The organism is Streptomyces sp. NPDC006435, from assembly GCF_040612315.1.
In the GTDB taxonomy this organism is placed as follows: Bacteria; Actinomycetota; Actinomycetes; order Streptomycetales; family Streptomycetaceae; genus Streptomyces.
Genome location: NZ_JBEXPY010000030.1, coordinates 56,734 through 114,404, shown reverse-complemented (window position 1 = coordinate 114,404; position 57,671 = coordinate 56,734). Strand labels below are relative to the sequence as shown.

The following is a 57,671-nucleotide window of genomic DNA, read 5'->3' as shown; positions in this document are numbered from 1 at the left end:
GGTGGCGGACGCCGACGAGCTCCGTGAACGCGGTGCGCATCAGGACCCGACCTCCCGGTTCCGGGTGCCCCGCGGATCGACGACCTCGCGGATCAGGCGCAGTTCCTCCGCCGTAGGCTCCCGGGTGCACGGGACCCCGTCCGGGGCCGCGAGCGGGAAACCGGTGGCCGCGCGGACCTGCTCGACGGTGACGCCGGGGTGCAGCGAGGCCAGCCGCATCGAGCGGTCCGGGGTGGCGAAGTCGAGGACGCAGAGATCGGTGACGACCCGGGGGATGCGGTGGTGGCGGGTCGCGGACGGGCCGGCCGCGGCGGCGTTGTCGTAACCCACCCCGCAGACCATGTCGACGCGTTCGACGAAGACCCGCGGGGAGTGCCTCGGCACCCAGTAACTGACCGGGTTGTTCAAGGTGTTGACCGGGGCGCCGCGCACCCCGAGCAGCTGCCGGGCGGGCCGCTCCCAGTCGCCGATGCAGGAGATGTTCTGGTTGCCGAACCGGTCGATCTGGCTCGCCCCCATCATCACGTGCCGCCGGCCGCCGGTGACCATGGCCAGGTGCAGCCGGTACGGCAGCCAGCCCTCAGTGGTGCCGTCCGGGCCGACGACCAGCGCCTCGCCGTCGGTGAGCAGCAGGTCGGGCGAGAAGGTGAGCCGGGCGAGCCGGGCCCCGACGGACGGGATGATCCCCATGGGGCTGGCGAGCACCTCGCCGTCGCCGCGCCAGGCGTCGGCGCAGGCGATCACGCAGTACTCGGCCCGGGTGACGGGACCGGCGGACGAGCCGGTGGACGGGTTGGCGGACGTTTCGGTGGACGTGCCGTTCGTGGTGGTCATTCCCGCTCCTCGTGCCAGGCCCGGACGGCCGACCGGTAGCTGTTCTCGTCGCCGTCCGCGGGCAGGAAGCGCTCGGTGAAGGCTGCCCAGGCGGCGGGATCGGCGGCGGCGGTCGCGTACTCCTTCTGGAACGCCTCGTCGCGCGGGTGGTCGGGCACGCAGGAGGTGAAGTGCGCGCCGCCGGGGGTCTCGACGACACCGGTGACGGAGTGCCGCTTGACCAGGAGGGTCTGCGGGGCGGCCTTCTCGGTCAACTCGGCGGTGTCCACGAGGCGTTCGCAGGAGACGTACGCGGTGTTGGCCGCCTCGCAGAACAGGTCGTCGAAGTACGGGTCGGGGCCGAGGTACTGGCCGTTGCCGAAGCGGTCGGCGCGGTTCAGGTGGACCAGCGCGGCGTCCATCCGCAGGGCGGGCATCGCGACGAACTCCTCGCCGTCCGCGTACGGCGAGACGACCGTGCGCAGGCCGGGGTTGACCCGCATCACGTCCGAGCCGAGACCGGCGCGGACGGGGAGGAACGGCAGCCGGTTCGCGGCGGCGTGCAGCCCCCACATGAACATGGCCTCGTCGACCTCCATCAGCTCGAACGCGCCGCGCTGACGGGCCGCCCTGAAGTGGGGTTCGAGCGGGATCGAGTCGAGGGTGGCGAAGGCCGCGACCAGCTTCCGGATCCTGCCGGCGGCGGCGAGCAGCCCCACGTCGGGGCCGCCGTAGGAGATCACGGTGAGATCGGTGACGGGGGAGCGGAGCAGTGCCCGCACCAGGGCCATCGGCTTGCGGCGCGAGCCCCAGCCGCCGATGCCGATCGTCATCCCGCTGCTGAGCCGGGAGACGACGTCCTGCACGGTCATGGTCTTGTCGGTCCTCGCACCGGTCCTCGTGCCGGTGTCGGGCCGGGGGTCGGTTCCGGTCATGGTCGTTCCTCCCTGCCGAAGGAGTCGCGGACCCGGTCCGCGACCCCGCCGAGATTGGCCTCGAAGGTGAAGCCCTGCTCGAAGCGGTAGCTGCGGCGCACGTCCACCGGGTCGATGCCGTTGATGGCGGCCTTGGCCAGCCGGATCAGGGTGCCGTCCTTGCGGGCGATCTCGCCCGCCAGCTCCAGCGCGGCGGCCATGAGCCCGTCGCGCGGCACGACCCTCCAGACCGAGCCGTGGGCGTGCAGCTCGGCGGCGGTGGCGGTGCGCGAGGTGTAGTAGAGCGCGCGCATCAGGTGCTGGGGCACGAGCCGGGCGAGATGGGTCGCCGCGCCGAGCGCGCCCCGGTCCAGCTCGGGCAGGCCGAACGTCGCGTCGTCGCTCGCCACGATCGCGTCCGCGTTGCCGACCAGGCCGATGCCGCCGCCGAGGCAGAAGCCGTGCACCGCGGCGACGACCGGGACCTCGCACTCGTACACGGCGGCGAACGCCTCGTAGCAGCCCCGGTTGGCACCGAGCAGGGCCCCGTGCCCGGTGTCGCGCTGGATCTCCTTGATGTCGACGCCCGCGTTGAACCCGCGCCCGGCGGCGGCCAGCACGACGCAGCGGACACCGGGATCGCGGCCCGCCGCCCGGAGCGCGTCGGCGAGTTCGTACCAGCCCCGCACGGGAAGGGCGTTGACGGGCGGGTGGTCGACCGTGACGAGACGGATGCCCCTGTCGGGGCTCGTGGTGGAGACACCCATGAGCGAATCAGCTACCTTTCCACCAAACATTTGTTAGGTGTGGAAGGTAGCAGCCTGCCACCGCATCGCCAACAAGGAGATGTGTGATGACCGCGAGCAGTGAGGGACGGGACGGCACGGGGAACAGGAAGGGCGCCGGGGGACTGTGCGGGGGGCGCGTCGTGATCGTGACCGGCGCCGGACGGGGGCTCGGCCGGGCCCACGCGCTCGCCTTCGCCGCCGAGGGGGCCCGGGTGGTGGTCAACGACCTGGGCGTCGGCCCCGGCGGCGACGGGGGGTCGGCCGGTCCGGCCCGGCAGGTGGCCGACGAGATCGTGGCAACGGGCGGCGAGGCGGTGGCCCACGGGGGCGACATCGCCACGGCCGAGGGGGCCGAGTCCCTGGTCCGGACCGCGCTGGAGAGCTTCGGACGGCTGGACACCCTGGTCAACAACGCGGGATTCCTGCGCGACCGGATGCTGGTGAACCTGTCCGAGGCCGACTGGGACGCCGTGATACGGGTCCACCTCAAGGGCCACTTCCTGCCGTTGCGGTACGCGGCCGAGCACTGGCGGGCCGAGACGAAGGCGGGCCGCGCACCGGTCGCCCGGGTGGTCAACACCAGCTCGGGCGCGGGGCTGCTCGGCAGCGTCGGGCAGGGCAACTACTCCGCCGCGAAGGCGGGCGTCGTGGGCCTCACCCTGGTCGCCGCCGCGGAACTGGGCCGGTACGGGATCCAGGTCAACGCCATCGCCCCGGCGGCCCGCACCCGGATGACCGAGCGGACGTTCGCCGGGGCGATGGCGGCCCCCGAGGGCGGCGGCTTCGACGCGATGGCCCCGGAGAACGTGTCCCCGCTGGTGGTGTGGCTCGGCTCGGCCGCGAGCGACGGGGTCACCGGACGGGTCTTCGAGGCGGAGGCAGGCCGGCTCACGGTGATGGAGGGCTGGCGCCCCGGCCCCACCACGGACCGGGGCGCGCGATGGGCCCCGGCGGACGCGGGGGAGGCGGTGCGCAAACTCCTCGCCGAGGCGGAACCGCCCCGGCCGGTGTACGGGGCGGGGCAGGGCGGCGGCTGAGGGACGGGCCGCCCGGGGCCTTCGGGCGACCCGCCCCGCATTGCGCGGGCGCGCACCCTTCGCCGTACGCGCGCCGTTCGTCGTTCGCCGTACGCGTGGTCGTGCGCCGGGCGGTCCGCCCGGCGTACGTGCCGTCGCGCCCCGGCCACAGGCCGTCCCGGAACCCCGCCCCCAGCCCCCACACCCATCGGAGACCCGCATGCCCCCTCAGCCACCCGCCCCCGTACCGGCCGCACCGGACCCCTTCGCGCCCGCCCGTCTGGGGCCCCTCACCCTGCGCAACCGCTTCATCAGGTCCGCCACCTTCGAGGGCGTGACGCCCGACGGCCTGGTCACCGACGAACTGATCGCGTACCACCGCCGCCCCGCCGCGGGCGGAGTCGGCATGACCACCGTCGCGTACTGCGCCGTCGCCCCCGAGGGCCGCACCGAGCGCCGGCAGATCTGGATGCGCCCCGAGGCGGTGCCGGGGCTGCGCCGGCTCACCGACGCCGTGCACCGCGAGGGCGCCGCGATCAGCGCCCAGCTCGGCCACGCGGGGCCGGTCGCCGACGCCCGGTCCAACCGGCTCCCGGCGCTCGCCCCCGGACGGTTCCCCAGCCCGCTCGGCATGCGGATGACACGGGCGGCGACCGCCGAGGACATCGCCCGGGTCGTCCGCGCCCACGCCGAGGCCGCCCGGCTGGCCGTCGAGTCCGGATTCGACGCGGTCGAACTGCACTTCGGCCACAACTACCTGGCCAGCTCGTTCCTCAGCCGTCGGCTCAACCGCCGCGACGACGCCTACGGGGGCAGCCTCGACAACCGCGCCAAGGTCGCCCTCGGCATCGCCCGCGCCGTGCGCGACGAGGTCGGCAGCGCCGTCGCGATCACCGCCAAGCTCAACATGGACGACGGGGTGCCCGGAGGCCTCTGGCTCGACGAAAGCCTTCAGGTCGCCCGCCGGCTCCAGGAGGACGGCACGGTCGACGCCCTCGAACTGACCGCCGGGAGCTCCCTGTTCAACCCGATGTACCTGTTCCGCGGCGACGCGCCGCTCACCGAGTTCGCCGCGGTCTTCCCCCGGCCCGCACGGCTGGGCATCCGCCTGGCCGGCGGCAGGTTCCTGCGCTCCTACCCGTACGAGGAGGCGTTCCTGCTGCCCTCGGCCCGCCAGTTCAGGGCCGAGCTGAGCCTCCCGCTGATCCTGCTCGGCGGCATCACCCGCCGGGCGACCGTCGAACAGGCCATGGCGGAGGGCTTCGAGTACGTGGCCATGGCCCGCGCGCTCCTGCGCGAACCGGACCTGGTGAACCGGATGAGGGAGCGGCCGCGGACCCGCTCCCTGTGCATCCACTGCAACAAGTGCATGCCGACGATCTACACCGGCACCCACTGCCCCCTCGCCGGCCCGCCGCCGCCCCGCCCGCCCCGCCTCCCGCGTCCTTAGCGGACGGCGGCCGACGGTCCCTCCCGCGCCTCCCCGGACCGACCCGCGCCGTCTTCGGCGGGAGGGGTCTGCGCGGGGTGCCGCCGCGGGAGATGGCGCCGCACCTTGCTGCTGGGGTCGGCGGCCAACCGGTCGATCCTGGCGGCCACTTCCGACGGGGCCAGGATGCTCAGGGCGCGCCAGGCCTCGGCGCGCACGCGTGCCCTGGGGTGGGCCGTGAAGTCCAGTATCCGCGGCACGTCGCACGCGCCGCCCAGGTCGGACAGCCCGCCGAGCGCGCCCACGGCGGTCGCGTCCGGCACCCGGGCCGGTGCCAGGGCGTCGCGGTACACCCCCGGCGCGAGATCCGTGTGCCCGCGGGCGTACAGGGTGGCGCGGGCGTGGTAGCGGATCCTGGCGTCCGGGTCGAGCATGGCCCGGCGCAGATGGACCTCGCCGTGCGGCTGCCGGGCCCGGGCCCGCAGCGCCCGCAGCCGGATGCGGGGGTTGCTGCTGGCCTCCAGGTGCGGGAGCAGCGCGTCCTGTTCGGCCGGTGCCAGGCGCGAGGAGGTGGCGACGCGGGCACCCCACTGCCACAACGAGGGCTCCCGGGACGCGAAGGCCGTCCCGACGGCCGCGACCGGCTCGGTCCGGGCCAGCCGGCGCAGACAGCTCGCACGCACCGGGGAATCGTCCGATCGCGCCCCGCGCCACAGCGCCACCGTGCCGTGCCGGTGGAGCAGGTCCTCCACCGAGGCCAGCAGACGCCCCGCCCGGCGTCGGCCGCGCAGCCCGTCGAGTAGCGGCAGGAGCTGGACCAGGAGGTCCACGTGGCCGGGGTCCAGGCGGGTGGCGACCGCGTCCCGGGCGAGGTCCCGCACCTGCTCGACCGGGTCGTTCAGCCGCAGCAGGAGGAAGGGGAGCACGAAGGGGTCCCGGCTCCCGGCGAGTCGGGCGACACCGGTCTCCCGGAGGTGCCCGGACCGGTCGAACGACATCAGGGCCGCCACGGCCGGACCGTACCGGCCGGGCACGGTGCCGTCGCCCGTCTCCCCTTCGCCGGCCGCTTCCCCGCGGTCATCCGTGAAGCAGTCGTCGGCCGGGATGCCGTCGTCGGCCAGGACCCCGGGGCAGAGGACCCCGAGACTGTGACGACGGCCCCGGTAGTCGGATTCCAGCCGCATCACCTCGTGCGGCGTCGCCCCGCGCAGCAGGGCGTCCAGCCGACGGGCGGCCGGTGCGGGGGACTCGTCCCAGGTGAGGACCACGCCGACCACGGAATCCAGCAGCCACGACCGTCCGGCATCGGACATCTGCATGCCGCGCCCCCAGTGTCTCTCGCTCGGTTCAGGTGTCGCAGTCCAGGACTGTATGGCACAGCCCGCAGCGGACCCGTACCCGGCCGCGCACCGGCACCCGGATGCGCTGGTGGCAGACGGGGCAGCCGAAGGAGACCCGGAGTCCCTGCGGGCCGCTGTCGAAGGCGTACGGGACATCGGGGGACGGGGCCGTGCCCGGGTGGCCGCGGGCGTGCCGCCGGTCCTTGGCGTAGCGGCGGCGGGCCGCCCACCCGGCGGCCGCGAGGGGTGGCTGCCGGAGGTCCCGGAGCGCCCGCGCGTACCCCTTGCCGTAGGCGGTGTAGGCCTGCGGACTGGTGAACCACGGGGACGGGTCCTCGTCGAGGGCGAGCGCCCGCTTGGCGAGGACGTACCCGAACTCCTCCGGCGTGAGGTAGCCGAGCTTCTGGCTGGAGACCCCGTCCTCGCGGAAGGCGTCGAGCAGCAGCCAGCCCGCGCCCAGGTACGTCGTCACGGTGTCGGTGAGGATCTCGTTGTCGCGCGTGCCGGGGAACTCCAGGCCCAGGCGGTGCAGCAGCACGTGCGTGGCCTCGTGCGCGAGCGCGGCGCCGATGTCCCTGCGGTGGGTGCGGAAGCGGTCGTTGAGCTCGACGAAGTACTCGGGCCCCGCCGTCAGTTCGACGGCCGCGGCGTGCTCCATCGTCCGGAAGGCCACGATCATGCGGGCGTCCGGCAGCCGCAGGTGCCGGACCACGGCCCGCGCCACCCGCTGGGCGCCGAGGTGCAGGTCGTCCCGGTCGTCGAAGGCGGCGTCGGCCGGGACGAGGCTGGTGGCGTAGGCGCGGACGCCGTCGCACGAGAGCCGCCGGTACAGCGAGGTGATCGCGGACCGGACGGTTTCGAGGTGCGGGAAGCCGTGAACCACCGGGCCGCCGCCCCGGCCGCCGTTCCCGTCGTCGTCCGTCACGTCCCACCCCCGTCCGTGCGGTCCCCGGTCCTCACCGTAACGCCCCGGGGGTGCCGGGAGCCCGCTCCAGGGGCGCCACCACCGCCCCGCGGACGATCAAGCGGGCGATCCCGGACGGGAATTGGCCGGAAAGTGATCCTTGTGGGCCCGGTGATCATTTCCGGATAATCCGAACCAGGCTTTGTCGAGGGCATGACTAACGGCGTGTCGCGGTGCCGCGCCGCCCGCGGTCGCACCCCCGGCAGGGCACAGCACCCCCACGCACCCCCCCACGAACACCCCCCACGAAAGAAGGAAATCCCTTGAAGCAGCTTCTGCGTGCCGTGAAGAGATGTTCCGTCATAGCCGCCGTGGTCCTCGCGGCGGTCAGCCTCCAGCCCGCCGGCGCCTCCGCGGCCCCCAACCCGGTCGTCGGCGGAACCCGCGCGGCACAGGGCGAGTTCCCGTTCATGGTCCGGCTGTCGATGGGCTGCGGCGGCGCCCTGTACGCCAAGGACATCGTCCTCACCGCCGCGCACTGCGTGGACGGCTCGGGCAACGACACCTCCATCACCGCCACCGGCGGCGTGGTCGACCTCCAGTCCTCCAGCGCCGTCAAGGTCCGCTCCACCAAGGTCCTCCAGGCCCCCGGCTACAACGGCCAGGGCAAGGACTGGGCGCTGATCAAGCTCGCCCAGCCGATCAACCAGCCGACCCTGAAGATCGCCACCAGCACCGCGTACAACAACGGCACCTTCACCATCGCCGGCTGGGGCGCGGCGACCGAGGGCGGCGGCCAGCAGCGCTACCTGCTCAAGGCCACCGTGCCGTTCGTCTCCGACGCCGACTGCCAGGACGCGTACGGCGGCGACCTCGTCCCCGGCGAGGAGATCTGCGCCGGACTGATCGACACCGGCGGCGTGGACACCTGCCAGGGCGACTCCGGCGGCCCCATGTTCCGCAGGGACAGCGCCGGAGCCTGGATCCAGGTGGGCATCGTCAGCTGGGGCCAGGGCTGCGCCAGGGCCGGCTACCCCGGTGTGTACACCGAGGTCTCGACGTTCGCCTCCCAGATCGCGTCCGCCGCGGCCACGCTCTGACCCCGGCGGCCCGACCCCGGCACCGGCGGCCGTGAGCCGACCGGGGCCGGGCGGCTGCCGGCCGGTGTCCGGCACCCGGACCACGGCCACGCCAGGACCCGAGCGGCCGTGCTCCGGCCCGGACCCGGCCACCCCGGGGCCGGTACCCGAGTCCCACCGGCCCCGGCAGCCGCAGCACCGGTGCACACGTCACACCTGAACATCCCCGGGGGTGCCCGTCCGGACGGGCACCCCCGACCCCAGCTCCGCGTACGGCGCGCCCGAGCCCTCCAGCTCCAGCACCCACACCTCGTTGAGGCCCTCCCGCAGCACCGGACCCGGCACGTACAGCGTCCGCTGCGGGCCCACCGACCAGTAGCGCCCCAGACAGAAGCCGTTCACCCACACGAACCCGCGTGTCCAGCCCGGCAGTTCGAGCCCCGCGTGCCCCACCCCGGACACCCCGGTGAACTCGAACGTCCCCCGGAACAACCCGGTCGCCCCGGCCTCCCCGACCTCCCCGAAGGGGACCCCGGCCACCGCGTCCGGCTCCTCGAACGCCGCCAGCCGCAGCGCACGGGCCCGCACCCCGTGCAGATACTGCCGCTCGTGCAGCACCCCGCCGGTGATCCCCTTGGGCTCGCCGAGCCGCGGCCCGTAATTGACCCGGCCCAGCGACTCCACCCACAGCTCGACCTCCGCGGGACCGGCCACCGGCTCGTCCAGCGTGTCGTCCGCCTCGCTCAGCACACCCGCCCGGACCCCGTCCACGTACACCACGGCCCGGTCCCGGAGCCCCGACACACCGAGGGCGTACGGCCGGCGCGGCCCCGGCACGTCCACCCGGTAACGCACCAGACCCCGGTCGACCCCCAGCTCCTCGAAGGTCGGCGCGACCCCCGAGGGCGCCGACTCCTCGTCGCCCAGCACCTCCAGCACCGCGTCCAGCGACGCCCGCCCCGTCAGCTCCGCCCGCACCGGCCCGGCCGGCCCGACGGGCACCGGCGGAAGCTCCGGAACCGGTCCCTCCGCGTACTCGGCGAGCACCTCGCGGAACCGCCAGAACTTCTCCGTGGGACGCCCGTACTCGTCGATCGGCGCGTCGTAGTCGTACGACGTCACCGTCGGCTCGAAATCCCGGTCCTGATACGGACCCGACCGGTTGGCCCCCGCCCACCCGGCGAAATTCGTCCCTCCGTGCGCCATGTAGATGTTCACCGAGGCCCCGCACTCCAGGACCTCCCGCAGCTCCCCGGCCGCCTGCTCCGGCCCCCGCACGATCGGCTCGGCGTCCCAGTGCTCGAACCAGCCGCACCAGAACTCCATGCACATCAGCGGCCCCTTCGGCTGGTGGCGGCGCAGCACCTCGAACGCCTTTTGCGCACCCGACCCGAAGTTCGCCGTGGCGAGCAGTCCCGGCACGGAACCACCCGTGAGCATGTGGTCCTCCGGCCCGTCGGAGGTGAACAGCGGAACGGTCACCCCGCGCTCCCGCAGCATCCCCACCACCCGCCGCAGATAGACCCGGTCGGTGCCGTAGCTCCCGTACTCGTTCTCCGCCTGAACCATGATCACCGGACCGCCGCGCCCGATCTGCCGCTGCACCACCTGCGGCAGCAGCGCCGAGAACCACCGCTCCACCGTCTCCAGGTACTCCGCGTCACGGGTCCGCACCCGGCGCCCGAACCGCCCCGTCACCCACACCGGCAGCCCGCCGTTCTCCCACTCGGCACAGATGTACGGACCCGGCCGGACGATCGCCCACAGCCCGGCCCGCTGCGCCGCGTCCAGGAACCGGCCCAGCGCCGCCACGTCCCGAAACTGCCCCGGCTGCGGCTCGTGCAGATTCCACGGCACGTACGTCTCGACACAGTTGAGACCCATGGCGCGCAGCATCGCCAGCCGGTGGTCCCACTGCGCCTCGTGCACCCGGAAGTAGTGCAGGGCCCCCGACAGCAGCCGTACGGGCTTCCCGTCGAGCCGGAAGTGGTCGTCCCCCACGGTGAAGTCAGCCATCGTGCTCGTAACTCTCCTGTGCGTGCGGTCCCCGGAACGCCGCCGCCACCGGGCCCGTACGACGGCACGCACCACGGAGCGGGCGAACCCGGGGGGAAGGATGCCACCCACTCTCGCCCCTGGCGCCCGACCGGTCCATGGACAAAGATCACTGCTGTTTGGACACAATTGTTCGAACACGGAGACCGGACCGGGGCGGCACCGCACCGGACCGGCACGACCGCGGGGGAGGAGGGAAAACCGATGTACCACACCTGGATGCGCTTCTTCACGCCCAGCCCGCTCCACCACCGGCTGGGACTCGTCTGCCTGGGCGTGGGGCTCCAGCACGGCGCGCTGCCCACCGTCGGCCCGCGCACCCTGGACCACCACGTGGCCGTCGTCATCAACTCCGGCACCGGCTGGTTCACCGGCCCCGACGGCCGCCGGATGCCCGTCGTCGGCCCCAGCCTGATCTGGCTCACCCCCGGCACCCCGCACCACTACGGCGCCGACCCCGGCACCGGCTGGGACGAGAGCTTCGTCGACTTCACCGGACCCGCCACCGCCACCTACACCGAACTCGGCTACATCGAGCCGGACCGCCCGCTCGTCCCGCTCGCCGACACGGCCGGCCCACGCGCCGCGGTGGGCCGGATGGTACGGGCCGCCCGGCGCGGCAACCCGCTGCTGGAGGTCGAGACCGGCGCCGCCGTCCACGAACTCCTCGTCGCCCTGCGCCGGGCCCGCGCCGACGTCAGCCCCGACGGCGACCCGGTCCTGCAGGCCCTCGCCCGCGACGCCTTCCAGCCGCTGTCCGTCGCCGAACACGCCGCCCGGCACGGCATGACCCCCGCCGAACTGCGCACGGCGGTCCGCCGGGGCGCCGGATGCAGCCCCAAGGACTACCTCCTCGGCATCCGGCTCGGCCGGGCCAAGGAACTCCTCGCCGCCACGGACCTGCCGGTCGCCGCCGTCGCCCGTCGCGTCGGATACGACGACCCGGCGTACTTCTCCCGTCTCTTCGCCCGTCGGGTCGGCACCGCCCCGGTCCGCTTCCGCGAACAGCAGGGCCGCAACGTCCCCGGCGGCTGGAGCGACCGGGTCCCCGGCCCGGAGAACCCTCCGACGATCATCACCCCCGGCCCGGCGGGCTGACCGTCCGGGCGACGGCGGGCGGCCTGCTCCCCGCCGTCCCCGAGGCCGTAAGCTCGCTGACCATGACCACGAGGGACATCGACGAGTCCGTGAGCGCGGAACTGAACCGGCTGCGCCAGAGCATCGACAACATCGACGCCGCTGTCGTCCACATGCTCGCCGAGCGCTTCAAGTGCACCCAGCAGGTCGGCCACCTCAAGGCCGCCCACCACCTGCCCCCGGCGGACCCGGCCCGCGAGAGCCGCCAGATCACCCGACTGAGACAACTGGCGGAGAGCGCGCACCTGGACCCGGCCTTCGCGGAGAAGCTGCTGAACTTCATCGTGGCGGAGGTCATCCGCCATCACGAGCGGATCGCGGAGGAGTCCGCGACGGAGGAGCGGGCCTGAGCCCGGGGACGCCCGGCACACGGGGCGGAACGCCACCCGCCGTCCGGTCCGACGCCGGACCCCGCGGCAGGACCCCGCCCCGCCGGGCCGACCGCCCGCGCACGGACCGCACCACCCCGGCGGTCACCAGCAGCCCGATCCCCGTGGCCAGGACGACGAGCCCGGCCGTGGCCGACTCATTGACGTGATCACCATTGCCCTCCGGAGCGGGCAGCCCGTCGGCCGCCCACTCCGGCAGGACCAGCAGCACCACCCCGACCAGGGCCGGCACCACCCACCCCGGGCTCTCGCGGCGCGCGGACCGGAGCGACACCAGCGCACCCGCGGTCGACAGCACCGCGCACCCCAGCGCCGGCAGCACCGTGCACATCCCCCACTCCGACAACAACGGCCGCCAGTACCACTCCGATTCGGGCCGCGGGCCGTCGAAGTAGTACAGGGTCCGGGGCTGCGGATCACCCAGGAAGTCCCGCAACGTCCCCGGCACCAGACCGCCCAGCAGCCCACCACCGAACACGAGCCCCGCGAACCGCCCCGCCCGGCTCCCGTCGGCCCGGCCGACCCGCAGCGCCAGCACCGCGCACCCACCCGCCAGCAGCCCCAGGAACACCCCCTTGACCGCCCCGTAACCGATCGGCGTCCAGACGTTCCAGGGGTAGTTCTCCAGCCGCGCGGCACGCCACATCCCCACGAGACACCACGCGACCGCCCCCGCCGCCACCCCCCACGGCACCACTCCCACCACCCGCCGACGCCCGCCCGCCCCCACCACCGCTCCGCCCACCGTCCGCCCCGATCGCCCGACCCGTCACACCCGTCCCAAGCCGGGACGCACCCCCACCCCCCACGGTTGCGGACCCCGCCACCGCCCACGGCACCCCGGCCGGGGTGCCGGTGCCCCCACGTACCCTCCGGACATGCCTGCCACCGAGAAGGAACACCCCGAGCACCGGCCCACCACCCACCCGTGGCGCGACCTGCTCCAGCGCTGGAGCGACGCATGGCTGGACCCGGTACGGCACGAGCAGGAGAGGGCCGAACCCTTCCCGGCCGGGATACGGGCGGCCCGGTGGCTGGGCACCACCGGAGCGACCCCGGAGGAACTCGCCGCCCTCGAACAGCGCCTGGGAGTCCGCCTCCCCCCGAGCTACCGGGAGTTCCTGGGCACCAGCGACGGATGGCTCGACACGACCGACGAGATCGCACAGCTCCTGTCCACCCGGGAGATCGGCTGGGTCAGGGACCTCGACCCGGAACTGATCGAGGGCTGGGACGGCGGCACGACGGCGGACGAGGTACCCGACGAGGAGTACTTTGTCTACGGCGACGAACAGGACTGCTGCGCCGTCCGGACCGAGTACCTGAGCCACATGCTCAAGATCAGCCACACCCCGGAAAGCGGCGACGTCTACCTGCTCAACCCGTGCGTCGTCACGCCCGACGGCGAATGGGAGGCCTGGTACCTCGCCCACTGGCTGCCGGGAGCCGTCCGCCACCGCTCCTTCTGGGACCTGATGAACGACGAGTACCGGAGTTTCCGGGGCGACCGGGACTGACCACCCGTACAACACGCTCCCCACCGGGCACGCCCCGCACAACACGCTCCCCATCGAACACCCCGCACAACACATCCCACCGGACACCCCGCACCGGAGCCGCCGCAGGGTTCCGGTCAGCCCTGGGAGAACCCCCCTGCGGCACGCCCACGACGTACGGCAGCATGGACGCATGTCCGTACTGACGCGCGACGAAGCGCAGACCCGAGCCCAGTTCCTCGACGTACACAAGTACACGATCGACCTCGATCTGACCGTGGGGGAGGAGACCTTCGACTCCCGCACGGTCATCCAGTTCACCGCCGCCGCGGCCGGAGACACCTTCGTCGAGCTCAAGCCGGCCACCCTGCGCTCGATCAGTCTCGACGGACAGCCCCTCGACCCCGCCGGCCTCGTCGAGAACCGCTTCCCGCTCACCGGGCTCACCGCAGGCGCCCACGAACTGCGCGTCGACGCGGTCATGAACTACTCCCGCACCGGTGAAGGCATGCACCGCTTCACCGACCCCACCGACGGCGAGACCTACGTCTACACCCAGCTCTTCATGGAGGACGTCCAGCGCGTCTTCGCCGCGTTCGACCAGCCCGACCTCAAGTCCGTCTTCGAACTCGCCGTCACCGCCCCCGAAGGCTGGAGCGTCCTCGGCAACGGCATCTCCGAGCACCGCGGGGACGGCCGCTGGACCCTGGCCGCCACCCCCCTGATCTCCACCTACCTCGTCGCCGTCGCCGCGGGCCCCTGGCACTCCGTGACCACCGAGCACGCCGGACTGCCCTTCGGCATCCACTGCCGCCGCTCCCTGGCCCCCCACCTCGACGCGGACGCCGACGAGATCCTCGACATCACCAAGGCCTGCTTCGACCGCTTCCACGAGAAGTTCGAGGAGCCCTACCCCTTCGACTCCTACGACCAGGCGTTCGTCCCGGAATTCAACGCCGGTGCCATGGAGAACCCCGGCCTCGTCACCTTCCGCGACGAGTTCATCTACCGCTCCGCCGTCACCGACACCGAACGCCAGACCCGCGGCATGGTCATCGCCCACGAGATGGCCCACATGTGGTTCGGCGACCTCGTCACCCTCGCCTGGTGGGACGACATCTGGCTCAACGAGTCCTTCGCCGAGTACATGGGCTACCAGATCCTCTCCGAGGCCACCTCCTTCACCGACACCTGGGTCGACTTCGGCGTCGCCCGCAAGGGCTGGGGATACGACGCCGACCAGCGCCCCTCCACCCACCCCGTCGCCCCCGACCCGGACGCCGTCCCCGACACCGCGTCCGCCCTGCTCAACTTCGACGGCATCTCCTACGCCAAGGGCGCCTCCGCCCTGCGCCAGCTCGTCGCCTGGCTCGGCGAGAAGGACTTCCTGGCCGGCATCAACACCCACTTCGCCCGCCACAAGTTCGCCAACGCCACCCTCGCCGACTTCATCGACAACCTCGCCTCGGCCACCGACCGCGACGTCCACACCTGGGCCGAGACCTGGCTGCGCACCACCGGGGTCGACACCCTCACCGCCCGCGTCCAGGAATCCGACGGCACCTGGACCCTCGCCGTCGACCGCGACGGCAGCCGCCCCCACCGCATCGCGGTCGGCGCCTACGACCACGACCCGGACACCCACAACCCCACCGGCATCACCCCCCTCGTCCTGCGCGAGCGGTTCGAGATCGACGTCCCCGCCGACGGCACCGCCGAAGCCCTGTCCGGCCGGCGCCCCGCACTCCTCGTCATCAACGACAAGGACCTCGGCTACGCCAAGATCCGCCTCGACAACCGCTCCTGGGACACCGTCCTCACCGGCCTGTCCGGCGTACCCGACCCGCTGACCCGCGCCGTCATCTGGAACGCCGCCCGCGACATGGTCCGCGACGGCGAACTCGCCCCCACCACCTACCTCGAGGCGGCCCGCACCCACCTGCCGCACGAGACCGACCTCGCCCTCGCCCAGGGCGTACTCGCCTTCGCCCACACCCACGTCGCCGACCACTACGTGGCCCCCGAGAAGCGCCCCGCCGCCCTCGCCGTCATCACCTCCCTGTGCCGCGACCTCATCCGCCGCACCGAGGACGGCCACAACCCCGGCCTGCGCCTCATCGCCGTACGCCACCTCATCGACGCCGCCACCCAGCCCGACACCATCCACGACTGGCTCACCAACGGCACCGTCCCCGGCGGCCCCGAACTCGACCCCGAACTCCGCTGGCGCATCCTCAACCGCCTCTCCGTCCTCGGCGCCGCCGACGAGGCCACCATCGCCGCCGAACTCGAACAGGACCCCAGCGCCACCGGACGGGAAGGCGCCGCCCGCTGCCGCGCCGCCTTCCCCACCCCCGAGGCCAAGGCCGCCGCCTGGCAGGCCATGTTCCACGACGACAGCCTCTCCAACTACCTCTTCACCGCCGTCGCCCAGGGCTTCTGGCAGCCCGAACAGGACGACCTGGTACGCGACTACGTCCCCCGCTTCTACCCCGAGGCCACCGCGCTCGCCGCCCGCCGGGGCCCCGCCATCGCGGAAGCCGCGGGACGCCACGCCTTCCCGGCACACGCCATCGGCACCGAGAACCTCCGACTCGGCGAGCAGGCCCTCGACGACGAAGCCCTCACCCCCGCCCTGCGCCGCAAGCTCGTCGACCAGATCGACGACCTGCGCCGGGCCCTCACCGTACGCACCACCCACTGACCCGACCGGCCCGGCCGACCCACGCGACGGCCGGGCCACGGGTCCTGCAAACCCGTACCGGGCCCACGGGCCCCACAACTTCACACCGGCCCCACCCGTGCCCGGCGTCCCTCGTACAAGGAGGCGCCGGGCACACCCATGTCCGACGAACCGATACCACCGCAACACCCGACAGCAGCGCCAAACCCCCGCCCCCATCCCTCTTTCGGGTTCAGATCACCGAACTCCCCGGCCGCGCGACGGAAAACCCGGACAGGCTGGCATGTCCACCCATGCCCAACCCCGCGCACCCGAAAGGGCCACCCCACCCATGCCCACCCCGCCCCTCGCCGGATCCACCGACGGCCCCGCCGCACTGCGCCCCCTCCTCGACACCGTCCTCACCGCACTCCACGACGGAAACCGCCGACGCGACGGCCCCCTCCCCGCCGGCGGGCCCGACGCCGTCACCTCCCGCACCCGCGCCGCCACCCACCCCGTCATCCCCGACCACGGCACCGGCCCCCACGACGCCCTGCGCACCCTCGTCACCGCACTCGCCGAAGGTGCCGCGGACCCCGCACACCCCCTCTGCACCGCCCACCTCCACACCCCACCCCTCGCCCTCGCCGCCGCGGCCGACCTCGCCGCCAGCGCCCTCAACCCCTCCATGGACTCCTGGGACCAGGCACCCGCCGCCTCCGCCCTCGAAGCCGACGTCACCGGTGCCCTCGCCGCCGAGGTCTACCCCCACCGCCCCACACCCGACGCCCTCATCACCACCGGCGGCACCGAGGCCAACCAGCTCGCCCTCCTCCTCGCCCGCGAACGCAACGGCCCCGTACAGACCGTCCACGCCGCCAACGCACACCACAGCATCACCCGCGCCGCCTGGCTCCTCGGCCTCCCCCGACCCGTCGTCATCCCCGCCCCCACCGGCGTCATGGACCTCACCGCCCTCGACGAGGCCCTCACCCGACTCCAGCCACCCCTCCTCGTCACCGCCACCGCGGGCACCACCGACACCGGCCGCATCGACCCCCTCGCCGACATCGCCGACCTCTGCGAACGCCACGGCGCCGAACTCCACATCGACGCCGCCTACGGCGGCCCCCTCCTCTTCAGCCCCACCCACCGCGGCAAGCTCCACGGCCTCGACTGCGCCCACAGCGTCACCCTCGACCTCCACAAGATCGGCTGGCAACCCGCACCCGCCGGCATCCTGGCCGTCCCCCACCGCCACCACCTCGACCCGCTCCACCACCACGCCCCCTACCTCAACGCCGACGACGACACCGAAGCCGGCCTCCCCGACCTCCTCGGCCGCTCCCTGCGCACCACCCGCCGTCCCGACGCACTCAAGATCGCCGTCACCCTCCGCGCCCTCGGCCGCACCGGACTCGCCGACCTCATCGACCGCACCCTCACCACCGCCCACCACCTCGCCGACCTCATCACCAAAACCCCCACCCTCGACCTCTACGACCGCCCCACCATCAGCACCGTCCTCTTCCGCCCCACCGACGCCGACGACCACACCGTCGCCACCATCCGCCGCACCCTCCTCACCCGCGGCCAGGCCGTACTGGGCCGCGCCCACACCGACAACCGGCTCTGGCTCAAGGCCACCCTCCTCAACCCCCACACCACCCCCGACGACCTCCGCACCCTCCTCGACCTCGTCGACCGGCTCACCCACGACCTCGCGGAAGGCAACACCCCCCGATGACCGACCTCCCCACCCCCGGCCCCGACCAGCCGCACGACCTCGCAGGCATCGGCATCGGCCCCTTCAACCTTTCCCTCGCCGCCCTCGCCCACGGCATCCCCACCACCCACCGCCCCCTCACCACCGCCTTCTACGAACAACGCCCCGCCTTCCACTGGCACCCCGGCCTCCTCATCGAAGGAGCCAGCCTCCAAGTCCCCTTCCTCGCCGACCTCGTCACCCTCGCCGACCCCACCAACCCCTGGACCTTCCTCAACTACCTCCGCAGCCGCGACCGGCTCTTCCCCTTCTACTTCGCCGAACGCTTCCACATCCAACGCGCCGAATACGACGCCTACTGCCGCTGGGTAACCCACCAACTCCCCGGACTCCACTTCAACCACCAGATCGACGCCATCCGCTGGAACGAGCAGCACCAACTCTTCGAAATCGACTTCACCCAACTCGACACCGACGGCGAAGCCCAGGCACTCGGCCGCACCCACGCCCGCAACATCGCCCTCGGCATCGGCACCGAACCCCACGTCCCCGAACCCCTCCGCCCCCTCGCCGAAGCCGAGAACATCCCCGTCATCCACTCCGCCGACTACCTCCACCACCGGAAGGAACTCCTCGACGCCGAACACATCACCGTCATCGGCTCCGGACAGTCCGGCGCCGAGATCTTCCTCGACCTCCTGCGCGCCCGCCCCCACGGCCACGAAAACCTCCACTGGCTCACCCGCACCCAGGCGTTCGCCCCCATGGAGTACTCAAAACTCGGCCTCGAACACTTCACCCCCGACTACACCCGCTACTTCCACGCCCTCCCCGAACCCGTACGCGACGAACTCGTCCCCCGGCAGTGGCAACTCCACAAAGGCATCGACACCGACACCATCACCGCCATCCACGACGAGCTCTACCACCGCACCCTCCACGGAGGCTGGCCCCACACCACCCTCACCCCCGGAGTCTCCGTACGCACCGCCGGGCGCATGACCAACACCCGCATCGAGCTCCACCTCGAACACACCCAGCAGAACACCCGCACCCGCCTCACCACCGACGCCGTCGTCCTCGCCACCGGCTACCGCGAACGCCCACTCGGCCGCATCCTCGCCGGCCTCGAACCCCATCTGCGCCGCGACGCCTCCGAACGCCCCCGCATCGACGACCGCTTCCGCCTCGTCCTCGACCCCACCGTCACCGGCCACGTCTACGTACAGAACGCCGAACGCCACACCCACGGCGTCGGCGCACCCGACCTCGGACTCGCCGCCTGGCGCAGCGCCACCATCCTCAACGACCTCACCGGCACCAACCCCTACCCCCTCCCCGAACGCACCGCCTTCACCACCTTCGGCCTCACCCCCCGGACCTCCCGCATCCCCACCCAGGACCCCGACCTCACCCCCCTCACCCACGGCAACTGACCCCCGCGCACGCAGAAGGCGGCCGTCCCCTCCGACAGGAGAGAACGGCCGCCCACCACGGAACCGTCCGGAACACCGGACTACTCGGAACGCCGGAACGCTCAGAACACCGGCGTGCCCTCACGCGTCAGGCGCCAGTCCACCGAAGCGAACTGCGAACCGTCCACCGAACCCTTCGCCTGCACCCAGGCAATGATCGTGTTCCGGATCTCCTCCGAATTCGCCCACAACTGCTTGGCACCCGCCACATGCGGGAAGTTCCCACCGCCACTGGCCCGGTAATTGTTCACCGCCAGCACGAACTGCGCCGCCGGGTCGACCGGCTTCCCCTCGAACGCCAGATTCACGATCCGCGAACCATTCGGCTTCGCGATGTCGATCTCGTACGTCAGGCCCGACACCGCGTCGTAGTTGTAATCCGGAGTGTTGTCCGCGTTCGTCAGCTTCGCCGTGTCCACCGGCGCACCCGCCGGCGTCTGCACGTAATACCGCGCCGAGAACTCCAGGTAATCCCGCAGCTGCGCACCCGTCAGCAACCGCGCCTCAAGCGTGTTCTCGAACGGATACAGACCCGCCGCGTCCTTGATCGTCACATCGCCGGCCGGAATCTGCGCCGTGCGCGAGAAGCACGACGCCTGCGAGAGCACCGGAAGCGCCGCGTACTCACCACCCGCCAACGCCGCCTTCACCGTCTCCGCCTGGACGACATTGATCAGATCGATGATCGGCTCGTCCTTCCAGGCCGCCTCCGCCGTCGTCATCGCCGCCGTCGACGTACCGATCACCTGGTTGACGTACGCCACGACCTTCTCGTGCTCGTCCGCCAGCAGCCCCGTGATCTTCGGGTCCTCCTCCACCGTGTTGGAGTTCAGCACCCGCGAGCCCGCCTTCTCCACCACCCAGCGGCCCTTCTCCCACACCAGGTCGAAGTCGAACAGCGTCAGCCGCTGCCCCCACTTCAACGGCTCGGAGAGCACCACCTTCTTGCCCGTCTGCTTGTTCTCCACGAAGTACTCGGGAATCTCCTGGTGCGCATGCCCCACCAGAATCGCGTCGATACCCGGCACCTGCTCGGCCACCAGACCCGCCGCGTTCTCCACGTACGGCAACTGGTCACCGTACGACGACGTACCGCTGCTCCCCGAATGCGCCGACACGATCACCACGTCCGCGCCCATGGAACGAAGCCGCGGCACGAACTTCGCTGCCTGCTCCTCCAGCCCCGGGAACACCATCTTCCCGCTCACGTTCGCCTTGTCCCAGATCGCGATACCCGGATTGGTCAGACCCAGGATCGCGACCTTCACGTCCCGGCCGTGCGGAGTGCGCATCCGCTTGATGACATACGGCGCGAACGCCGGCCGCAACGACTTCGCATCCAGCGCGTTCGCACCCAGCAGCGGGAAATCACACTGCTCCTCGAACTTCCGCAGCACCGGAATGCCGTAATTGAACTCGTGGTTCCCCAGCGCCGCCGCGTCATAACCGATCGCGTTCATCGCCTGCGCCATCGGGTGCACCGGACCGCGCCGCGCCGTGATCGGGTCGACCTTGGCGTAGTAGTACGACAGCTGGGTGCCCTGGATCGTGTCACCCGCGTCGATCAGCAGCGTGTTGCGACGCCCCTTCTCCCGGCGCACCTGGTCCACCAACGTCGAGATCTTCGCCAGACCCACGTCGTTGTGCGCCTTGTCGTCGAACTCCTTGTCCGTGAAGTAGTCCCAGTTGAAGACGTTCCCGTGCAGGTCCGTCGTCCCCATCACGGTGAACGAGTACCGCTTCGGCGGACGCCCGTGGCCGTGACCATGCCCATGAGCGGCGGCGGGCGCCGCGGAACCCCCCGCGATCGCCACACCCGCACCGGCGGCCGCCGATGTGCCCAGGAACGTCCTACGGTTCAGCGGCATCTCTTCTCCCACATCTCAGTTCTCACGCGAAGCTCGGTACCCGTACGGCCCGACTCCCGCCCGACGCGGGACAGACCGTACACAACGCGCGTAGATAATGACCCAGGAGCCATACCCGGCAACACCCCTCCCGGGTTTCGATCTGGTGACCAACCACTGTCACACCCGGGTGCGACAGTGGACCCATGACCGACACACCCCTGTCCTACGGCACCCCCGAGCACCCCCGCGTCGCCGTCCGAGGCGAAGCCCGTCTCGAATTCGACCCCGAGATCGCCCGCGTCGGCATCACGGTCAGCGCCCGCGGCAAGGACCGCCGCAACGCACTCGAGGACCTCACCCGCCGCAACGACCGCGTCCTGGAACTCGCACGCTCCTACGGACAAGCCATGGAAAAACTCGAAACCGGCGCATTCTCCATCACGCCCGAACTCGACCAACAGGGCCGCAACGAGAAAATCCGCGCATATCACGGCCGCGTCCACATCGTCGCGGTCCTCAACGACTTCACCACCCTCGGCGAATTCACCACCCGCATCGCCGACCTCGAAATGACCCACATCAACGGCCCCTGGTGGAGCCTGCGCCCCGACTCGCCCGCCCACGCCGAGGCCCGCCGCCGGGCCGTCCGCGAAGCCGTCCAGCGCGCCCGCGAATACGCCGGCGCACTCGACACCCACCTCACCGCCCTCGTCGAACTCGCCGACATCGGCGCGGAGAACGCCCCCACGGCCCTGCCCGCACCCCCCGGCGGCGCACGCGCGGCCTACGGCGGGGCAGCCTCCCAGCCCGCCGCCCTCAACCTCGAACCACAACGCCAGACCGTCTGTGCACGAGTGAACGCCCGTTTCATCATGGCGCCCCCGAAGCTCTAAAGGGAATGCTCATCCGAGCGCCCCGCCGCACAATTCAACAGTCGTCAATAACCCTTCATCCAAAGGTTGTTGAGCGGACACGGCGAGCGAAATAACTACCCGTAGGTAAGGCTTAGGGTCGAAGCATGCGCCGAGCAAAAATCGTTTGCACCCTGGGCCCCGCCACCGACACCTACGACCGGCTCAAAGCACTGGTCGAAGCCGGAATGGACATCGCCCGCCTCAACCTCAGCCACGGCACCTACGCCGAACACGAAGAGCGGTACCACCACGTACGCAAGGCCGCCGACGAAGCGGGACGAAGCGTCGGAGTCCTCGCCGACCTCCAGGGCCCGAAGATCCGCCTCGGCCGCTTCCACGAAGGCCCCGTGCTCCTCGAACGCGGCGACACCTTCACCATCACCGTCGAACCCATGGAGGGCGACCGCCACGGCTGCGGCACCACCTACGACGGCCTCGCCGCCGACGTCACCCCCGGCGAACGCATCCTCGTCGACGACGGCCGGGTCACCCTCGAAGTCACCGAGGTGGACGGCCCCCGCGTCCGCACCACCGTCATCGAGGGCGGCATGGTCTCCGACCACAAGGGCCTCAACCTCCCCGGCGTCGCCGTCTCCGTCCCCGCGCTCTCCGAGAAGGACGTCGAGGACCTCCGCTGGGCCCTGCGCACCGGCGCCGACGTCATCGCCCTCTCCTTCGTCCGCAGCGGACGCGACATCGAGGACGTCCACCGCATCATGGACGAGGAGGGCCGCCGCCTCCCCGTCATCGCCAAGATCGAGAAGCCCCAGGCCGTCGAGAACATCGACGGCATCGTCGCCGCCTTCGACGGCATCATGGTCGCCCGCGGCGACCTCGGCGTCGAAATGCCCCTGGAGCAAGTGCCCATCGTCCAGAAGCGCGCCATCAAACTCGCCAGGCGCAACGCCAAGCCGGTTATCGTCGCGACCCAGATGCTCGACTCGATGATCGACAACTCCCGCCCCACCCGCGCCGAGGCCTCCGACGTCGCCAACGCGGTCATCGACGGCACCGACGCGGTGATGCTCTCCGGCGAGACCAGCGTGGGCAAGTACCCCGTCGAGACGGTACGCACGATGGCCCGCATCGTGGAGGCGGCCGAGGAGGACATCCTCGCCAAGGGCCTCCCGCCCCTGACCGAGCGCAGCAAGCCCCGCACCCAGGGCGGCGCGGTCGCCCGCGCGGCGGCCGAGATGGGCGACTTCCTGGGCGCGAAGTTCCTGGTCGCCTTCACCCAGAGCGGCGACACCGTCCGGCGTCTGTCCCGCTACCGCTCGCCCATCCCGCTCCTGGCCTTCACCCCGGACCCGGCCACCCGCTCCCAGCTGAACCTGACCTGGGGCGTCGAGACCTTCCTCGGCCCGCAGGTGGACTCGACGGACGCGATGGTGGCCCAGGTCGACGAGGAGCTGCTGAAGATCGGCCGCTGCGAGAAGGGCGACATCGTGGTCATCACGGCCGGCTCTCCGCCGGGCGTCCCGGGCTCGACGAACCTGGTGCGGGTGCACCACATCGGCGAGGACGACAGCCCGAAGTAGGCGGTCGTCAGTACTTCGGCCCGACATGGGCGTCCATCGACGCGACGGGCGCCCGTCGGGCGACGGAGGTGTTCCGTGCGTCGGTCCGCTTCCACTCCACGCCCACGCGGTCCGGCGTGCGGTCGTGCTTCTCGCCGGGGCCGTCGCCCGGATGGGACGCGGTGAACAGGCGCGCACGGCGGGGTTTTCAGCACCGCACGACATCCCGTCCGGCATTCGGACAACCCGGAGGCAGGGCAAGTCGGCATTCACGCGTTCACGTGAAGCTCGGCCATTCTTCTGCGGCCTTGAAAATGAAGGAAAAGTACCCCGAGTCGGACTCGAACCGACACTGTATGGGTTTTGAATCCATTGTCTCTAACCAATTGGACTACCGGGGCTCGCTGAATCGTAGGTTTCCCCCGACCCGCTGCCCGACCACCTTACCGCAGCTGGGTAGGCTCTTGGCAGCAGTACCCCTGCCTTGATCAAGGAGCCCCGTGACCACGCCCGAGTCGCCCCAGCCCGCCGCCGACGACGACAAGTCGCACGTTCCGCCGCTGACGACCCGTGTCGTCATCGCCGAGGACGAGGCGCTCATCCGCCTCGACCTCAAGGAGATGCTGGAGGAAGAGGGCTACGCGGTCGTCGGCGAGGCCGGGGACGGGCAGCAGGCCGTCGAGCTGGCCCGGGAGCACCGGCCGGATCTGGTGATCCTCGACGTGAAGATGCCGGTCCTCGACGGGATCTCCGCCGCGGAGAAGATCGCCGAGGAGTCCATCGCGCCCGTTCTGATGCTCACCGCTTTCTCGCAGCGCGATCTCGTCGAGCGGGCCAGGGACGCCGGGGCGATGGCGTATCTGGTGAAGCCGTTCAGCAAGAGCGACGTGGTGCCGGCCATCGAGATGGCGGTGTCGCGGTTCGCGGAGCTGAAGGCGCTGGAGAGCGAGGTCGCGGACCTCGCGCAGCGGCTGGAGACGCGGAAGCTGGTGGACCGGGCGAAGAGCATCCTGCAGACGGACTACGGGCTGTCGGAGCCGGCCGCGTTCCGGTGGATCCAGAAGACGTCGATGGACCGGCGGCTGTCGATGCAGCAGCTGGCCGAGGCGTTGATCGCGGATGCCGAGGAGAAGAAGCGGGCGGCGGAGTAGCCGGTCCGTACGGACACATGGTCGAGGCCCGCACCCCGGTCGACCGGGGTGCGGGCCTCGACCATGTGCGTGGGAGGGGGCTCAGTCCTCGCCGAGGTAGGCCTTGCGGACGGACTCGTCGTGGAGGAGGTCCGCTCCGGTGCCGGAGAGGACGATCTTGCCGACCTCCATGACGTGGCCCTGATCGGCGAGGGAGAGCGCCGCCTGGGCGTTCTGCTCGACGAGCAGGATGGTGGTGCCCTGGGCCTTGAGCTCGACGATGGTCGCCATGATCTTCTGCATCATGATCGGCGAGAGGCCCATGGAGGGCTCGTCGAGCATCAGGAGTTTGGGCTGGCACATGAGGGCCCTGCCCATGGCGAGCATCTGCTGCTCGCCGCCCGAGAGGGTTCCGGCGGCCTGCTTGCGGCGTTCCCCGAGGATGGGGAAGAGGTCGTAGGCGCGCTGGATGTCCTTCTCGATGCCCGCCTTGTCGCTGCGGAGATACGCGCCGAGCTGGAGGTTCTCGGCGATCGTCAGCCGGGGGAAGATGTGGCGTCCCTCGGGGGAGTGGGCGAGGCCCAGGGAGACGACCTTGTGGGCGGGGACGTTGGCGAGCGGTTTGCCGTCGAAGACGATGCGGCCGCCGACCGGCTTGAGGAGGCCGGAGAGGGTGCGCAGTGTGGTGGTCTTGCCGGCGCCGTTGGTGCCGATGAGCGTGACGACCTGGCCGGCTTCGACGGTGAAGGAGATGCCCTTGACGGCTTCGATCTTGCCGTAGGCGACGCGGAGGTCCTCGACCTCCAGAAGTGCGGTCATCGGGTGTCCTCCTCCTCGGTGCTGGTGGTGGCTGTTCTGATGGCGTCCGCCTCGGCGGCCTCGACCTCGGCGGCCTCCTCGGCGCCGGGGGCGCCTTCGAAGGGGGTGCCGAGATAGGCGGCGACGACGCGGTCGTCGCTCTGGACCTCGCCGGCGGTGCCCTCGACGAGCTTCTCGCCCTGGACGAGGCAGGCGACGCGGTCGCAGAGGTTGAAGATGAACCGCATGTCGTGCTCGATGACGAGGACGGCGATGCCCTGGTCCCGGATGGCGAAGATGAGCTCTTCGGTGACGCGGGTTTCCTGGGGGTTCATGCCGGCGGTGGGCTCGTCGAGGAGGAGGAGCCCGGGGTCGCTGGCGAGTGCGCGGGCGATTTCCAGCTTGCGCTGGTCCCCGTAGGGGAGGTTGCGCGCGAGGTGGTCCGCCTTGTTCGCCAGGCCGATGAACTCCAGGAGTTCCATGGCGCGTTCGCGGCTGGCGTTCTCGGCCTTGGTGAATCCGGGGAGCCGGAGGAGGGCGGACCAGAGACCTTCCTTGGTCCTGGTGTGGCGTCCGACGAGGACGTTCTCCAGGACGGTCATGTTGGCGAAGAGCCGGATGTTCTGGAAGGTACGGGCGATGCCTGCCTGGGTGACGAGGTGGGGCTTGGGCGGCAGGACGGTGCCCTTGTAGCTGACCTTGCCCTCGGTGGGGACGTACAGGCCGGTGAGGCAGTTGAAGAAGGTGGTCTTGCCGGCCCCGTTGGGGCCGATGAGGCCGACGATCTCGCCCGCGTTGACGGTGAGGTCGACGCCGCGGACGGCGGTGAGGCCGCCGAAGCGCATGGTGACCCCGCTGGCGTCCAGGACGGTGGTGGCGGTCTTCGTGGTGGTCATGGTGGTCACGCCCCCGCCTTGGCGATGCCGGCGCCGGTTTCCTCGGACTGCCGTGGTTCGGGTACGTCGGGCTGGTCGTTCTCGTGGAACTCGAGCTGCTTCCTGCGGTCGGCGACCAGTCCTTCGGGGCGCATGCGCATCAGGAGGATGAGTGCGACGCCGAAGAGGAAGAGCTGGTAGTCCTGCATGAACTGCAGCTTGGCCGGGATGAGGTAGAGCAGTGCCGCGCCGACGAGGGGTCCGCTGAGGGTTCCCATGCCGCCGAGGATGACGGCGGCGAGGAGGAAGGCGGAGTTGGGCGGTACGGAGCCGGCGAACTGGTACTGCTCGGGCGTCACGGTGTAGTTGACGTGCGCCTGGACGGTTCCGGCGAGTCCGGCGAGGGTGGCGCCGAGGGCGAAGGCGACCAGCTTGAGCCGGAAGGCGTTGATGCCCATGGCGGTGGCCGCGGTCTCGTCCTCGCGGATGGCGACCCAGGCCCGGCCGATGCGGGATTCCCCGGAGCGGCGGAAGACGAGGACGACGACGGCGGTGAACAGGAGCATCAGCAGGTAGTAGTTGGCGGACCTGCCGAGGGTGAAGCCGAGGACGTCGTGCTTGATCCCGAAGTCGAACCCGAAGAAGTTGAGGTCGGGGATGCTGGGGATGCCCTGGGAGCCGTTGGTGAGGTCGGGGCCGCTGTTGCCGTTGAGGTTGTTCACGGTGAGGCGGAAGATCTCACCGAAGCCGAGGGTGACGATGGCGAGGTAGTCGCCGCGCAGCCGTAGCGTCGGTGCGCCGATGAGGACACCGAAGACGAGCGATGCCGCGGCTCCGGTGAGCACGGCGGCCCAGAAGGGGAACTCGACGCCGATGGCCGACATGGTGGAGCCGGAGACCAGGGCGGCGGCGTAGGCGCCGACGCCGAGGAAGGCCACGTAGCCGAGGTCGAGGAGGCCGGCGAGGCCGACGACGACGTTCAGGCCGAGGGCGACGGTGCCGAAGATGAGGATGTTGGCGCCGATGAGCGCGTATTCCTCTTTCTGCTGGGTGAAGGGGAAGCAGACGGCTGCGACGAGGGCCGCGGCGAGGGTGATGTTGCGGTGCTTCGTGGTCAGCGCGGTGAGGCGGGAGATGAGTCCGGCCCGGTGGAGCGCGGTGAAGGCGAAGCCGACGGTGATGAGGAAGCCGATGAAGAGTTCGGTGTACTCGGTGTCGATGCCGTAGGTGAAGACATGGAGGCCGATGCCGAACGCGGCGACGATGATGAGGATCTCGGCCCAGGAGGGCAGGGCCTTGGCGCGGGGGGCCGCGGGTGCGGCGAGGCCGTTGCGGAAGCGCTGCCAGGCGTTGGCCGAGGGGCCGGTGAGCGGCTGGTCGTCGGGGAGGCCGAGGGCGGCGACGGCGGCGATGAGCGAGCCGATGCCGCTGACCCAGGCCCCGGGTTCCAGGTTGACGATGCCACCGAGGTCGTAGGAGATGGCGCCGATGGTGTAGCCGGTGGTGCCGAAGGTGCCCAGTGCCAGGAGGCGGACGGGGCTGTTGGTGCCGCCGGGGGTGAGCCAGCGCAGCCCTCGGATGCCGTAGCCGGACAGGGCGAGGAGCAGGGTGAGTGCGGCGCTGGTGAGGGTGAGGACCTGGAGGCCGCCGGGGTAGCCGGTGACGGTGAGGTCGCCGGGGAATTCGGAGGTCCAGGTCCAGGCGAGGAAGGTGCCGACGAGTGCGACGGCGGCGCCCGCGAGGGTGCCGATGCGGGCCGCGGCGGCGGGGATCGGCAGGAAGGAGGTGGTGGGGTTGGTGGTCATCGGTATCACGCCCGATCCGCGACGCGTTCGCCGAGCAGACCCTGGGGGCGCAGCAGCAGGACGACGATGAGGAGGACGAAGGCCCACACGTCCTTCCAGGCGCCGCCGCCGAAGAGGTCCATGCCGGGGACGTTGCTCATGTAGCCGGTGGCGAGGGATTCGGCGATGCCGAGTACGACGCCGCCGAGCATGGCTCCGTAGATGTTGCCGATGCCGCCGAGCACCGCTGCGGTGAAGGCCTTGAGGCCCATGATGAAGCCCATTTTGAAGCCGATCTGGCCGTTCTTGAGCCCGTAGGCGACGGCGGCGACGGCGGCGAACGCGGCACCGATGGCGAAGGCCATGACGATGATGCGGTCGGTGTTGATGCCCATGAGCTTGGCGGTGTCGGGGTCCTGGCTGGTGGCCTGCATGCCGCGGCCGGTGCGCGTCTTGGAGACGAAGAGGCCGAGGGCGAGCATGCAGATGGGTGCCGTGATGAGGACGAAGAGGTCACCGCGCTGGATGTGGGCGCCGAAGATGTCGATCGCTTCGCCCTTGAACTGGGGGAAGGAACGGTCCTTCTTGGCGTCGGGGTACCACTTCCAGATGGCCTGCTGGAGTGCGAGGGAGAGTCCGATCGCGGTGATCAGCGGGGCCAGTCGTGGGGCGGTGCGCAGGGGCCGGTAGGCGAAGCGTTCGGCGGCTGCGCTGACGGCGACGGAGCATATGACGCCGCCGATGATCATGAGGGGGATGATCGCGAGGAGGGAGACGCCGGCCGGCATCCAGAGGTACACGGTGAGAGCTCCGAAGCCTCCGATCATGAAGATCTCGCCGTGGGCGAAGTTGATGAGCTGGATGATTCCGTAGACCATCGTGTAGCCGATCGCGATGAGTCCGTACATCGCGCCGAGGATGAGTCCATTGGCCAGCTGTTGCGGCAGTTCGTTCACCGCAGGGCCTCCGTGGAGTGGTTCGGATATGGCACCGCGCGGGAGCGCTGGTAGCGCTCCCGCGCGGTCTGGGTCAGGCTTGGGGGCCGGGAGGGCCGGTGGGGGTCAGGGCTTGTAGACCTCGCTGAGCTTGGAGGTCCACTTGCCGCCGTCGACCTGGTAGGCGGTCATCATGGTGTTGGTGGTGTCGCCGTACTCGTCGAAGGAGACGGGGCCGGTGACGCCCTCGAACTTGACCTTGGCCATGGCCTCGAGGACCTTGACGCGGCCCTCGTCCCCGCTGGGGAGCTTGCCGTCGTTCTCGGCGACGGCGATCTTGACGGCCTCGATGATCGCCCAGGTGGCGTCGTAGGTGCCGCCGCCGTACGCCTCGTAGGCGTCCTTGTACCCGGCGGTCTTGTAGTCCGCGATGAACTTCTTGGCGGAGTCGAGCTCCTCGACGGGCTTGCCGACGGAGGTGGCGATGTCGCCCTGGGCCTTCTTGTTGAGCTTGATGAAGTCGGCGCTGTACATGCCGTCACCGCCCATGAGGGGGATCTGGACACTGTCCTTGAGCTGCTGGCTCAGGGGGGCGCCGGCGGGGTACTCGCCGCCGTAGTAGACGGCCTTGGCGCCGGACTTCTTGACCTGGGTGACGACGGCGTTGAAGTCGCGGTCGTCGGGGTTGACGTGGTCGGAGCCGACGATCTTGCCGCCGAGGGCGGTGAAGGTGTTCTTGAAGGAGGCGGCGAGACCGGCGCCGTAGGGCTTCTGGTCGTCGATGAGGTAGACCTGCTTGACCTTCGCGTTGTTGTAGAGGTACTTCGCGGCGAAGGCGCCCTGGATCTGGTCCGTGGTGGCGGTGCGGAAGTAGGTCTTGAAGGGGCGCTTCTTGTCGCCGGTCTTCCAGTTCTCGCCCTGGGTCAGCTCGGTGCCGGTGTTGGCGGGGGAGACCTGGGTGAGGTTGGCGTCGTTGAGCGGCTTCTGCATCGACTGGGAGACGCCGGAGTTCAGGGGGCCGACGACGCCGACGACGGACTCGTCGTCGATGAACTTCTGGGCGTTCTGCTGGCCGACGGAGGGCTGCGCCTGGTCGTCGAGCGGCTTGACCTCGAACTTGATGCCGGGGACGGTCTTTTCCTTGTTGGCCGTCTTGACGGCGAGGTCGGCGGAGTTCTTGATGCCGAGGCCGAGGGCGGACAGGTCACCGGTGATCGGCGCGTCGACGCCGATGACGACGGTCTGGGTGTCGCCTCCGCCGCCTCCGCCGTTGTTGCTGTCGTCGCGCGACCCGCAGGCGGTGAGGGTCAGTGCTCCGGTGGTGAGCACTGTGGTGAGTATGAGCAAAGAACGGTGTCGCACGAAAGGTCCTTTCCCTGGCGCGGCCTCCTCTGCTGAGGTGCCGTGTCGTTCGCCGGGCCGTACTGGGTTGGTACAGGGCCGTGCTGCAGACGCGCCCGGCGGCGCGGTGACTGGCGGTGACTCTAGGCGCAGGTGAGGGGGTCCGGGATGGGTCCGCCGCAGGATGTGACTGTCTTGTTATGCCCTTGAGGAAGGCTTGAGGTGGCTGTGCGGACATGTACGGCTTTTTACCGGATGGAAAAGTGACCGCATTCTGAGAACGCGCAGCTCTGCTAAGGGGCTTGAGCCGATCTTGCTGCTGTCGCGTTTCGGGGGCCGGGTGGGGCGCGTGAGGGCGCGGCGAAGTGCCCGGCGGCTGCGGGGTCCGGTCCGGGATGCCGCGCGGGGGGTGGTCACGGACCGGCCGATGGTTACACAGTGTTACGGCGGGAGGTGTTGTGGTCGACGCGGCGTCGCGTGCGTGAAGTGTGTGGGGTGCCGAGTTGGCCACACAACAGATGCTGTGGTCAAGGGAGTTGGCTTACTCGGTTCCCAACTCCACCGGATGTGCGGGTGGTTGTGGGTGGATATGGCACTGCCCGGGCGGATGGTGATCCGGCCGGGCAGTGGGGGTCCGTGGGTGTCGGTGCGTGTTCCGGCCCGTCAGGCGGCTTCGGGGCGCGGGGCGTCGCGGAGCATGCAGGTGAGGCGCGCGGTGCAGACCCTCTTGTCCTGTTCGTCCGTGATGACGATCTCGTAGGTGGCGGTGGAGCGGCCGCGGTGCACGGGAGTGGCCACCCCCGTGACGAGGCCGCTGCGCACCCCGCGGTGGTGGGTGCAGTTCAGATCGACACCCACAGCGAGCTTGGTGACGCCGCCGTGGAGCATGGAACCGACGGAGCCGAGGGTCTCGGCGAGGACGGCGGAGGCGCCGCCGTGCAGCAGTCCGTAGGGCTGGGTGTTGCCCTCGACGGGCATGGTGCCCACGACGCGGTCCGCGGAGGCCTCGACGATCGTGACGCCCATCCGTTCGCCGAGGTGTCCGGCGGAGAAGAGGGCGGGCAGGTCCACGCCGAGTGCGGCGTACTCGTCGATGATCTCCTGGGGGAACGTGGGAGTGGTGTGCTCGCCCATGGGCCGGCTCCGATCGTCTGCGGTGGTTCACGGCGTCAGTGCTGTGTACATCGTTCTTACCAGACGGCTGAGCGGACGCTTAGACGGTGTTCGGGGTGTGCGGTCCCGGCCCGCTCGGTCCCCCGGCCGCGACCGGGGCCGGGCCGGGCGGGTCCGGGCGGAGCATTCGTGTCGTACCTCCGTGGTACTCATGTGCCATGAGCCAGTTCCGCGACTTCAATCTCAAGCTTCTTGTCATCGAGGAGCTCATGTACGGCCCCGAGCCGCTCCTCCCGGTCTTCGACCTGGCCGAGCGACTGGCCGAGCGGGGGATCACCGATCCCGCGTCCCACGTCCTGGGGAACGGCCTCCACGCGGAGGTGCTGCCGGAGCCCCGGGCCCACTTCGAGGCCCTGGAGATCCCCGCCGAGCTGCTCGCCCGCGTCGAGGAGCTGTGCTTCGACGCCGGGGCGGAGGTCTTCCGGCACTGCGCACCCGCCTGGGACGGCGAGGACGACCTGTTCGACGTCCGCTCGCTCGACGACCTCGCCCTGCTGCCCAACCTGCGGGAGGTCACCTTCGTGGAGGACGGCGTCCTGGCGGCGCCGGACGCGGCGGAGGTCTTCGCCGCGCGCGGCATCGACACCGACTACTGAGCCCCGGTCCCGTTCCCTGTCTGCTGACCGCCGCCCCGGCCGGAGCCCTCGAAGGCCCCGGCCGGGGCGGTTCGGGTACCGGGCGGCTCAGACCCTGGTGTTCTCGAAGCGGACGACGACGGACTTGCTGGCCGGGGTGTTGCTGGTGTCGGCGGTGGAGTCGAGGGGGACCAGCACATTGGTCTCGGGGTAGTAGGCGGCGGCGCAGCCCCGGGCGGTCGGGTAGTGGACGACGCGGAAGCCGGGGGCGCGGCGCTCCACGCCGTCCTTCCACTCGCTCACGAGGTCGGTGTACGCGCCGTCGGCGAGGCCGAGGGCGCGGGCGTCCTCCGGGTTGACCAGGACGACGCGGCGGCCGTCCTTGATGCCGCGGTAGCGGTCGTCGAGACCGTAGATCGTGGTGTTGTACTGGTCGTGCGAGCGCAGCGTCTGCAACAGCAGCCTGCCCTGCGGGAGTTCGGGGTACTCGACGGGGGCGGCGGTGAAGTTGGCCCGGCCGGTCGCGGTGGGGAAGCGGCGTTCGTCGCGCGGGGGGTGCGGGAGGGTGAAGCCCCCGGGGCGGGCGACGCGGGCGTTGAAGTCCTCGAAGCCGGGGACGACGCGGGAGATGCGGTCGCGGATCGTCGCGTAGTCCTTCTCGAACTCCTCCCAGGGCGTGGCCGATCCCGGGCCGAGGACGGCGCGGGCGAGCCGGGCGACGATGGCGGGTTCGGAGAGGAGGTGCGGGCTCGCGGGGGTGAGGTTGCCGCGCGAGGCGTGGACCATGCTCATGGAGTCCTCGACGGTGACGAACTGCTTGCCGCTCGCCTGGACGTCCTTGTCGGTGCGCCCCAGCGTGGGCAGGATCAGCGCGCGGGTGCCGGTCACGGCGTGCGAGCGGTTCAACTTGGTGGAGACGTGGACGGTGAGGCGGGCGCGGCGCATCGCGGCCTCGGTGACGTCCGTGTCGGGGGTGGCCGCGACGAAGTTGCCGCCCATGGCGATGAAGACCTTGGCGTCGCCGTCGCGCAGGGCCCGGATGGCGCGGACGACGTCGTAGCCGTGGTGGCGCGGCGAGGTGATCCCGAATTCCTTGTCGAGGGCGTCGAGGAAGGCGGGAGAGGGGCGCTCGAAGATGCCCATGGTGCGGTCGCCCTGCACGTTGGAGTGGCCCCGGACGGGGCAGACCCCGGCGCCCGGCCGCCCTATGCTGCCGCGCAGCAGGAGGAGGTTGACCACCTCGCGGATGGTCGGCACGGAGTGCTTGTGCTGGGTCAGGCCCATGGCCCAGCAGACGATGGTGCGCTTCGAGGCGAGGACCATGGCCAGGGCCTTCTCGATGCTCTCGCGGTCGAGGCCGGTGGCGGTGAGGGTCTCGGCCCAGTCGGCCTCTCGGGCGGCGGCCGCGAACTCCTCGAAGCCGTGGGTGTGTTCCCGCACGAAGGTCTCGTCGACGGCGCCCTCGGTCTGCAGGATCATCTTGTTGAGGAGGCGGAAGAGCGCCTGGTCGCCACCGATGCGGATCTGCAGGAAGAGGTCGTTGAGCGCGGTGCCCCGGATCATGCCGAGGGGGGTCTGCGGGTTCTTGAAGCGCTCCAGGCCGGCCTCGGGGAGCGGGTTGACCGAGATGATCCTCGCTCCGGCGGCCTTGGCCTTCTCCAGGGCGGAGAGCATCCGGGGGTGGTTGGTGCCGGGGTTCTGCCCGGCGACGATGATCAGGTCGGCCCGGTGGAGGTCCTCCAGGGTAACGCTGCCCTTGCCGATGCCGATGGTCTCCGTCAGTGCCGAGCCGGAGGACTCGTGGCACATGTTGGAGCAGTCGGGGAGGTTGTTGGTGCCGAATTCGCGGGCGAACAGCTGGAGCAGGAACGCGGCCTCGTTGCTCGTGCGGCCCGAGGTGTAGAAGAGGGCCTCGTCGGGGGAGCCGAGCGCGCGCAGCTCCTCGGCGATGATCTCGAAGGCGCGCTCCCAGCCGATCGCCTCGTACCGCTCGGCGCCCTCGGGGAGGTACATCGGCTGGGTGATCCGTCCCTGCTGGCCCAGCCAGTAGCCGCTGCGCGTGGCGAGGTCGGCGACGGGGTGCGCGGCGAAGAAGTCGGGGGTGACCCGGCGCAGCGTCGCCTCCTCGGCGACGGCCTTGGCGCCGTTCTCGCAGAATTCCGCCGTGTGCCGCTTGTCGCCCTCGGGCCAGGCGCAGCCGGGGCAGTCGAAGCCGTTCTTCTGGTTGACCTTGAGGAGGGTCCGCGCGGTGCGCACCACCCCCATCTGCTGCTGGGCCACGAGCAGGCTGTGGGCGACGGCGGGCAGACCGGCGGCGGCGTGCTGCGCCTCGCCGACCCGCGGCGCGTCCTGGACCGGGTCACCTGTGGGCGGCTTGGTGGCCATTGCGTGCTCCCCTTCGAGCCGACTGCGAACCTGCGCGCACCGTACGCGTCGGTGCCGTGCGTGCTCCTCCTACGATCCTGTCACGCGGCACCGACAGGGGGGCGGGGAGCGGTGTCCGGTCGGGAATGTCAGTGGTCCGTGGCAGGATCGGGGGCGTGGCTGAGACGGCATCGAAGAAGACGGCAGACAACCGACCGCGCCTGCTCCTGATGGACGGGCACTCCCTGGCGTACCGGGCGTTCTTTGCGCTGCCGGCGGAGAATTTCACGACGGGGTCGGGGCAGCCGACGAACGCGGTGTACGGCTTCGCGTCGATGCTCGCGAACACCCTGCGTGACGAGGCGCCGACGCATCTCGCGGTGGCGTTCGACGTCTCCCGCAAGACCTGGCGCTCGGAGGAGTTCCCCGAGTACAAGGCGAACCGTTCGAAGACCCCGGACGAGTTCAAGGGGCAGGTCGAGCTGATCGGCGAGCTGCTGGACGCGATGCGCGTCGACCGGTTCGCGGTGGACGGCTTCGAGGCGGACGACGTCATCGCCACGCTGGCCACGCAGGCGGAGGCGGCCGGTTTCGAGGTGCTGATCGTCACCGGGGACCGGGACTCGTTCCAGCTGATCACGGACCACGTCACGGTGCTGTACCCGACCAAGGGCGTCTCGGAGCTGACCCGTTTCACCCCGGCGAAGGTCGAGGAGAAGTACGGGCTCACGCCGCGGCAGTACCCGGACTTCGCGGCGCTGCGCGGTGACCCGTCGGACAACCTCCCGGGCATTCCCGGGGTGGGGGAGAAGACCGCCGCGAAGTGGATCAACCAGTTCGGTTCGTTCGACGAGCTGGTGGAGCGGGCCGAGGAGGTCAAGGGCAAGGCGGGCCAGAACTTCCGGGACCACCTGGACGCGGTGCGGCTGAACCGCCGGCTCACGGAGATGGTCCGTGACGTGGAGCTGCCGAAGACCCCGCAGGACCTGGAGCGCGCGCCGTACGACCGCACGGCGGTGACGGGCGTGCTGGACGTCCTGGAGATCCGCAACCCGAGCCTGCGCGAGCGGCTGCTGGCCGTCGACCCGGGCGCGGCCGAGGACGAGGCCCCGGCGCCCGCCGCGGGCGTCGAGCTGGACGGTGCGGTGCTGGGCGCGGGTGAGCTGGCGCCCTGGCTGGCCGAGCACGGCGACCGGCCGCTCGGTGTCGCGACGGTCGACACCTGGGCCCTGGGCAGTGGCGCGGTCACCGAGATCGCGCTCGCCGCGGCGGACGGTGCGGCGGCGTGGTTCGACCCGGCCGAGATCGACGGGGCCGACGAGCAGGCGTTCGCCGCGTGGATCGCCGACGCGGACCGGCCCAAGGTGATGCACAACGCGAAGAGCGCGATGCGGGTCTTCCCGGAGCACGGCTGGCGGGTCGACGGCGTCACGATGGACACGGCGCTGGCCGCCTACCTGGTCAAGCCGGGCCGTCGTTCCTTCGCGCTGGACGCGCTGGCGGTGGAGTACCTGGGCCGTGAGCTGGCGCCCGCCGCGGCGTCCGAGGGGCAGCTGGCCTTCGGCGCGGAGGACCAGGCGGAGGCCGAGGCGCTGATGGCGCAGGCCCGCGCGGTCCTGGACCTGGGCGAGGCGTTCACCGCACGGCTGGCCGAGGTCGGCGCGGACGGGCTGCTGCACGACATGGAGCTGCCGACGTCCGCCCTGCTGGCCCGGATGGAGCGGTACGGCATCGCCGCCGACCGGCCCCATCTGGAGGGGATGGAGCAGCAGTTCGCCGGTGCGGTGCAGCAGGCGGTGAAGGAGGCGCACGCCGCGGTCGGCCGCGAGTTCAACCTCGGTTCGCCCAAGCAGCTCCAGGAGGTCCTCTTCGGCGAGCTGGGCCTGCCGAAGACGAAGAAGACCAAGACCGGGTACACGACGGACGCCGACGCCCTGGCCTGGCTCGCCGGGCAGACGGAGCACGAGCTGCCGGTGATCATGCTGCGCCACCGCGAGCAGGCCAAGCTGCGGGTCACGGTCGAGGGCCTGGTCAAGACGGTCGCGACGGACGGCCGCATCCACACCACGTTCAACCAGACGGTGGCGGCCACGGGCCGGCTCTCCTCCACCGATCCCAATCTGCAGAACATCCCCGTCCGTACGGACGAGGGCCGGGCCATCCGCCGGGGCTTCGTCGTCGGCGAGGGCTTCGAGACGCTGATGACGGCCGACTACAGCCAGATCGAGCTGCGGGTGATGGCCCACCTGTCCGAGGACGAGGGCCTGATCGAGGCGTTCACCTCCGGCGAGGACCTGCACACCACGGTCGCCTCCCAGGTCTTCGGCGTCGACAAGTCGGCCGTCGACCCGGAGATGCGCCGCAAGATCAAGGCCATGAGCTACGGGCTGGCGTACGGGCTCTCCGCGTTCGGCCTCTCCCAGCAGCTGAACATCGAGGCGGGCGAGGCGCGCGGCCTGATGGACACCTACTTCGAGCGGTTCGGCGGGGTGCGCGACTACCTGCACCGGGTGGTGGAGGAGGCCAGGGCCACCGGCTACACGGAGACGGTCTTCGGCCGTCGCCGCTACCTCCCCGACCTCAACAGCGACAACCGTCAGCGCCGTGAGATGGCCGAGCGGATGGCGCTCAACGCACCGATCCAGGGCACGGCCGCGGACATCGTCAAGGTCGCCATGCTCCAGGTCGACCGGGCGCTGACCGAGGCGGAGCTGAGGTCGCGGATGCTGCTCCAGGTCCATGACGAAATCGTCCTGGAGGTCGCCGGGGGCGAGCGCGACCGGGTGGAGGAGATCCTCCGCCACGAGATGTCCACGGCGGTGCAGCTGCGCGCCCCGCTGGACGTCTCGGTGGGTGTCGGCACGGACTGGGAGTCCGCGGCGCACTGACGGCCCGACCGTGCCGGACGGCCCGGAGCCCGCACGGGCCCCGGGCCGTCCGGCGGTTCAGGGCCCCGCGGACCCGAGGGGCCGTCCGCGTACCGGAGGGGCGTCCCGCGCCACCGGGGCCGTCCCGGGTCCTTTTCAGGGGCGGGCGGGGGCCCGGTCGTCCGTCCGGTGGCCGGAGGGCGCGGCCGGGCGGGGGCGGCACAGCCGCATCCACGCCCCGTACAGCACCAGGCCGACGGCCAGTCCCGCCCCGGCCCCGAAGCAGATGGTCGGGATGATGTCCAGCGGGGTGTCGACGTGCCCGAAGTACGCGTACCAGCGCATGCACCGGTGGACGACGCCGCCCAGTACGCAGACGCCCAGCAGCACTCCCGCCGCCCACCGCTCGCGACGGCCCAGCACCGGCACGGACGGCGGGACGGGCCGCGCCCCGGCCGCGCGCAGCCCCGACACGGCGAACCGGGCGAGCAGCACCAGCGCCACGGCCGAACTGCCGTACTGCACCAGCTGGAACACCGGATGGCCGGCCACGCTCCCGGACAGCACCGGTACCAGGCGCACCCCCCACCGGTCGTGATGGGTGAAGGCGTCCCAGACGACATGGGTGGCCGCCCCGGCGGCCGCCGACAGCGCGAACCACCAGCAGTCCCGGGGGCGCCACGGCCCGTGCCGCCCCCTCAGAAACGTGTGCACCCGCCCCTGCCGGGCCGTGGGCAGCAGCGCCACCAGCGGTTCGCGCAGCAGCAGCCACAGCGCGACCACGGCCGCGGTGATCAGCACGTCGACCGTGAGCACGCCCCACACCGAGTGGGTGACCTGCCCGAACTCCATGGCATGGGGAACCGCGGTGTCCGCGTAGTACGTCATGTCGGGTGCGAACGAGCCCGCCACGAGGGCGGACGCGAGGAGCGGGCCGCGCGCCGTCCCGTTCCGTCGCAGCACCGGCAGCACGGCGGCGGCATGACTGAGTGTGAAGGGCATGGCGGCAAGTATGCGTGAACGGTGAAGACCGTTTGCCTGCGCGCGGCCGCGGTGGCCGCCGTCGTACGGCCGTCGCTGTCATCTGTGGGCTCACTGCCGTACAACTTGCCGTCCGGAACGTGAAAAACAGGTAAGAACCGGTCGGCACTCGGTGTTCCGGCGGTACGAGTTGCCGTAGGGTCGCCTGAGTCCTGCCGCTGGGGGCGCGGACAGTCGTCGAAGGGGAGGGGCCAGAGGTATGGCAGCGCAGTTCGGTCGTCGGCTTCGCAAGGGAGCGACCACGACAGCCGTGGCCGCCGTCGTGGTGGCGGCGCTCTCCGCCTCGGGGGCCCCCGGTTCGCCACTGGTCTCCGGCAGCGGCGACCAGCAGGCCGCCGGAACGACCCCTTCGCCCGACGAGAGCGCGGCCACCGGCAATTCGCCGTACTACACGGAACTGCCCCCGCTGAACACGCCCGACAAGCCGGGGACCGGCACCCGACTGCCCGTCGTCGGTGGTTCGGAGGCCGGCATACCGGCCTCGATCCTGGCCGCGTACAAGAAGGCCGAGCAGGAGATCTCCGCGAGCGACGCCGCCTGCCGGCTGCCGTGGCAGCTGCTCGCCGCGATCGGCAAGGTCGAGTCCGGCCAGGCGCGCGGCGGCCGGGTCGACGCGAACGGCACCACGTTCTCGCCGATCCTCGGCCCGGTCCTCGACGGCCGGGGCTTCGCCATGATCAAGGACACCGACAACGGTGCGTACGACGGGGACAGCACCCACGACCGCGCCGTCGGTCCGATGCAGTTCATCCCGTCCACCTGGGCGAACTGGGGCCAGGACGGCAACGACGACGGCCGCAAGGACCCCAACAACATCTACGACGCGGCGCTCGCCGCCGGGCGCTACCTCTGCGCAGGCTCCCGCGACCTGTCCCTCGCCGGGGACCTCGACCGGGCGGTCCTGAGCTACAACCACTCCAACGCCTACCTCCGTACGGTGCGTTCCTGGTTCGACTACTACCGGCGCGGCACCCACGAGATCCCCGACGGCACCGGCGCCCTGCCGCCCGACCTCGGCGGCGGCACGACCCCGGACCGGACGGGCCCCGGCCCCTCGCCGTCCGGCTCCGCCAAGCCGAAGCCCGGGAACACGCCGAAGCCGGACCCGAAGCCGGGCGACGGCACGACCAGCCCCAAGCCCGACCCCAAGCCGTCCGAGACCCTCGCGGCCGTGAAGAACGCCGGTACCGGCCCGCTGGCCGCCACCGCGGGCGAGGCCTTCGCCGAGCGGATCAAGGTGCGGGCCGAGAACGGCAGCGGCGGCCCGCTCGCCAAGGTCTCCGTGACCTTCACGATCACCGGTGACACGGACGCCGCGTTCGCCGACGGGAAGAAGTCGGCCACCCTCACCACCGGGACCGACGGCACCGTCACCGCCCCGGTGCTGCGGGCGGGCGAGAAGACCGGCACGTTCAAGGTGCGGGCCGCCGCCACCGGCCGCTCGGTGCCCCCCGTCACCTACGGGGCGACCGTCACCGCCCGCCGGGCCGACGCGGTCGCCAGGACCGACGACAAGGCGCTGACCGCGGCGCCCGGGGCCGAGTTCGCCGACGCCGTCGAGGTCAAGGCGACCTACAAGGGCAAGGTCGCGGCCGGGGTCGCCGTCACCGCCACCATGATCACCGACGCCGAGAAGCCGGCCGAGAACGACAAGGGCCCGTACTTCAAGGGCGAGGACGACAAGGCCGTCCGCACCCTGACGGGCCTGCGTACCGGTGCCGACGGCACCCTGAAGCTCCCGAAGATCTACGCCGACGGCACGGCGGGCACGTACAAGCTGCGGCTCACCACCGAGGGCGGGGCCACCGTCGTCATCGAGCTGAAGATCGAGGCGTCCGAGCCCTCCGGGACGCCGGACCCCTCCGGGACCCCGGAGCCCTCCACGAGCCCGAAGCCCTCCACGAGCCCCGAGCCCTCCGGGTCCTCCGCCGCCTGACCGGCCGGCCGGTCGCACACCCCGACAGCCCCTTCGCCACCGCGGCGGAGGGGCTGTTCCACGTGTTCTCATCTCGCGCCCGGATTGCTACGGTGCCCCAACCCTGACGGCCCATCAGATCGATGCTCTCCGGGAGGACCGGCATGCGTGCCCTCGTCGCCGCCGCCATCGGGCTGGCCGCAGCCCTCGCGCTCGTCTTCACCGTCGCCGCGATCGGCGCCCCGCCCGGGGAGACCTCGCCCGAACCCCTGCTGACCACCGTGCCGGGCCCCAAGAAGTAGCCACCGGAAGAAGCAACAGAAGCTGAGGGAGGGCACCACCATGCGCCGCCGAGCCAGCCTCGTACTCCTGGCCTTCGCCGTCTTCTTCGCCGCCATGTCGCCGCTGCTGCGCTGGTACGCCTTCCCGAGGCTGGCGAAGATCCCACCCAGCCAGTACCAGGAGGCGGTGCTGGAGGCGAAGCCCGCCACCCTCCTCGACTACAACGACGGCATGAAGGTGAAGACGGTCCCCCGGGTCACCATCGTGCAGACCCTCAAGGGCAACGTGGAGGAGTCCGAGCGGATCGAGCGCACCGCCGGCCGCGACGTCGTCGTCTGGGACGCCCTCAGCTTCGTGGCCGGGCCGGACGGCAAGATGGTCTCCCAGATCCCCGAGCGGTACATCTTCGACGCGCACAGCCAGGCCCCCGTCCACGCCACCGGCGAATCCGTCGACGGCGACCCGGTCAGGCGCGAGGGCATCGAGTTCAAGTGGCCCTTCCTCGCCGAGAAGCGCGACTACGAGTACTTCGACGCGCAGACCCGCACCAGCTCGCCCATCCACTACCGGGGCACCCGCACCTTCCACGGCATGGAGGTCTACTACTTCGAGCAGACCATCCCGTGGACCAAGGTCCCGATGCCGAAGAAGATGCCGATCGCGATCACCCCGGAACAGATGGCGAAGACCGGCCTGACCCGCTGGTACACCACCAAGCGGATGTTCTGGGTGGACCCGGTCACCGGAGCGCCCGTCAACGGCGAGGAGATCCACAAGGAGGAACTGCGCAACGCCAAGTCGCTGGGGCTGTCCGAGGAGACCGTCACCGTGTTCGCCGGACACGTGAAGATGCGCCCGGACTACGTCGACTCGACCGTGGCCCTGGTCAAGTCCCAGCGGCTGCTGGTCCTGCTGCTCACCTCGTACCTGCCCGTGGGCTTCCTGGTCCTCGGTGCCGCGCTGTTCGCGCTCGCCCTGTGGCTGGAGGCCCGCTCCCGGCGTTCGGACGGACGGGGCCCGGACGGGACGCCGGACCCCGCCCCTACCCCTGCCCCTGCTCCCGCTTGAGCCGTGACGTCGTGAACCGGGTCGCCGCCATCGTCGTCGGGTCCTCCGGCCACGGATGCCTCGGGTACCGGCCCCGCAGCTCCGCCCGCACCGCCCGGTAGCCGTCCCGCCAGAACGAGGCCAGGTCCGCGGTGACCGCGGCGGGGCGCCCGGCCGGGGACAGCAGGTGGACCAGCACCGGCACCCCGGCCAGCCTCGGGCTCTCCTGCAGACCGAACATCTCCTGGAGCTTCACCGCGAGCACCGGTTGCGCCCCGCCGTACTCCACCCGCACGCGCGAACCGCTAGGCACCTCGATCCGCTCCGGCGCCAGCTCGTCCAGCCGGGCCGCCTCGCCCGTCGCCCACGGCAGCAACCGCCGCAGCGCCTGCCCCATGTCGATCCGGCCCAGATCGGCGCGGCGCCGGGCCCGTGACAGCTCGGGCTCCAGCCACTGCTCCGGACGGTCCAGCAACGCCTCGTCCGACACGTCCGGCCAGGGCGTGCCCAGCTCCCGGTGGAGAAAGGCCAGCCGCTCCCGCAACTGATCCGACTCCCGCGTCCGGCGCAGCAGCCCGAGCCCCTCCCGCCGCAGCCCCTCGACCAGCGCCCCGCGCACCGCCTCCGGCGCCGGTTCCCGCAGCGGGCGCACCGACAGCTCGACGGCGCCCAGCCGCTCCACCCGGCGGGCCACCACGTCGCCGTCGCCCCAGCGGACCTCCTCGCCCGCGAACCGCAGGTGCCCGGCGGCCGTCCGCGCCGTGTCCTCGTCGACGACGGCGGCGAGCCGCACCCGTGCGGACGCCGCATGCGCGGGCCGGTCGGCGACCGCGACCGCCAGCCAGGACGCGCCGCGCAGCCCCGACCCGTCCCGCGGCTCGGCCCCCGTCCCCGACACCATCAGGAACGCCCCCTCGCCGCGGGCCCGCGCCACCCGCTCCGGGAACGCCAGCGCCGCCACCAGGCCCACGGCCGCGTCGTCCGGTCCCGAGCCCCCGCCCGCGTCCGCGACGAAGGAGGACAGCCGCCGGACCTCCTGCCGCCAGCGCGCCGCGTAGCCGTCCCCGCCCCGCCGCGCGGTGCGCAGCGCGGCGGCCAGGTCGTCGCCGTACTCCCGCGGCGGCTCCTCGCCGAGCAGTGCCACCACCTCGGCCGCCCGCCGCCCGCCGACCTCCGCGGCGCCGTCCAGCAGCGCCCGCGCCAGCCGCGGGTGCAGGCCGAGCCGGGACATCCGCACGCCCCGGTCGGTCACCCGCCCGTCCGGGCCCACCGCGCCGATCGCCGTCAGCACCTCGCGCGCAGCGCCCATCGCGCCCGCGGGCGGCGGGTCGAGCAGCGCCAGCCCCGATGCGTCCGGATCGCCCCAGCACGCCGCCTGCAGCGCGAACGCCGCCAGGTCCGCGACCTCGATCTCCGGGGACGGGAACCGGGCGAGCCGCCCGTTCTCCGCCTGCGCCCAGCACCGGTACACCGTCCCGGGGGCCTCCCGCCCGGCCCGGCCCGCCCGCTGCCGGCCCGCCGCCCGCGAGGCCCGTACCGTCGTCAGCGCGCCCAGCCCCCGGGCGTGATCGGTGCGCGGCTCCCGGGCCAGCCCCGAGTCGACCACCACCCGCACCCCGGGCACCGTCAGGGACGACTCCGCCACGGAGGTCGCCAGCACCACCCGCCGGCCCTCCGACGACCCGGCCAGCACCGCTTCCTGCACCGCCGCCGGGGCCCGCCCGTGCACCTGGAGCACCTCGGCGTCCACGTCCGCCAGCAGGCCCGCCACACGCCCGATCTCGCCGACACCGGGCAGGAAGCACAGCACGTCGCCGTCTTGTTCGGCCAGCGCCCGGCGCACCGTCGCGGCGACGTGCGCCAGCAACGCCGGATCGACCCTCATCCCGTGCGGCGGGCGCACCGGTGCCGCGGGCGGCGCCCAGACCACCTCCACCGGATGCGACACGCCCGACGCCTCGACCACCGGTGCGCCGCCCAGCAGCCGGGCCCAGCCCTGCGCGTCCGTCGTCGCGGACGCCGCGACCAGCCGCAGGTCGGGGCGGAGCGCCTCGCGCACGTCGAGCAGGAACGCGGCGACGGTGTCCGCATCCAGGTGCCGCTCGTGGCACTCGTCGATGATCACCGCGTCGACCCCGGCCAGTTCCTGGTCGCGCTGGAGCCGCTGGAGCAGCACCCCGGTGGTGACCACCTCGACCACCGTGCCGGGGCCCACCAGCCGCTCCCCGCGGACCGTGAAGCCGACCCGCCCGCCGGCCCGCTCCCCGAGGAGCCACGCCATCCGCCGCGCCGCCGCCCGCGCCGCGATCCGCCGCGGCTCGGCGACCACCACCCGGCGCACCGGGCCGTCACCGGTCAGACCGGCCAGGACCAGCGGTACGAGGGTCGTCTTGCCGGTGCCGGGCGGTGCGCACAGCACCGCGACACCGCGGTCGTCGAGCGCCCGCTCCAGGGCGGGCACGGCGGTGCGCACGGGCAGCTGGTCCAGGGCGTCGGTACGGATCACGCCCCCAGTCTCGTACGGGCCGCCCCGCCCGCCGCACCCCGGGACCCGCCGGGCCCCCGGGACCCGCAGGGCCCCGGACCCGCCGGGCCCACGGACCCCGGTCCGCGCGGGGCGTCCGGTCCCGTGCTCAGTCCCGTACGCAGACGAAGATCGCCGTGCCGGGGATCAGGTTGCCGCGCAGCGGGGACCAGCCGCCCCACTCCTGGGTGTTCCAGGCGGGCCACTCCGGCTCGACGAGGTCGACCAGCCGGAAGCCGCCGGCCACCACGTCGCGCACCCGGTCGCCGAGCGTGCGGTGGTGCTCGACGTAGACCGCTTCGCCCCGCTCGTCCTGCTCGACGTAGGGGGTGCGGTCGAAGTAGGAGGCCGCGACCGAGAGCCCCTCGGGCCCCGGCTCGTCCGGGAACGCCCAGCGGACCGGATGCGTCACCGAGAAGACCCAGCGGCCGCCGGGGCGCAGCACGCGGCGCACCTCGCGGAACACCCGCACGGGGTCGGCGACGAACGGCACCGCGCCGTAGGCGGAGCACGCCAGGTCGAACGAGCCGTCGCGGAACGGCAGCGCCCCGGCGTCCGCCTCCACCAGCGGGACCCCGCCGCCGATCCGCAGTGCGTGCTGGAGCTGCCGGTGCGAGAGGTCCAGGGCCACCGGACGGGCGCCCTTGGCGGCGAGCCAGCGCGAGCACTGTGCGGCGCCCGCGCCGATCTCCAGGACGTCCAGGCCGTTCAGTGACGCTGCGGGGCCGAGCAGGCCGGCCTCGGCCTCGTCGAGCCCCTCCGGGCCCCAGACGAACCGGTCGTCGCCCAGGAAGGCGCCGTGGTCGTTCTGGTACTCGTCGGCGTTCCGGTCCCACCAGCCGCGACTGGCCCGGCTGCTCTCGGTCTCCGACGCCTCGCGACGGGTCGCTTCGGGTTCGGCCGCGTAGATCTCTTGGCTCATCGTGTCCGTCGTTGTAGTTTGCCTTCACCCCGCCGCACGCGGTACGTACTCGGGGGTATCCGTGAGTGCGGTTCCGCGCCCCCGGAGCGTCTCCCGGTGCCGAGACGGCCCCGGGGAACACGAGTTGTGCCGGATATGGGCCGTTGCGCCCCCGGTGTGCGCCTTCGCGCATTGACCGTGCCCGGCTGCCCCCGTATGCTACAAGTTGCGCTGCGAGCCTGTGCGCCTCAGACCTAGCAGGCCGCGCTCGCATCTGCTGTATGTCCCCTCGGTTCACGAGGCGCCTCCCGCCCAGCGGGTCCGGCGCTTCCCGAGCTGTCCGGCTTCTGCAGAGGTGATAAGGGCTCCCGGCGTAGCAGTACCTACGACTCACTGTCCGTACCGGAGCCCTTTCCCACATGACGAGCAGCACCGAGACCACCGCCACCACCCCGCAGGTAGCGGTCAACGACATCGGTAACGAGGAAGCCTTCCTCGCCGCGATCGACGAGACGATCAAGTACTTCAACGACGGCGACATCGTCGACGGCGTCATCGTGAAGGTCGACCGGGACGAGGTCCTGCTCGACATCGGTTACAAGACCGAAGGCGTCATCCCCTCCCGCGAGCTCTCGATCAAGCACGACGTCGACCCGAACGAGGTCGTCAAGGTCGGCGACGAGATCGAGGCCCTGGTTCTCCAGAAGGAGGACAAGGAAGGCCGCCTCATCCTGTCCAAGAAGCGCGCTCAGTACGAGCGTGCCTGGGGCACGATCGAGAAGATCAAGGAAGAGGACGGCATCGTCACCGGTACCGTCATCGAGGTCGTCAAGGGTGGTCTCATCCTCGACATCGGCCTCCGTGGCTTCCTGCCGGCCTCCCTCGTCGAGATGCGCCGCGTCCGCGACCTCCAGCCCTACGTGGGCAAGGAGCTCGAGGCCAAGATCATCGAGCTGGACAAGAACCGCAACAACGTGGTCCTGTCCCGCCGTGCCTGGCTGGAGCAGACCCAGAGCGAGGTCCGCCAGACGTTCCTCACGACCCTGCAGAAGGGCCAGGTCCGCTCCGGCGTCGTCTCCTCGATCGTCAACTTCGGTGCGTTCGTGGACCTCGGCGGCGTCGACGGTCTCGTGCACGTCTCCGAGCTGTCCTGGAAGCACATCGACCACCCCTCCGAGGTCGTCGAGGTCGGCCAGGAGGTCACGGTCGAGGTCCTCGACGTCGACATGGACCGCGAGCGCGTCTCCCTGTCGCTCAAGGCGACGCAGGAAGACCCGTGGCAGCAGTTCGCCCGCACGCACCAGATCGGGCAGGTCGTTCCCGGTAAGGTCACCAAGCTCGTTCCGTTCGGTGCGTTCGTGCGCGTCGACGAGGGCATCGAGGGTCTGGTCCACATCTCCGAGCTGGCCGAGCGCCACGTGGAGATCCCGGAGCAGGTCGTCCAGGTCAACGACGAGATCTTCGTCAAGGTCATCGACATCGACCTCGAGCGCCGTCGCATCAGCCTCTCGCTGAAGCAGGCCAACGAGTCCTTCGGTGCCGACCCGGCCTCGGTCGAGTTCGACCCGACCCTGTACGGCATGGCCGCGTCCTACGACGACCAGGGCAACTACATCTACCCCGAGGGCTTCGACCCCGAGACCAACGACTGGCTCGAGGGCTACGAGGCTCAGCGCGAGGCGTGGGAGACGCAGTACGCCGAGGCGCAGCAGCGCTTCGAGCAGCACCAGGCCCAGGTCATCAAGTCCCGCGAGGCCGACGAGGCCGCTGCTGCTGAGGGTGCTGCCGCCCCGGCCGGTGGCGCCCCGGCTGCCTCCGGCGGCAGCGGTGGCGGCTCGTACTCCTCGGAGTCCGCGGACAACTCCGGCGCCCTGGCGTCGGACGAGGCCCTGGCTGCCCTGCGCGAGAAGCTGGCGGGCGGCCAGAGCTGACGCTCCGGTCCTCCGGTCGGTGACCGATCGCAGTAGCTGAAAGTGAGGCCCGCTCCCTCCGGGGAGCGGGCCTCACTCATGTCCGCGGCCGTCTCGCGCGGGCCGTCACGGCGTGACGGGAATGTTGGTCAGTCCCTTGCCGCCGGTCACCGTGTTGCTGCCGTGGACCGTGGTCGGGCAGCTCTGGCCGTGGTTGGTGATGTTGAACGCGAGCTGCTTGTCGCCCGTGGCGCCGGTCAGGTCCGAGACGTTGTCGCGGAAGACGGTGCCGCAGCCCCAGCCGCTCTGCTGGGTGTGGGTCTCGTAGCCGTTGTTGGTGGTGCGGGAGCCCCGGTTGCCCTCGACCAGGACGCCGTTGCCCTTCACGTCGACCCAGGAGTCGTCGTAGTTGGCGCCGGTCAGTCCGCTGCCGTCGAAGGTGTTGCCGATGATCCGCGCCCCGGTGGTGCCTTCCTTGATGTCGATGTTCTCGCCGCCCACGCCCGGTCCGATGGTGTTGTCCAGGATCTGCACCCGGTCGCTGCGGTCGGAGAGGTCGCCGGCCGTGCCGACGTAGACGCCCTCGCCCATGCCCCGGCCGTCGTGCCCGGTGTCGTGGATCCGTGAGTTGCGGAGGATTCCGTCGCTGCTGGACCTGCGGAAGTGGACGCCCTCCATGTCCAGGTCGTGGACGGTCACCGAATCGATGACGACCCGATTGGCGGCGTCGGCCATGATGCCCTTCTGGCCGCCGGTGACGGTGATGCCCTCGACGGTCCAGTAGGAGGCGCCGTCGAGATGCAGTCCGTAGCCGCCGCCCGCTTTCAGCACCGCCGCGGACGAACCGGTGAGGGTGATCCGGGCGGCGGCGGTGCCGGGGACGGTCGCCTTGAAGTTGCCGGTGTACGTGCCGTCGGCGAGCCGGATCGTGTCGCCCGGGGTCGCGGCGGCGAGGGCGGACTTGAGCTGGGCGGCGGTGCTCACGTCGACGATTCCGGCCGCTGCGGGGGTGGTGGCGAGGGCGGGGCCGCCGGTGGCGAGCGCGGTGACCAGCAGGGCGGGGAGCAGCGTGCGGGTGCGCATGGGGGTGCCTTCCCGTCGAAGGAGTTCGAGGTTCTCGTACATGAATGCGGGGCGAGTCTCTGAACTTGCTGCCCAGAGACGGTAGGGACGGGGCCTGGCCGTGTCAATGTCTGGACCAATGTTCGGGTACGTGTACGGGCGCCTGCGCGGGGTGCGAGCGGGAGCATGGCTCCGTGGCAGCGGTGCGGCCCCGGCGCGTGCGGTTCCGATCCGTGCGGTTCGGGTGCGGAGGGCGGCGGCGGTGCGGTTCCGGCGCGGAGGACGGGGCCGGGCATCTGCTTCCGGGGGGATCCGGACGCTTGAATTCCGCACGAGTCCGGGCATGAACGGCCGGTCGAACGGGCACCGTTCGGGAATGCCCGTGCCCTGCCGGACGTTCTTGTGCAGGAATACGAGGAGGAGCGGTAACGGTGTCTGACCCGCAGAGTTTGTACGAATGGGAGCCGAAGGGCCTGGCCGTCGTCGACATGGCGCTCGCCCAGGAGTCGGCCGGCCTGGTCATGCTCTACCACTTCGACGGATACATCGACGCGGGTGAGACCGGCGAGCAGATCGTGGACGGTCTGCTCGAAACGCTGCCGCACCAGGTCGTCGCCCGCTTCGACCACGACCGGCTCATCGACTACCGCGCGCGGCGCCCGCTGCTGACCTTCCGGCGCGACCGCTGGACCGCCTACGAGACCCCGACCCTGGCCGTCCGGGTCGTCCAGGACGCCACCGGGGCGCCGTTCCTGCTGCTGTCCGGGCCCGAGCCGGACGTGGAGTGGGAGCGCTTCGCCTCCGCCGTCGAGCAGATCGTGGAGCGCCTCGGCGTCCGCCTCGCGGTGAATTTCCACGGCATCCCGATGGGCGTCCCGCACACCCGCCCCGTCGGCATCACCCCGCACGGCAACCGCACGGACCTCATGCCCGGCCACCGCAGCCCGTTCGACGAGGCGCAGGTGCCCGGCTCCGCGGAGGCCCTGGTGGAGTACCGGCTGATGGAGTCCGGGCACGACGTCCTCGGCGTCGCCGCCCACGTACCGCACTACGTCGCCCGCTCCGCCTACCCGGACGCGGCGCTCACCGCCCTGGAGGCGATCACGGCGGCGACCGGCCTGGTCCTGCCGACCATCGCCCACGCGCTGCGCACCGAGGCGCACCGCACCCAGACCGAGATCGAGCGGCAGATCGGCCAGGGCGACGAGGAGCTGGTCTCGCTCGTCGAGGGGCTTGAGCACCAGTACGACGCGGTCGCCGGTTCCGAGACCCGGGGCAATCTGGTCGCCGAGCCGGTGGACCTGCCGTCCGCCGACGAGATCGGCCTGGAATTCGAGCGGTTCCTCGCGGAGCGCGAAGGGGACGCCTGACCTCCGCCGGCCCTCCCCGCGGATCGCCCCGCCCTGCCCGGGTCCGGTCCGCCGGACAGGGCCCAGGGCCCGATCCAAACGAAAGGGCCTAAGCTGCCGGTCATGCTGAAAGTGGGCCTGACCGGCGGGATCGGCGCCGGCAAGAGTGAAGTGTCACGGCTGCTCGTCGGGTACGGGGCCGTGCTGATCGACGCGGACCGGATCGCCCGCGAGGTCGTCGAACCGGGCACCCCCGGGCTCGCAGCCGTCGTCGACGCGTTCGGGACGGACGTCCTCACCGCCGACGGCGCCCTGGACCGGCCGAAGCTGGGCTCGATCGTCTTCTCCGACGCCGACCGGCTCGCCGCCCTCAACGCGATCGTCCACCCGCTGGTCGGAGCCCGCTCCGCCGAGCTGGAGCGGGCCGCGGGCCCCGAATCGGTCGTCGTCCACGACGTCCCCCTGCTCACCGAGAACGGCCTCGCGCCGCTGTACGACCTGGTCGTCGTCGTGGACGCGAGCCCCGGGACGCAGCTCGACCGGCTCGTGCGGCTGCGCGGCATGACCGAGGCCGACGCCCGCGCCCGGATGGCCGCCCAGGCCACGCGGGAGCAGCGGCGCGCGGTGGCCGACCTGATCGTCGACAACGACGGGCCGCTGGAGGAACTGGAGCCGCAGGTCCGCAAGGTCTGGTCGGAGCTGACCCGGCGGGCCGCAGCCGGCTGACCCCCGCACCGGCCCGTCGGCCCACCGGTTCGCCGGGGGCGGCGGGCCGGTGCGGAATACCGTTCCCGGGGGCGGACGTTGAGAACTCCGGTAGCTAAGGGAAGGAAGCGAACGTGCCCGAGAGGACCCCGGAAACCGACGTCATCGACTTCCGCGCGGCCGAACGCCTGCTGGACGCGCGCGACCCCCGTGGCGCGGTGAAGCTGCTGGACTCGGTGATCGCGGCCCATCCGGAGAACACGGCGGCGCGGCTGCTGCGCGCCCGTGCCTTCTTCGCCGCCGCCCAGCTGCGTCCCGCCGAGCTGGAGTTCGAACTCGTCCTGGAGCGCGAACCGGACAACGCGTTCGCGCACTTCGCGCTGGCCCGCACCTTCGAGCGCTCCGGCCGTTCCGACCGGGCCTCCCGCCACTTCCGGCTGGCCGCCGCGCTCGACCCGAACCCGGAGTACCTGAAGGCGGCCCGCTTCCCCGTGCAGGACTGAGCCCGCCGCCGGGCAGGCACTTTCCCCCGTACAGGACCGAGCCCGGACCCGTCGGGCAGGGCCGTCCCACGTCCTGCCCGACGGGTCCGGCTCACGTCCCTGCCCGGCGGCGGGTCCGGCTTCAGTGCCCGTACCTGCCGTGCCCGTACCCGTGATGCTCGTACCTGCCCGGTCCGTATCCTCCGCGCCCGCCCCGGTCGGGTTCGTACGGCGGGATGTCGCGGCCGGGCTGGTAGTGCGGTCCCTGGTGGATGTGGTGGACGATCACCGTCAGGTCCACCAGGACCAGCAGGAGCAGCAGACCGCAGGCGACGGCCCAGCCCGTCCGGCCGGTCAGGGCGAAGACGGTCACGCCGAAGACGGTCCAGGCCAGCCCCCATAGACTCAGTCCGAGCCGCAGCCGCAGAGGGCTGCGGGCAGTCGTCGGTTCATTGCCGGTACGCATGGCGATCGCCTCTCCTACCAGGATGGACCCACGACGGCGTTTGGAACATGTCGAACGGATCGAGGGGATCGCGCGTGAACGGCGCATCGTGGAATGACCGCACCGACCGCAGGGCGAGGGTCCGGGGCTGTCTGCTGGGCGGGGCGATCGGGGACGCGCTGGGCAACCCGGTGGAGTTCCTCTCCCTGGCCGGCATCCGCCGCGCGCACGGCGAGCACGGCGTGCGGGGGCTGCTCCCGGACGATGAGGGAGTGACCGGCCGGGTCACGGACGACACGCAGATGACCCTGTTCACGGCCGAGGGGCTGATCAGGGCCCACTCCCGGGCGATGTCGAAGGGGGTGGGCGGCGCCGAGACGGCGCTCGTACGGAACGCCTACCTCCGTTGGCTGGACACCCAGAACTACCCCGCCCCGCCCGCCGCGGGCGGTGACAGTGCGATCCGGACCGGCTGGCTCAGGCAGCAGCCCTGGCTGTACGCGCGCCGGGCCCCCGGCAACGCCTGTCTGACCGGGCTCGCCACCGGCCACGTCCCCGAGCCGGTCGACAAACTGGGCGCGCCCGGGCCCGTGAACACCGGCTCCAAGGGCTGCGGAACGGTGATGCGGTCCGCTCCCTTCGGGCTGACCGGGGAGGACGCCCCGGTGGGTTTCCGGCTCGCCTACTGGTGCGCCCAGATCACCCACGGCCACCCGACCGGTGCGTACGCGGCGGCGGCCCTCGCCGCGATCGTCACCCACCTCCTGGAGGGCGAATCGATGCCCGGCGCGGTGCTGCGGGCCATGGACCTGCTGGGCCGCCACCCGGGGCACGAGGAGACCACGGCGGCGCTGCGGGCGGCCGTCGACCTGGCCGCGCAGGGCGCGCCGACCGCCGAGAAGGTGGAGACGCTGGGCGCGGGCTGGGTGGCCGAGGAGGCCCTCGCCATCGCGGTGTACTGCGCCCTCGTGCTGCCCGGCGCCGACCAGGTGGCGCAGGCGCTGCTGCTCTCGGTCAACCACTCGGGCGACAGCGACTCCACCGGCGCGATCTGCGGCAATCTGCTCGGCGCGCGCCACGGCGACGTGTGCCTCCCGGCGTCCTGGCTGGTGGCGACCGAGGGCCGGGCCGTGATCACCGAGGTGGCCGACGACCTGTGCGTGGAGTTCGAGCACGCGGTGGACTGGCCGGCCGGGCGATACCCGGTGTGCTGACGGGCGGCCGCCCGCCGATGGACGGCGGGGGCATCACCCGTCGGCACACCGGGTGCTGACGGGTGATCAGGGCGTCAGCAGCTTGGCGCGCAGCTTGGCCACCGTCGCGTCGTCGATCCGCAGTCCCTCGCGGACGTAGGTGTCGAAGTCGCCGTACAGCTTGTCCACCTGGTTGAACGCGGCCTGCAGCCAGCTCAGTTCGACGGCCTTCGGGTTGCCCAGGTACTGGTTGCTGGCGAGGAAGTCCGCCTCGACGGTCTCGCGCGGGACGCCGAGCAGGGTGAGGAGGACGGCGGTGCTCCAGCCGGTGCGGTCCTTGCCCGAGCTGCAGTGGTAGACCGTCGAGCCGGAGTCGTTGTTCGCGACGGCGGTGACCAGGTCGTGGAAGGCGTAGTCGGCGCCCACGAAGTTGACCATGAACGGGTAGCCGATGGACTGGCCGAGGTCGGACGAGCCGGAGAACAGCCCGGCCGCGATGGCCTCGGCCAGCGTCATCAGCGCCGAGTCGTGGAAACGGATGCCGTGGTCGAACGACACCACGTCGGCGACCTGGTACTTCACACCGGCGGGCAGCTTGTCGGGGGCCTCGTACCGCTCCACCGCGTTGCGCAGGTCCACGTCGAGGGTGAGCCGTTGGGACAGCAGCCGCTGCTGCTCGGCGTCGGTCAACTTGTTGATCTTGTTGGAGCGGAAGACCAGACCGGGCTTCACCCAGCGCCCGTCGGTGGTGCGGTAGCCGCCGATGTCCCGGAAGTTGCGGGCGGACTCGATGCCGAGCGAGCGGTCGGCGACGACGAGCGGGGAGCCGCTGTCCGGCACCAGCCGGAAGTACCAGCGCTCCGCCCCGGCGAGGGTTCCGGCGGGGACGGTCAGCGAGCCGGTGCCGGCGCCGGTGCCCACCGGGGTGCCGGTGCCGGCGTCGGGGGAGGTGACGGCGATGACGGTCACCGATCCGGCGGGGGAGGACCAGGAGATCGTGTAGCCGCCGTCGGCGGCGCGCAGGGCGCCGGCCGCGGTGAACGGCACGGCGGCGGCCCGCACGGCGGCCCCGGCGCTCGCCACGGGCGCGTCGGCGGGCATGGCGGCGACGGCGGGCGGGACGAGGACCGTACCGGCGAGCAGGGCGGCCGCGACGGCTGCCTGGGTGAAGCGGTGCGTGCGCATGGTGCTCCTTGTCTGCATCCCTGTCGGGGGTGGGGGGTGTCAGGAGGTGGGTGCGGCGGTGCACGGCGTGGTGCCGCAGACATTGATGACACGGCCGGTGGTCAGGAAGGTGGCCTTCTGCTGACGGGCGGCCGACGAGTTGCGGGGGTCCGAGTGCGGGTCGTGGCCGTAGTCCGGCCCGGCGGGCGGGGTGTTGGTGAGCGGCGGGGCGGGCGTGCCGCTGTCCCACACCGTCATCGCGGAGCCCCGGTACGGCAGTCGGTCGCGCGCGACGGTCCTGATGCCCCAGTACGGGACGGTGTCCGGGCTGCGGCCCGGTGCCAGCGCTGGGGCGATCAGCCGGGCGCCGATGGTGCGCGCCTCCACGTCGGCCGCCGCGTTCGCGACCTGGTGGTCCCCGTACGCGATGTGCATCAGGACCTGGTGCCGGTCGGTCAGGTGGTTCGCGTACGCGTTGGTCTCGCCGCGGTCCCACACCATCTGGAACAGCTGCAGGACGATCTGCTGGCGCAGCTTGTCCGGGTAGGAGAGGTCCAGGACCTGCTGGAACGGCGCGAAGTCGACGCTGCGGTTGAGGAGCAGGCCGTAGTTCATGCCGGTGACGCCGAGGACGCCGCGGCGGATGTCGGGCGAGGCGGCCAGCAGGGCGCCGCCGAGGATTCCGCCCTGGCTGTTGCCGTCGTACCCGATGCCGTGCCGGATGTCGACGAGCGGGCGGCCGTCCGCGTCGCGGAACGCCGCGTCGGTGGTCAGGCCGTCGGAGTGGATCAGGGCGCGGGCGAGGAGGAGGGCGTTCAGCATGCCCTGTTCGCTGCGCTCGGGCACGGCGGGGAAGAGGTTCGGGTCGGCGAGCGCGCCGAGCACCGCGGGGATGTCCTCCTCGGCCATCCCGATCCAGTCCGTCGCGCAGAACGTGAAGTTGTGCTCCGCCGCCATGGCCTTGACGTTGCCCGCGCCGACCTCGGCCCGGCGGCCGAGGAGGCCGTGCCCGTAGAGGGCGGGGTGCGAGGGGGTGCGGAAGGCGGAGCGCGGTATCTCGCAGCGGAACGTGGCGAGCAGGGTGCTCCCGGGAAGCCGTCGCGGCAGGCCGTCGGGGCCGCGGTGCAGTACGGAGCCGGGGGGCCCGCCGGGCCGGTCCAGATAGCCGGGCACGCTGATCCGGCCGGTCACCTCCCGGGCGATCCGGGGGTCCTGCTCGGCCGTGAAGTCGGTGACGTCGGTGACGTCGAACGCGGGCGGGCGGCCGCCGAGCCGGCGGAACGCGTCGTCGCGGACGGTGAAGAGGTCACCGGTGAGACTGCGGGTGCTGGCGACGGTGAAGTCCCAGGCGAGATACAGCCCTTCGGACCGCACCCCGGCCCGGTGCAGTGCCTTCAGCGCCGGGCGGAGCCGGTGCTGCCGGGCGCGCAACGGATGCCCGGCGGGCAGCGGCTTCCCGGCGACGGCGGCGAACGGCGCGGCGGCCGGGATCGTGCGCCCGTCCCCGTCCTTCAGGTTCCGCAGGGCGACGGCGTAGTGGTGGCCGTCGCGGAAGTTGCGCGCGGGATGGATCAGCAGGGCGCGACGGGCGGGGTCGGTGGCGTTGGAGTCGGGCTCGGCCCAGTACGGCCACCGCTCGCCGGTCGTGGTGTCCAGCAGCACGACGGGGGCGTCCGGGGCGAGGGAGCGGTCGATGTCGGTGAGCGGGGCCGCGCCGGTCGACGCCGGGTCGAGGCCGGGGACGTGCGCGATCAGCGTCGAGCCGGGGGAGAAGCCGTCGGAACGGTTCCAGGCCGTCGGGTCGATGTTCCGGCCGGCCGCGGTGGGCGGCAGCGCGGTGGCGCCGAAGGAGACCCGGCGGCCGGTGTCGGTGGCCGGGTCGGACCGGGTGTACCAGTCGTTCGGGAACGGCAGCAGGCACTCGGTGGGGGCCAGCGGGTCGCAATCGGACCCGGACGCCCCGGCGGCACGGGCCGCCGGGGCGTCCGGGACGAGCAGGACGGCGGCGCCGAGCGCCGCCGCCAGCAGCCCGCGCAGCAATCGGTGCCGCAACGCCGGTCAGCTCCCCTGGAGGTGCGCGCCGATGATGGCGGCGTAGTTCGCCTCGCCGTTGCGGTTGGGGTGCAGCGGGGCGGCGAGCGAGGTCGGCACGTAGCCCTCGACCCACTTGTCCGACGGGGACTGGCAGGAGTCGTGGCCCTTGCTGGGCGTGGCGAGGTCGATGTACTCGGCGCCGTGCGCGGCGCTCTGCTCGGCGATCACCGTGTTCATCCGGTCGACGCTGCCCTGGAGGAAGTCGGCGTCCACCGGGAGCACCGGCTGCAGCGGCCAGCAGCCACCGGGCTTGATGTACAGGCCGTACCCCGTGACGATCACCCGGGCCTGCGGCGAGCGCTGGTGGATCGTGTCCAGCACGACGCCCAGCTTCGGCGCGAACTCCGCGATGCGCTGCCCCACCTGGTCCACGCCGCCCTCGTTGTACTTCTCCTTGCAGGGGGTGGCGTTCGGGTCGAGGGTGGTGCACTTCTGCGCGATGCCGACCAGCCCGGCGTCGTTGCCGCCGATGGTCAGCGTCACCAGGTCGGTGTCCGGACGCAGCGCGTCGAACTGCGGCGCCGCCGAACCCATCGGGATGTCGAGCAGCGACAGCGACTGCTTCTCGGTCATGTGCTTGGAGGCGGCACCGCTGCACGTGACGTCGGTCAGCGACGCACCGAGGCGCGAGGCGAGCTCGTGCGGGTAGTTGTGCGTGGAACGGCCGCAGGCCAGCGGCCCCGTGATGTCCGGGACGAGCGGTCCGGAGGCCATGGAGTCGCCGAGCGCGACGTAGGACGTGGTGTCGTCCTCGGCGGCGGCGGATGCCGGGACGGCGCCGGCCCCCACGGCCAGACCGGCCAGGGCGAGCGAGCCCATGATGGTCCTGACGGAACGACAGAAGCCCTTGTTCTGCGGCAAGTTCACGAAATCCTCCGACGGTGGGGCGCGGGACGTGGCATGGCGCGTGACGCCGGTCATCATGCAGACTCAACAGCCGTCGTTTAACTGGTGGGTAACGCAGACTTCCGCGGGGGAACTTGTGACGCGTGACAACAGTCCGCCCGTCGTCGACGAGGGCCACAGTGCTTTCAGGGGCCCGAGGGACCGGCCGCTGTCCATCGCGGGACGCCCGGTGGCCGCCCAACTACGGGCCCGGGTACCAGCTCTGACGGTCCGTGTCGTCGACCGGCTCCTGGCCGACCTGCCGGTCTACGCCGAGCTCCCGCACGAGGAGATCTCCGGCGACATCGCCGACATCGTCCAGCACAACCTGCGGCTCTTCGCGGACGTCGTCGAGCACCGCCGCCCCGCCACGGACGCCGAACTCGCCCAGCAACGGGACTCGGCGGCCCAGCGCGCGGAGGAGGGCGTGCCGCTGGACGCGATCCTCACCGCCTACCAGGTCGGCACGGCGATGTGCTGGCAGGAGACCGCGAAGGGGGCGCGGCCCGACGACCTCGCCACCGTCCTGGAGATCATGGACCGCATCATGGTCCTCCAGCAGCAGCTGACCTCCGCCGTCAGCAGCGCGTACCTGGAGGCCCGGCAGATCCTCGACAGCCAGGAGCACGGCGGCCGGCACGCCCTGATGGCCGCCCTGCTGACCGGTGAGCCCCTGGACCGCTTCGCCCACCGCACCGGGCTGCGCCCGGCCGCCCGCTACCTCACGATGACGCTCGCGCTGGCCCCGCACCCCGACGAGTCGGGCCAGTCACCGGGGCCGGGGTCCGGCGTCGCGGCCCGGCGCAAGATCCGTCGCGTCCGCACGGTCCTCGACCACTTCGCCGGTACGCCGACGCTCACCGCCCTGGACACCTCCGGCGGCACGGTGCTGCTGCCCGTCGCCGATTCGCCGCCGCCGTGGCGCGGGCCGGACGGGCTGTGCGCGCTGGTCGAGGAGGCGGCCCGCGCGGCGGGCGTTCCGGTCACCGCGGCCGCGGAGACCGCCGAACCGGAGGAGGTGCCGGCCGCGGTGGCGCGCAACGCCGAGATCGTCGACCTGGTCGCCCGCACCGGCCGGCCGCCCGGCCTGTACCGGCTGGCCGACGTCCTGCTCGAGTACCAGCTCAGCCGGCCCAGCGAGGCCCTGCGCGGGCTCGCCCGGCTGCTGGGGCCGCTGGAGGCGAAACCGGACCTGCTGCGCACCCTGGAGACGTACCTCGAACTGGGGCTGGACCGGCGGGCCACCGCCGCGGCCCTGCACATCCACCCCAACACCGTGGACTACCGCATACGCCGAATCGACCGGCTGACCGGTCTCTCCCC

The 57,671-nt window shown here is 71.8% G+C and carries 47 protein-coding genes and 1 tRNA gene (2 of these 48 only partly in view); 23 read left to right on the top strand and 25 right to left on the bottom strand.

The genetic code is table 11. From position 1 onward, the window contains the following. The 4 genes in view from ABZZ04_RS26745 to ABZZ04_RS26730 are tightly spaced (each overlapping or abutting the next) and all read right to left on the bottom strand, a layout consistent with a single transcriptional unit that may run on beyond the window. Positions 1-40 carry the 5' end (the start) of a nitronate monooxygenase gene (locus tag ABZZ04_RS26745; protein ID WP_356934759.1) on the bottom strand. The gene continues 1,022 nt to the left of window position 1, outside the view, so 40 of the gene's 1,062 nt are visible here — the first part of the coding sequence; its start codon is at positions 38-40; the stop codon falls past the left edge of the window. Continuing rightward, positions 40-834, bottom strand: a complete 795-nt coding sequence (locus tag ABZZ04_RS26740; protein WP_356934758.1) for a CoA-transferase — start codon at positions 832-834, stop codon at positions 40-42. Before ABZZ04_RS26740 ends, ABZZ04_RS26745 begins: the two co-directional genes overlap by 1 nt. Continuing rightward, positions 831-1,748 carry a CoA-transferase gene (locus tag ABZZ04_RS26735; protein WP_356934757.1) on the bottom strand — a complete coding sequence of 306 codons (918 nt, stop codon included), beginning with the start codon at positions 1,746-1,748 and terminating at the stop codon, positions 831-833. The genes ABZZ04_RS26740 and ABZZ04_RS26735 overlap by 4 nt, the downstream gene beginning before the upstream one ends. Continuing rightward, on the bottom strand, positions 1,745-2,494 hold the full coding sequence (locus ABZZ04_RS26730; protein ID WP_356934756.1) for an enoyl-CoA hydratase family protein: 750 nt from the start codon (positions 2,492-2,494) through the stop codon (positions 1,745-1,747). Before ABZZ04_RS26730 ends, ABZZ04_RS26735 begins: the two co-directional genes overlap by 4 nt. Before the next feature lie 86 nt (positions 2,495-2,580). On the opposite strand from ABZZ04_RS26730, the gene ABZZ04_RS26725 reads away from it, so the two are divergent. Further along, entirely contained in the window at positions 2,581-3,552 is a 972-nt protein-coding gene (locus ABZZ04_RS26725; RefSeq protein ID WP_356934755.1) for an SDR family oxidoreductase, read from the top strand. Positions 3,553-3,751: 199 nt separating this feature from the next. Beyond that, positions 3,752-4,981, top strand: a complete 1,230-nt coding sequence (locus tag ABZZ04_RS26720; RefSeq protein ID WP_356934754.1) for an NADH:flavin oxidoreductase — start codon at positions 3,752-3,754, stop codon at positions 4,979-4,981. On the opposite strand, the gene ABZZ04_RS26715 is transcribed toward ABZZ04_RS26720, so the two are convergent. Further along, the gene (locus tag ABZZ04_RS26715) at positions 4,978-6,279 is read right to left on the bottom strand and encodes a hypothetical protein (RefSeq protein ID WP_356934753.1); all 1,302 of its coding nucleotides are present in this window, start codon (positions 6,277-6,279) and stop codon (positions 4,978-4,980) included. The genes ABZZ04_RS26720 and ABZZ04_RS26715 overlap by 4 nt on opposite strands. Positions 6,280-6,307: 28 nt before the next feature. Beyond that, entirely contained in the window at positions 6,308-7,225 is a 918-nt protein-coding gene (locus tag ABZZ04_RS26710) for a hypothetical protein (protein WP_356934752.1), read from the bottom strand. A gap of 302 nt (positions 7,226-7,527) precedes the next feature. Between ABZZ04_RS26710 and ABZZ04_RS26705 the strand changes: the two genes are divergently transcribed. Next, entirely contained in the window at positions 7,528-8,304 is a 777-nt protein-coding gene (locus ABZZ04_RS26705; protein ID WP_356934751.1) for a serine protease, read from the top strand. Between the two features lie 189 nt (positions 8,305-8,493). On the opposite strand, the gene ABZZ04_RS26700 is transcribed toward ABZZ04_RS26705, so the two are convergent. After that, on the bottom strand, positions 8,494-10,299 hold the full coding sequence (locus ABZZ04_RS26700) for a beta-galactosidase family protein (protein WP_356934750.1): 1,806 nt from the start codon (positions 10,297-10,299) through the stop codon (positions 8,494-8,496). Between the two features lie 243 nt (positions 10,300-10,542). Between ABZZ04_RS26700 and ABZZ04_RS26695 the strand changes: the two genes are divergently transcribed. Together ABZZ04_RS26695 and ABZZ04_RS26690 are read left to right on the top strand one after the other, a co-directional pair. Continuing rightward, a complete protein-coding gene (locus tag ABZZ04_RS26695) occupies positions 10,543-11,436 on the top strand; it encodes an AraC family transcriptional regulator (RefSeq protein WP_356934749.1) in 894 nt (297 codons plus the stop codon). A 62-nt stretch (positions 11,437-11,498) separates the two neighbouring features. Then, positions 11,499-11,825 carry a chorismate mutase gene (locus ABZZ04_RS26690; RefSeq protein WP_356934748.1) on the top strand — a complete coding sequence of 109 codons (327 nt, stop codon included), beginning with the start codon at positions 11,499-11,501 and terminating at the stop codon, positions 11,823-11,825. On the opposite strand, the gene ABZZ04_RS26685 is transcribed toward ABZZ04_RS26690, so the two are convergent. Next, positions 11,770-12,516 carry a hypothetical protein gene (locus tag ABZZ04_RS26685; RefSeq protein WP_356934747.1) on the bottom strand — a complete coding sequence of 249 codons (747 nt, stop codon included), beginning with the start codon at positions 12,514-12,516 and terminating at the stop codon, positions 11,770-11,772. The two genes, ABZZ04_RS26690 and ABZZ04_RS26685, sit on opposite strands and share 56 nt — an antisense overlap. Positions 12,517-12,742: 226 nt before the next feature. On the opposite strand from ABZZ04_RS26685, the gene ABZZ04_RS26680 reads away from it, so the two are divergent. The 4 genes from ABZZ04_RS26680 (at position 12,743) to ABZZ04_RS26665 (ending at position 19,187) form a co-directional block, all read left to right on the top strand. Then, positions 12,743-13,381, top strand: a complete 639-nt coding sequence (locus ABZZ04_RS26680) for an SMI1/KNR4 family protein (protein ID WP_356934746.1) — start codon at positions 12,743-12,745, stop codon at positions 13,379-13,381. Positions 13,382-13,553: 172 nt separating this feature from the next. Further along, positions 13,554-16,064 (top strand): aminopeptidase N, encoded by a 2,511-nt coding sequence (gene pepN, locus ABZZ04_RS26675; protein WP_356934745.1) that lies wholly within the window; start codon positions 13,554-13,556, stop codon positions 16,062-16,064. A gap of 310 nt (positions 16,065-16,374) precedes the next feature. Beyond that, positions 16,375-17,772: an aminotransferase class V-fold PLP-dependent enzyme gene (locus tag ABZZ04_RS26670; protein WP_356934744.1), complete on the top strand. Its 1,398-nt coding sequence runs from the start codon at positions 16,375-16,377 to the stop codon at positions 17,770-17,772. Beyond that, positions 17,769-19,187 carry a SidA/IucD/PvdA family monooxygenase gene (locus ABZZ04_RS26665; protein WP_356934743.1) on the top strand — a complete coding sequence of 473 codons (1,419 nt, stop codon included), beginning with the start codon at positions 17,769-17,771 and terminating at the stop codon, positions 19,185-19,187. The genes ABZZ04_RS26670 and ABZZ04_RS26665 overlap by 4 nt, the downstream gene beginning before the upstream one ends. Before the next feature lie 101 nt (positions 19,188-19,288). Here the strand turns inward: ABZZ04_RS26665 and ABZZ04_RS26660 are convergent, their stop codons facing one another. After that, complete coding sequence (locus ABZZ04_RS26660) at positions 19,289-21,094, bottom strand: 5'-nucleotidase C-terminal domain-containing protein (protein WP_356934742.1); 1,806 nt, start codon at positions 21,092-21,094, stop codon at positions 19,289-19,291. Between the two features lie 185 nt (positions 21,095-21,279). Here ABZZ04_RS26660 and ABZZ04_RS26655 point away from each other — a divergent pair, with 185 nt between their 5' ends. Together ABZZ04_RS26655 and pyk are read left to right on the top strand one after the other, a co-directional pair. Beyond that, entirely contained in the window at positions 21,280-21,969 is a 690-nt protein-coding gene (locus tag ABZZ04_RS26655; protein WP_356934741.1) for an SIMPL domain-containing protein, read from the top strand. Positions 21,970-22,094: 125 nt separating this feature from the next. Continuing rightward, a complete protein-coding gene (pyk, locus tag ABZZ04_RS26650) occupies positions 22,095-23,528 on the top strand; it encodes a pyruvate kinase (RefSeq protein ID WP_356934740.1) in 1,434 nt (477 codons plus the stop codon). Positions 23,529-23,833: 305 nt separating this feature from the next. Here pyk and ABZZ04_RS26645 read toward each other — a convergent pair. Beyond that, positions 23,834-23,908, bottom strand: a tRNA-Leu gene (locus ABZZ04_RS26645). 99 nt (positions 23,909-24,007) lie between these two features. Here ABZZ04_RS26645 and ABZZ04_RS26640 point away from each other — a divergent pair. Beyond that, the gene (locus ABZZ04_RS26640) at positions 24,008-24,658 is read left to right on the top strand and encodes a response regulator (RefSeq protein ID WP_356934739.1); all 651 of its coding nucleotides are present in this window, start codon (positions 24,008-24,010) and stop codon (positions 24,656-24,658) included. A gap of 81 nt (positions 24,659-24,739) precedes the next feature. Here ABZZ04_RS26640 and ABZZ04_RS26635 read toward each other — a convergent pair whose 3' ends face one another. The 6 genes from ABZZ04_RS26635 to ABZZ04_RS26610 form a co-directional block, all read right to left on the bottom strand. Further along, positions 24,740-25,456, bottom strand: coding sequence for an ABC transporter ATP-binding protein (locus ABZZ04_RS26635; RefSeq protein WP_356934738.1), 717 nt, complete (start codon positions 25,454-25,456; stop codon positions 24,740-24,742). Beyond that, positions 25,453-26,340 carry an ABC transporter ATP-binding protein gene (locus ABZZ04_RS26630; protein ID WP_356934737.1) on the bottom strand — a complete coding sequence of 296 codons (888 nt, stop codon included), beginning with the start codon at positions 26,338-26,340 and terminating at the stop codon, positions 25,453-25,455. Before ABZZ04_RS26630 ends, ABZZ04_RS26635 begins: the two co-directional genes overlap by 4 nt. After that, positions 26,337-28,115, bottom strand: coding sequence for a branched-chain amino acid ABC transporter permease (locus tag ABZZ04_RS26625; RefSeq protein WP_356934736.1), 1,779 nt, complete (start codon positions 28,113-28,115; stop codon positions 26,337-26,339). Before ABZZ04_RS26625 ends, ABZZ04_RS26630 begins: the two co-directional genes overlap by 4 nt. Before the next feature lie 5 nt (positions 28,116-28,120). Next, on the bottom strand, positions 28,121-29,050 hold the full coding sequence (locus tag ABZZ04_RS26620; RefSeq protein WP_148834246.1) for a branched-chain amino acid ABC transporter permease: 930 nt from the start codon (positions 29,048-29,050) through the stop codon (positions 28,121-28,123). Positions 29,051-29,155: 105 nt separating this feature from the next. After that, positions 29,156-30,376, bottom strand: a complete 1,221-nt coding sequence (locus ABZZ04_RS26615) for a branched-chain amino acid ABC transporter substrate-binding protein (protein ID WP_356934763.1) — start codon at positions 30,374-30,376, stop codon at positions 29,156-29,158. Positions 30,377-31,033: 657 nt separating this feature from the next. Further along, positions 31,034-31,504, bottom strand: a complete 471-nt coding sequence (locus tag ABZZ04_RS26610; RefSeq protein WP_356934735.1) for a hotdog fold thioesterase — start codon at positions 31,502-31,504, stop codon at positions 31,034-31,036. A gap of 197 nt (positions 31,505-31,701) precedes the next feature. On the opposite strand from ABZZ04_RS26610, the gene ABZZ04_RS26605 reads away from it, so the two are divergent. Beyond that, positions 31,702-32,139, top strand: a complete 438-nt coding sequence (locus tag ABZZ04_RS26605) for a hypothetical protein (protein WP_356934734.1) — start codon at positions 31,702-31,704, stop codon at positions 32,137-32,139. Positions 32,140-32,226: 87 nt separating this feature from the next. Here the strand turns inward: ABZZ04_RS26605 and ABZZ04_RS26600 are convergent, their stop codons facing one another. Then, complete coding sequence (locus tag ABZZ04_RS26600) at positions 32,227-34,503, bottom strand: FdhF/YdeP family oxidoreductase (RefSeq protein ID WP_356934733.1); 2,277 nt, start codon at positions 34,501-34,503, stop codon at positions 32,227-32,229. Positions 34,504-34,658: 155 nt separating this feature from the next. Between ABZZ04_RS26600 and polA the strand changes: the two genes are divergently transcribed. Beyond that, positions 34,659-37,370 carry a DNA polymerase I gene (gene polA, locus ABZZ04_RS26595; protein WP_356934732.1) on the top strand — a complete coding sequence of 904 codons (2,712 nt, stop codon included), beginning with the start codon at positions 34,659-34,661 and terminating at the stop codon, positions 37,368-37,370. Positions 37,371-37,505: 135 nt separating this feature from the next. Here the strand turns inward: polA and ABZZ04_RS26590 are convergent, their stop codons facing one another. Next, entirely contained in the window at positions 37,506-38,351 is an 846-nt protein-coding gene (locus ABZZ04_RS26590; protein ID WP_356934731.1) for a DUF4184 family protein, read from the bottom strand. Between the two features lie 238 nt (positions 38,352-38,589). On the opposite strand from ABZZ04_RS26590, the gene ABZZ04_RS26585 reads away from it, so the two are divergent. From ABZZ04_RS26585 to ABZZ04_RS26575, 3 genes are all read left to right on the top strand, one after another. Then, on the top strand, positions 38,590-40,326 hold the full coding sequence (locus tag ABZZ04_RS26585; RefSeq protein ID WP_356934730.1) for a lytic transglycosylase domain-containing protein: 1,737 nt from the start codon (positions 38,590-38,592) through the stop codon (positions 40,324-40,326). A 143-nt stretch (positions 40,327-40,469) separates the two neighbouring features. Continuing rightward, entirely contained in the window at positions 40,470-40,607 is a 138-nt protein-coding gene (locus ABZZ04_RS26580) for an SPW_0924 family protein (RefSeq protein ID WP_148834237.1), read from the top strand. Between the two features lie 40 nt (positions 40,608-40,647). Further along, positions 40,648-41,655: a DUF3068 domain-containing protein gene (locus ABZZ04_RS26575; protein ID WP_356934729.1), complete on the top strand. Its 1,008-nt coding sequence runs from the start codon at positions 40,648-40,650 to the stop codon at positions 41,653-41,655. Here ABZZ04_RS26575 and hrpB read toward each other — a convergent pair. Both hrpB and ABZZ04_RS26565 read right to left on the bottom strand, forming a co-directional pair. Further along, positions 41,630-44,140, bottom strand: a complete 2,511-nt coding sequence (gene hrpB, locus ABZZ04_RS26570) for an ATP-dependent helicase HrpB (protein WP_356934728.1) — start codon at positions 44,138-44,140, stop codon at positions 41,630-41,632. The genes ABZZ04_RS26575 and hrpB overlap by 26 nt on opposite strands. A gap of 127 nt (positions 44,141-44,267) precedes the next feature. Beyond that, positions 44,268-45,080 (bottom strand): methyltransferase domain-containing protein, encoded by an 813-nt coding sequence (locus ABZZ04_RS26565; protein WP_356934727.1) that lies wholly within the window; start codon positions 45,078-45,080, stop codon positions 44,268-44,270. A 398-nt stretch (positions 45,081-45,478) separates the two neighbouring features. Here ABZZ04_RS26565 and rpsA point away from each other — a divergent pair, with 398 nt between their 5' ends. Next, positions 45,479-46,990 (top strand): 30S ribosomal protein S1, encoded by a 1,512-nt coding sequence (rpsA, locus tag ABZZ04_RS26560; protein WP_148834231.1) that lies wholly within the window; start codon positions 45,479-45,481, stop codon positions 46,988-46,990. A gap of 105 nt (positions 46,991-47,095) precedes the next feature. Here the strand turns inward: rpsA and ABZZ04_RS26555 are convergent, their stop codons facing one another. Next, on the bottom strand, positions 47,096-48,052 hold the full coding sequence (locus tag ABZZ04_RS26555) for a right-handed parallel beta-helix repeat-containing protein (protein ID WP_356934726.1): 957 nt from the start codon (positions 48,050-48,052) through the stop codon (positions 47,096-47,098). A gap of 410 nt (positions 48,053-48,462) precedes the next feature. Between ABZZ04_RS26555 and ABZZ04_RS26550 the strand changes: the two genes are divergently transcribed. From ABZZ04_RS26550 to ABZZ04_RS26540, 3 genes are all read left to right on the top strand, one after another. Beyond that, positions 48,463-49,401, top strand: coding sequence for a PAC2 family protein (locus ABZZ04_RS26550; protein ID WP_356934725.1), 939 nt, complete (start codon positions 48,463-48,465; stop codon positions 49,399-49,401). Between the two features lie 102 nt (positions 49,402-49,503). Next, the gene (gene coaE, locus ABZZ04_RS26545) at positions 49,504-50,106 is read left to right on the top strand and encodes a dephospho-CoA kinase (RefSeq protein WP_356934724.1); all 603 of its coding nucleotides are present in this window, start codon (positions 49,504-49,506) and stop codon (positions 50,104-50,106) included. Between the two features lie 113 nt (positions 50,107-50,219). Continuing rightward, positions 50,220-50,588, top strand: coding sequence for a tetratricopeptide repeat protein (locus ABZZ04_RS26540; RefSeq protein WP_356934723.1), 369 nt, complete (start codon positions 50,220-50,222; stop codon positions 50,586-50,588). Positions 50,589-50,709: 121 nt separating this feature from the next. On the opposite strand, the gene ABZZ04_RS26535 is transcribed toward ABZZ04_RS26540, so the two are convergent. Further along, positions 50,710-51,033 (bottom strand): DUF6343 family protein, encoded by a 324-nt coding sequence (locus tag ABZZ04_RS26535; RefSeq protein ID WP_356934722.1) that lies wholly within the window; start codon positions 51,031-51,033, stop codon positions 50,710-50,712. A 74-nt stretch (positions 51,034-51,107) separates the two neighbouring features. Between ABZZ04_RS26535 and ABZZ04_RS26530 the strand changes: the two genes are divergently transcribed. After that, the gene (locus tag ABZZ04_RS26530; RefSeq protein ID WP_356934721.1) at positions 51,108-52,226 is read left to right on the top strand and encodes an ADP-ribosylglycohydrolase family protein; all 1,119 of its coding nucleotides are present in this window, start codon (positions 51,108-51,110) and stop codon (positions 52,224-52,226) included. Between the two features lie 66 nt (positions 52,227-52,292). On the opposite strand, the gene ABZZ04_RS26525 is transcribed toward ABZZ04_RS26530, so the two are convergent. Genes ABZZ04_RS26525 through ABZZ04_RS26515 form a run of 3 tightly spaced genes read right to left on the bottom strand, consistent with a single transcriptional unit; the run spans position 52,293 to position 56,330 of the window. Next, positions 52,293-53,390 carry a tyrosine-protein phosphatase gene (locus tag ABZZ04_RS26525; RefSeq protein WP_356934720.1) on the bottom strand — a complete coding sequence of 366 codons (1,098 nt, stop codon included), beginning with the start codon at positions 53,388-53,390 and terminating at the stop codon, positions 52,293-52,295. Between the two features lie 39 nt (positions 53,391-53,429). After that, the gene (locus ABZZ04_RS26520; protein WP_356934719.1) at positions 53,430-55,421 is read right to left on the bottom strand and encodes a hypothetical protein; all 1,992 of its coding nucleotides are present in this window, start codon (positions 55,419-55,421) and stop codon (positions 53,430-53,432) included. A gap of 6 nt (positions 55,422-55,427) precedes the next feature. Beyond that, positions 55,428-56,330, bottom strand: a complete 903-nt coding sequence (locus ABZZ04_RS26515) for an SGNH/GDSL hydrolase family protein (RefSeq protein ID WP_356934718.1) — start codon at positions 56,328-56,330, stop codon at positions 55,428-55,430. Positions 56,331-56,517: 187 nt separating this feature from the next. Between ABZZ04_RS26515 and ABZZ04_RS26510 the strand changes: the two genes are divergently transcribed. Next, positions 56,518-57,671: the 5' portion of a helix-turn-helix domain-containing protein gene (locus ABZZ04_RS26510; protein WP_356934762.1), read on the top strand. The gene runs 61 nt beyond the window's last position; 1,154 of the gene's 1,215 nt are visible here — the first part of the coding sequence; it begins with the start codon at positions 56,518-56,520; its stop codon lies beyond the right edge, outside the window.

Bases quoted from the DNA above. Each gene is read 5' to 3' on its own strand.
- ABZZ04_RS26740 (WP_356934758.1), bottom strand. From the start codon at position 834: ATGACCACCACGAACGGCACGTCCACCGAAACGTCCGCCAACCCGTCC.
- ABZZ04_RS26735 (WP_356934757.1), bottom strand. From the start codon at position 1,748: ATGACCGGAACCGACCCCCGGCCCGACACCGGCACGAGGACCGGTGCG.
- ABZZ04_RS26730 (WP_356934756.1), bottom strand. From the start codon at position 2,494: ATGGGTGTCTCCACCACGAGCCCCGACAGGGGCATCCGTCTCGTCACG.
- ABZZ04_RS26725 (WP_356934755.1), top strand. From the start codon at position 2,581: ATGACCGCGAGCAGTGAGGGACGGGACGGCACGGGGAACAGGAAGGGC.
- ABZZ04_RS26720 (WP_356934754.1), top strand. From the start codon at position 3,752: ATGCCCCCTCAGCCACCCGCCCCCGTACCGGCCGCACCGGACCCCTTC.
- ABZZ04_RS26715 (WP_356934753.1), bottom strand. From the start codon at position 6,279: ATGCAGATGTCCGATGCCGGACGGTCGTGGCTGCTGGATTCCGTGGTC.
- ABZZ04_RS26700 (WP_356934750.1), bottom strand. From the start codon at position 10,299: ATGGCTGACTTCACCGTGGGGGACGACCACTTCCGGCTCGACGGGAAG.
- ABZZ04_RS26695 (WP_356934749.1), top strand. From the start codon at position 10,543: ATGTACCACACCTGGATGCGCTTCTTCACGCCCAGCCCGCTCCACCAC.
- ABZZ04_RS26690 (WP_356934748.1), top strand. From the start codon at position 11,499: ATGACCACGAGGGACATCGACGAGTCCGTGAGCGCGGAACTGAACCGG.
- ABZZ04_RS26680 (WP_356934746.1), top strand. From the start codon at position 12,743: ATGCCTGCCACCGAGAAGGAACACCCCGAGCACCGGCCCACCACCCAC.
- pepN (WP_356934745.1), top strand. From the start codon at position 13,554: ATGTCCGTACTGACGCGCGACGAAGCGCAGACCCGAGCCCAGTTCCTC.
- ABZZ04_RS26670 (WP_356934744.1), top strand. From the start codon at position 16,375: ATGCCCACCCCGCCCCTCGCCGGATCCACCGACGGCCCCGCCGCACTG.
- ABZZ04_RS26665 (WP_356934743.1), top strand. From the start codon at position 17,769: ATGACCGACCTCCCCACCCCCGGCCCCGACCAGCCGCACGACCTCGCA.
- ABZZ04_RS26660 (WP_356934742.1), bottom strand. From the start codon at position 21,094: ATGCCGCTGAACCGTAGGACGTTCCTGGGCACATCGGCGGCCGCCGGT.
- ABZZ04_RS26655 (WP_356934741.1), top strand. From the start codon at position 21,280: ATGACCGACACACCCCTGTCCTACGGCACCCCCGAGCACCCCCGCGTC.
- pyk (WP_356934740.1), top strand. From the start codon at position 22,095: ATGCGCCGAGCAAAAATCGTTTGCACCCTGGGCCCCGCCACCGACACC.
- ABZZ04_RS26635 (WP_356934738.1), bottom strand. From the start codon at position 25,456: ATGACCGCACTTCTGGAGGTCGAGGACCTCCGCGTCGCCTACGGCAAG.
- ABZZ04_RS26625 (WP_356934736.1), bottom strand. From the start codon at position 28,115: ATGACCACCAACCCCACCACCTCCTTCCTGCCGATCCCCGCCGCCGCG.
- ABZZ04_RS26610 (WP_356934735.1), bottom strand. From the start codon at position 31,504: ATGGGCGAGCACACCACTCCCACGTTCCCCCAGGAGATCATCGACGAG.
- ABZZ04_RS26605 (WP_356934734.1), top strand. From the start codon at position 31,702: ATGAGCCAGTTCCGCGACTTCAATCTCAAGCTTCTTGTCATCGAGGAG.
- ABZZ04_RS26600 (WP_356934733.1), bottom strand. From the start codon at position 34,503: ATGGCCACCAAGCCGCCCACAGGTGACCCGGTCCAGGACGCGCCGCGG.
- ABZZ04_RS26590 (WP_356934731.1), bottom strand. From the start codon at position 38,351: ATGCCCTTCACACTCAGTCATGCCGCCGCCGTGCTGCCGGTGCTGCGA.
- ABZZ04_RS26585 (WP_356934730.1), top strand. From the start codon at position 38,590: ATGGCAGCGCAGTTCGGTCGTCGGCTTCGCAAGGGAGCGACCACGACA.
- ABZZ04_RS26580 (WP_148834237.1), top strand. From the start codon at position 40,470: ATGCGTGCCCTCGTCGCCGCCGCCATCGGGCTGGCCGCAGCCCTCGCG.
- ABZZ04_RS26575 (WP_356934729.1), top strand. From the start codon at position 40,648: ATGCGCCGCCGAGCCAGCCTCGTACTCCTGGCCTTCGCCGTCTTCTTC.
- ABZZ04_RS26565 (WP_356934727.1), bottom strand. From the start codon at position 45,080: ATGAGCCAAGAGATCTACGCGGCCGAACCCGAAGCGACCCGTCGCGAG.
- rpsA (WP_148834231.1), top strand. From the start codon at position 45,479: ATGACGAGCAGCACCGAGACCACCGCCACCACCCCGCAGGTAGCGGTC.
- ABZZ04_RS26555 (WP_356934726.1), bottom strand. From the start codon at position 48,052: ATGCGCACCCGCACGCTGCTCCCCGCCCTGCTGGTCACCGCGCTCGCC.
- coaE (WP_356934724.1), top strand. From the start codon at position 49,504: ATGCTGAAAGTGGGCCTGACCGGCGGGATCGGCGCCGGCAAGAGTGAA.
- ABZZ04_RS26535 (WP_356934722.1), bottom strand. From the start codon at position 51,033: ATGCGTACCGGCAATGAACCGACGACTGCCCGCAGCCCTCTGCGGCTG.
- ABZZ04_RS26525 (WP_356934720.1), bottom strand. From the start codon at position 53,390: ATGCGCACGCACCGCTTCACCCAGGCAGCCGTCGCGGCCGCCCTGCTC.